Annotated in this window: 39 protein-coding genes (1 of these 39 running past the window's edge); 23 read left to right on the top strand and 16 right to left on the bottom strand. The window is 66.4% G+C overall.

Going from position 1 to position 41,472, the window contains the following annotated elements; all coding sequences use genetic code 11:
• Positions 1–496, top strand: partial view of a molybdopterin molybdotransferase MoeA gene (locus WH367_RS04830; RefSeq protein WP_339534529.1) — the 3' end only. Its footprint begins 737 nt before the window's first position; 496 of the gene's 1,233 nt are visible here — the last part of the coding sequence; its start codon lies beyond the left edge, outside the window; the stop codon is at positions 494–496.
• Between the two features lie 13 nt (positions 497–509).
• The gene (locus WH367_RS04835; protein WP_373604909.1) at positions 510–770 is read left to right on the top strand and encodes a MoaD/ThiS family protein; all 261 of its coding nucleotides are present in this window, start codon (positions 510–512) and stop codon (positions 768–770) included.
• 6 nt (positions 771–776) lie between these two features.
• Here WH367_RS04835 and WH367_RS04840 read toward each other — a convergent pair whose 3' ends face one another.
• Together WH367_RS04840 and WH367_RS04845 are read right to left on the bottom strand one after the other, a co-directional pair.
• Complete coding sequence (locus WH367_RS04840) at positions 777–1,115, bottom strand: hypothetical protein (RefSeq protein WP_021025927.1); 339 nt, start codon at positions 1,113–1,115, stop codon at positions 777–779.
• 26 nt (positions 1,116–1,141) lie between these two features.
• Complete coding sequence (locus WH367_RS04845) at positions 1,142–1,393, bottom strand: hypothetical protein (protein ID WP_027010667.1); 252 nt, start codon at positions 1,391–1,393, stop codon at positions 1,142–1,144.
• A gap of 201 nt (positions 1,394–1,594) precedes the next feature.
• On the opposite strand from WH367_RS04845, the gene moaE reads away from it, so the two are divergent.
• The 7 genes from moaE to WH367_RS04880 all read left to right on the top strand — a co-directional run bounded on the left by moaE (position 1,595) and on the right by WH367_RS04880 (position 10,230).
• Positions 1,595–2,071, top strand: coding sequence for a molybdopterin synthase catalytic subunit MoaE (moaE, locus tag WH367_RS04850; RefSeq protein WP_339534533.1), 477 nt, complete (start codon positions 1,595–1,597; stop codon positions 2,069–2,071).
• Between the two features lie 235 nt (positions 2,072–2,306).
• Positions 2,307–4,913 carry an ATP-dependent chaperone ClpB gene (clpB, locus tag WH367_RS04855; RefSeq protein WP_339534535.1) on the top strand — a complete coding sequence of 869 codons (2,607 nt, stop codon included), beginning with the start codon at positions 2,307–2,309 and terminating at the stop codon, positions 4,911–4,913.
• Between the two features lie 150 nt (positions 4,914–5,063).
• The gene (locus WH367_RS04860; protein WP_021025923.1) at positions 5,064–5,405 is read left to right on the top strand and encodes a hypothetical protein; all 342 of its coding nucleotides are present in this window, start codon (positions 5,064–5,066) and stop codon (positions 5,403–5,405) included.
• A gap of 46 nt (positions 5,406–5,451) precedes the next feature.
• Positions 5,452–6,927 carry an aldehyde dehydrogenase family protein gene (locus WH367_RS04865; RefSeq protein ID WP_339534538.1) on the top strand — a complete coding sequence of 492 codons (1,476 nt, stop codon included), beginning with the start codon at positions 5,452–5,454 and terminating at the stop codon, positions 6,925–6,927.
• 386 nt (positions 6,928–7,313) lie between these two features.
• Positions 7,314–7,844: a GNAT family N-acetyltransferase gene (locus tag WH367_RS04870; protein WP_021025922.1), complete on the top strand. Its 531-nt coding sequence runs from the start codon at positions 7,314–7,316 to the stop codon at positions 7,842–7,844.
• A gap of 140 nt (positions 7,845–7,984) precedes the next feature.
• Positions 7,985–9,205: a class I SAM-dependent methyltransferase gene (locus WH367_RS04875; protein WP_339534540.1), complete on the top strand. Its 1,221-nt coding sequence runs from the start codon at positions 7,985–7,987 to the stop codon at positions 9,203–9,205.
• Positions 9,206–9,234: 29 nt separating this feature from the next.
• Positions 9,235–10,230 (top strand): tRNA dihydrouridine synthase, encoded by a 996-nt coding sequence (locus WH367_RS04880; protein WP_339534542.1) that lies wholly within the window; start codon positions 9,235–9,237, stop codon positions 10,228–10,230.
• Positions 10,231–10,238: 8 nt separating this feature from the next.
• On the opposite strand, the gene WH367_RS04885 is transcribed toward WH367_RS04880, so the two are convergent.
• On the bottom strand, positions 10,239–12,071 hold the full coding sequence (locus WH367_RS04885; protein ID WP_339534544.1) for a phospholipase D-like domain-containing protein: 1,833 nt from the start codon (positions 12,069–12,071) through the stop codon (positions 10,239–10,241).
• A 248-nt stretch (positions 12,072–12,319) separates the two neighbouring features.
• Here WH367_RS04885 and WH367_RS04890 point away from each other — a divergent pair, with 248 nt between their 5' ends.
• Positions 12,320–12,580: a hypothetical protein gene (locus WH367_RS04890; RefSeq protein ID WP_339534547.1), complete on the top strand. Its 261-nt coding sequence runs from the start codon at positions 12,320–12,322 to the stop codon at positions 12,578–12,580.
• A 124-nt stretch (positions 12,581–12,704) separates the two neighbouring features.
• On the opposite strand, the gene ribD is transcribed toward WH367_RS04890, so the two are convergent.
• Complete coding sequence (ribD, locus tag WH367_RS04895; protein ID WP_339534549.1) at positions 12,705–13,829, bottom strand: bifunctional diaminohydroxyphosphoribosylaminopyrimidine deaminase/5-amino-6-(5-phosphoribosylamino)uracil reductase RibD; 1,125 nt, start codon at positions 13,827–13,829, stop codon at positions 12,705–12,707.
• A 208-nt stretch (positions 13,830–14,037) separates the two neighbouring features.
• Here ribD and WH367_RS04900 point away from each other — a divergent pair, with 208 nt between their 5' ends.
• From WH367_RS04900 to WH367_RS04925, 6 genes are read left to right on the top strand one after another with little or no spacing between them, the layout of a single operon-like run.
• Positions 14,038–14,589: a GspH/FimT family pseudopilin gene (locus WH367_RS04900; protein ID WP_339534550.1), complete on the top strand. Its 552-nt coding sequence runs from the start codon at positions 14,038–14,040 to the stop codon at positions 14,587–14,589.
• A 3-nt stretch (positions 14,590–14,592) separates the two neighbouring features.
• Positions 14,593–15,291, top strand: coding sequence for a type IV pilus modification protein PilV (gene pilV, locus WH367_RS04905; protein WP_339534552.1), 699 nt, complete (start codon positions 14,593–14,595; stop codon positions 15,289–15,291).
• Between the two features lies 1 nt (position 15,292).
• Positions 15,293–16,192, top strand: coding sequence for a PilW family protein (locus WH367_RS04910; protein ID WP_339534554.1), 900 nt, complete (start codon positions 15,293–15,295; stop codon positions 16,190–16,192).
• Positions 16,189–16,980, top strand: coding sequence for a pilus assembly PilX family protein (locus tag WH367_RS04915; RefSeq protein ID WP_339534556.1), 792 nt, complete (start codon positions 16,189–16,191; stop codon positions 16,978–16,980). Before WH367_RS04910 ends, WH367_RS04915 begins: the two co-directional genes overlap by 4 nt.
• A gap of 9 nt (positions 16,981–16,989) precedes the next feature.
• Positions 16,990–20,628 carry a pilus assembly protein gene (locus WH367_RS04920; RefSeq protein ID WP_339534557.1) on the top strand — a complete coding sequence of 1,213 codons (3,639 nt, stop codon included), beginning with the start codon at positions 16,990–16,992 and terminating at the stop codon, positions 20,626–20,628.
• An 11-nt stretch (positions 20,629–20,639) separates the two neighbouring features.
• Complete coding sequence (locus tag WH367_RS04925) at positions 20,640–21,068, top strand: type IV pilin protein (protein WP_339519063.1); 429 nt, start codon at positions 20,640–20,642, stop codon at positions 21,066–21,068.
• A gap of 44 nt (positions 21,069–21,112) precedes the next feature.
• Here WH367_RS04925 and WH367_RS04930 read toward each other — a convergent pair whose 3' ends face one another.
• The 3 genes from WH367_RS04930 to WH367_RS04940 are packed head-to-tail and all read right to left on the bottom strand — an operon-like array spanning position 21,113 to position 23,682.
• The gene (locus WH367_RS04930; protein ID WP_021026977.1) at positions 21,113–21,559 is read right to left on the bottom strand and encodes a S4 domain-containing protein; all 447 of its coding nucleotides are present in this window, start codon (positions 21,557–21,559) and stop codon (positions 21,113–21,115) included.
• Positions 21,525–22,994, bottom strand: a complete 1,470-nt coding sequence (locus WH367_RS04935) for a sensor histidine kinase (RefSeq protein ID WP_339534558.1) — start codon at positions 22,992–22,994, stop codon at positions 21,525–21,527. The genes WH367_RS04930 and WH367_RS04935 overlap by 35 nt, the downstream gene beginning before the upstream one ends.
• Positions 22,984–23,682, bottom strand: a complete 699-nt coding sequence (locus WH367_RS04940; RefSeq protein WP_339519056.1) for a response regulator transcription factor — start codon at positions 23,680–23,682, stop codon at positions 22,984–22,986. The genes WH367_RS04935 and WH367_RS04940 overlap by 11 nt, the downstream gene beginning before the upstream one ends.
• 134 nt (positions 23,683–23,816) lie before the next feature.
• Here WH367_RS04940 and WH367_RS04945 point away from each other — a divergent pair, with 134 nt between their 5' ends.
• The 4 genes from WH367_RS04945 (at position 23,817) to WH367_RS04960 (ending at position 28,166) form a co-directional block, all read left to right on the top strand.
• Complete coding sequence (locus WH367_RS04945) at positions 23,817–24,776, top strand: Bug family tripartite tricarboxylate transporter substrate binding protein (protein ID WP_312987665.1); 960 nt, start codon at positions 23,817–23,819, stop codon at positions 24,774–24,776.
• A gap of 157 nt (positions 24,777–24,933) precedes the next feature.
• Entirely contained in the window at positions 24,934–25,518 is a 585-nt protein-coding gene (locus WH367_RS04950) for a tripartite tricarboxylate transporter TctB family protein (RefSeq protein ID WP_021026981.1), read from the top strand.
• A complete protein-coding gene (locus WH367_RS04955) occupies positions 25,518–27,032 on the top strand; it encodes a tripartite tricarboxylate transporter permease (RefSeq protein ID WP_339519053.1) in 1,515 nt (504 codons plus the stop codon). Before WH367_RS04950 ends, WH367_RS04955 begins: the two co-directional genes overlap by 1 nt.
• A gap of 192 nt (positions 27,033–27,224) precedes the next feature.
• Complete coding sequence (locus WH367_RS04960) at positions 27,225–28,166, top strand: DedA family protein/thiosulfate sulfurtransferase GlpE (RefSeq protein ID WP_339534562.1); 942 nt, start codon at positions 27,225–27,227, stop codon at positions 28,164–28,166.
• Positions 28,167–28,177: 11 nt separating this feature from the next.
• Here the strand turns inward: WH367_RS04960 and WH367_RS04965 are convergent, their stop codons facing one another.
• From WH367_RS04965 to WH367_RS04990, 6 genes are all read right to left on the bottom strand, one after another.
• Positions 28,178–29,425, bottom strand: a complete 1,248-nt coding sequence (locus WH367_RS04965; RefSeq protein ID WP_339534565.1) for a putative Na+/H+ antiporter — start codon at positions 29,423–29,425, stop codon at positions 28,178–28,180.
• Between the two features lie 230 nt (positions 29,426–29,655).
• Complete coding sequence (locus tag WH367_RS04970) at positions 29,656–30,699, bottom strand: transporter (protein WP_021026985.1); 1,044 nt, start codon at positions 30,697–30,699, stop codon at positions 29,656–29,658.
• A 101-nt stretch (positions 30,700–30,800) separates the two neighbouring features.
• Positions 30,801–30,965, bottom strand: coding sequence for a hypothetical protein (locus tag WH367_RS04975; protein ID WP_021026986.1), 165 nt, complete (start codon positions 30,963–30,965; stop codon positions 30,801–30,803).
• Positions 30,966–30,981: 16 nt separating this feature from the next.
• The gene (locus tag WH367_RS04980; RefSeq protein WP_339534568.1) at positions 30,982–32,079 is read right to left on the bottom strand and encodes a YeeE/YedE thiosulfate transporter family protein; all 1,098 of its coding nucleotides are present in this window, start codon (positions 32,077–32,079) and stop codon (positions 30,982–30,984) included.
• 83 nt (positions 32,080–32,162) lie between these two features.
• Positions 32,163–33,122, bottom strand: a complete 960-nt coding sequence (locus tag WH367_RS04985) for a sulfurtransferase (protein ID WP_339534570.1) — start codon at positions 33,120–33,122, stop codon at positions 32,163–32,165.
• 136 nt (positions 33,123–33,258) lie between these two features.
• Entirely contained in the window at positions 33,259–33,804 is a 546-nt protein-coding gene (locus tag WH367_RS04990) for a DUF4256 domain-containing protein (RefSeq protein WP_339534572.1), read from the bottom strand.
• Between the two features lie 106 nt (positions 33,805–33,910).
• On the opposite strand from WH367_RS04990, the gene WH367_RS04995 reads away from it, so the two are divergent.
• Entirely contained in the window at positions 33,911–34,801 is an 891-nt protein-coding gene (locus WH367_RS04995; protein ID WP_339519042.1) for a plasmid replication/partition related protein, read from the top strand.
• Between the two features lie 12 nt (positions 34,802–34,813).
• Here WH367_RS04995 and WH367_RS05000 read toward each other — a convergent pair whose 3' ends face one another.
• The 3 genes from WH367_RS05000 to hemH form a co-directional block, all read right to left on the bottom strand.
• A complete protein-coding gene (locus WH367_RS05000) occupies positions 34,814–37,654 on the bottom strand; it encodes an AAA family ATPase (RefSeq protein WP_339534575.1) in 2,841 nt (946 codons plus the stop codon).
• Positions 37,655–37,746: 92 nt separating this feature from the next.
• Entirely contained in the window at positions 37,747–38,214 is a 468-nt protein-coding gene (locus WH367_RS05005; RefSeq protein ID WP_339534577.1) for a GNAT family N-acetyltransferase, read from the bottom strand.
• 46 nt (positions 38,215–38,260) lie between these two features.
• Positions 38,261–39,310, bottom strand: coding sequence for a ferrochelatase (gene hemH / locus WH367_RS05010; protein ID WP_339534579.1), 1,050 nt, complete (start codon positions 39,308–39,310; stop codon positions 38,261–38,263).
• 129 nt (positions 39,311–39,439) lie between these two features.
• On the opposite strand from hemH, the gene WH367_RS05015 reads away from it, so the two are divergent.
• Together WH367_RS05015 and WH367_RS05020 are read left to right on the top strand one after the other, a co-directional pair.
• On the top strand, positions 39,440–40,183 hold the full coding sequence (locus WH367_RS05015; protein WP_339534581.1) for an HAD-IA family hydrolase: 744 nt from the start codon (positions 39,440–39,442) through the stop codon (positions 40,181–40,183).
• 126 nt (positions 40,184–40,309) lie between these two features.
• Positions 40,310–41,284, top strand: a complete 975-nt coding sequence (locus tag WH367_RS05020; protein WP_339534584.1) for a quinone oxidoreductase family protein — start codon at positions 40,310–40,312, stop codon at positions 41,282–41,284.
• The last annotated feature ends 188 nt before the right edge of the window (positions 41,285–41,472 follow it).

The following is a 41,472-nucleotide window of genomic DNA, read 5'->3' on the forward strand; positions in this document are numbered from 1 at the left end:
GGCGGCGCAGCACAGCGACCTGGTGCTGACCAGTGGCGGCGTGTCGGTGGGTGAGGAAGACCATGTCAAGCCGGCCGTGCAGGCCTTGGGCAGCCTTGACCTGTGGGCCATTGCCGTCAAGCCGGGCAAGCCCTTTGCCTATGGGCGCGTGGGCCAGACCCATTTCATCGGCCTGCCGGGCAACCCGGTCTCCAGTTTTGTGACCTTTGCGCTCCTGGTGCGGCCTTTTCTGCTGCGCCTGCAAGGCGTGCAGGCGCTGGCGCCGCAGGCGATCGATATGCGTGCCGATTTTGACTGGAGGCGCGCCGACAAGCGCCGCGAATTCTTGCGGGTGCGCGTCAATGCGCAAGGCGGGCTGGAGCGTTTTGCCAACCAGGGCTCGGGTGTGCTGACCTCGGCCGTCTGGGCCGACGGCCTGGTCGACAACCCGCCCGGCCAGACGATTGCGCAGGGTGACAGCGTGCGCTTTGTGCCCTTTGCCCAGCTGCTGGGCTGAGGAGGGTGAGGAGATGACGATGAAGACTTTGCAACTGCGCTATTTTGCAAGTATCCGCGAGGCCATTGGCAGCGGCAGCGAGGCCTTTGCCACCGATGCCGGCACCGTCGCCGAGCTGCGCGAGGCCTTGTTGGCACGCGGCGAGCCCTATGCCAGCTGCCTGGCCCGGGGACGCGCGGTGCGCACCGCCGTCAACCAGGTGCTCAGCGATGACAGCGCGGTGCTGGAGGCGGGTGCCGAGGTGGCGTTTTTTCCGCCGGTGACGGGCGGTTAAGCATTCTTAAGCAGCGCCATCTTCTGCGGGGCTGGGCAGCAGCAGCTCGGGCGCTTTCCATTCCAGCAGTTCGGCCAGGCGCAGTACCACCCAGCGGGCTTCCTCGGCGCTGATGCCCGCGTCTGGCGCCTGCAGGCCGCTGTAGATGGTCTGCAGGATGGCGCTCTCGGAGGGCGCACTTTGGTGGTAGAGGATCTGCGCCTGCTCGACCAGCATCTGCGCCAGGTCTTCGCAGAGCTCATAGCGCTGGGCGATGTCGGCGAGCGGCTGGCGCAGGCGCTGGTTGCGGCCCTGGAACAGGGCGATGAAGGAATCAGGGACAAAGATCTGGCTGCCGTCTTGCATGGGTATCCATCAGTTGAGGTGCGCGTTCAGGGCGTAAAGCGCTTTTCAAAGCGGGCCACATCTTCTTCCAGCTCAAAGGTCACGACCTGGCCCATTTTCTTGTCGCTCTCGCGGCAGGCGGCATAGACGCTGGTCTTGCCGACCAGGTCCATCGCCGGGATGTCGATGATCGCGTAAGGATAGGGCACGAACACGTGGTGCTCGAACACAATGCGGTGCTGGTTGCGCGGATTGGGGTAGAGCAGGAAGCCGTGGGCATTCAGGGTCTGACTGGGCATGGAAAGCATCCAAAGAGAAAACAGGTCTTGCAAGCGAGCGGGCTGGCGGCGGAATGCGGGCATTCCAGCAGCCCAAAGCTTGCAGAGGGCCACCAGTGTGCCGCAATCGCGAAGCTGGGGTGGCCTGCCATGGTTTGCGGCAGGGCCCGGCCGGGCATGCTAGGCTTGGTTTTTTGATGCTTTTTCCGCCGAGATACCGCCATGCTGCACACCCATATCGCCGTCCAGACCGCTGACTTTGATGTGAGCGAGGAGCTGCGCCTGCTGTGCGCCGCCGATGGCCGCATCGGCGCGGTCTGCAGCTTTGTCGGCACGGTGCGCGACCGCAATGCGGGCAGCGAGGTGGCGACGATGGAGCTGGAGCACTACCCGGGCATGACGGAAAAATCGATCGCCCAGATGGTCGAGGCCGCCAGCCAGCGTTTTGACATCTTTGGCGCCCGCATCATCCACCGCGTGGGGCTGCTGGCGCCTGGCGACCAGATTGTGCTGGTCGCCGTCTCCTCGGCGCACCGGGGCGAGAGCTTCCAGGCCTGCGAGTTCCTGATGGACTACCTCAAGACCGAAGCGCCGTTCTGGAAGAAGGAAGACACGCCGGAGGGCGCGCGCTGGGTCGATGCCCGTGTCAGCGACGAAGCGGCGATGGCGCGATGGGGCCTGCCCCAGCGCCAAAGCTAAAAAACGCGCCCCATTGCAGCGGCCTTGACCGGGCGCAAGCTTTCTCAGCCCTATAGCTGCTGCAATGGGTGCGGGGAGCGCGGCCGCCTTGCTGCAATGTTCGCAGGGCGTAGGAGACGGCGCACAGCACTTGGCGACGTGGGCCGACAGAAGCTATATGTGCGGCGAGGTTCTTGAAAATACGGCGTCCAGCGCAAAATATTCCCCAGTAACAATTGTTGAGTGGGGAACATTCATGCGAATCGACAAACTGACAACCAAATTTCAAGAAGTGCTGGCCGACGCCCAATCGTTGGCCCTGGGCAATGACAACGCCTATATCGACCCGGTCCATGTGCTGGTAGCCATGCTGCGCCAGCCCGATGGCCCCAAATCGCTGCTGGCGCGCGCAGGCGCCAATGCCACGGCGATGAGCACGGCGGCAGAAAACGCGATCAAGCGCCTGCCGCAGGTGCAAGGCCAGGACCAGGTGACGGTAGGCCCCGATCTGCAGCGCATGCTGCAGGCCACCGAGAAGGAAGCCATCAAGCGCGGCGACCAGTTCTATGCCAGCGAGCTGTTCTTGCTCGCGCTCACCGATGACAAGGGTGAGGCCGGCCGCATCGTCAAAGAGGGGGGCTTGAGCCGCAAGGCGCTGGAAGCGGCGATTGACGCCGTGCGCGGCGGCCAATCCATGGACAGCGCCGACGGCGAAAGCCAGCGCGAAGCCTTGAAGAAATACACCTTGGACCTGACCGAGCGCGCCAAGCTGGGCAAGCTCGACCCGGTCATCGGCCGTGATGACGAAATCCGGCGCACCATCCAGGTGCTGCAGCGCCGCAGCAAGAACAACCCTGTGCTGATCGGTGAGCCCGGCGTGGGCAAGACGGCCATCGTCGAAGGCCTGGCCCAGCGCATTGTGGCCGGCGAAGTGCCCGACACCTTGCGCGACAAGAAAGTGCTGGTGCTGGACATGGCCGGCCTGCTCGCGGGCGCCAAGTACCGTGGTGATTTCGAAGAGCGCCTCAAATCCGTGCTCAAGGAAGTCGCGCAGGAAGAGGGCCGGGTGATTCTCTTCATCGACGAGATCCACACCATGGTCGGCGCCGGCAAGGCCGATGGTGCGATGGACGCGGGCAATATGCTCAAGCCTGCGCTGTCGCGGGGCGAGCTGCACTGCATTGGCGCCACCACCCTGGACGAATACCGCAAGTACATCGAAAAGGATGCGGCGCTGGAGCGGCGCTTCCAGAAGGTGCTGGTCAATGAGCCCTCGGTGGAAGACACCATTGCGATCCTGCGCGGCCTGCAGGAAAAGTACGAAGCCCACCATGGCGTGGACATCACCGACCCGGCGATTGTCGCTGCGGCCGAGCTGTCGGCACGCTATATCACCGACCGCTTCCTGCCCGACAAGGCCATCGACCTGATTGATGAGGCAGCGGCCAAGATCAAGATCGAGATCGACTCCAAGCCCGAGGTGATGGACAAGCTTGAGCGCCGCATGATCCAGCTCAAGATCGAGCGCGAGGCGATGAAGAAGGAAAAGGACGAGGCCTCGCAAAAGCGCCTGTCGCTGATCGAAGAGGACCTGTCCAAGATCGAGCGTGAATACGCCGATATGGAAGAGATCTGGAAGGCCGAGAAGGCCGATGCGATGGGCTCGGAGCAACTGCGCAAGGAGCTCGACCAGGTGCGCTTCCAGATCCAGGAAGCCACGCGCAGCGGCGACTTCAACAAGGTCGCCGAGTTGCAGTACGGCAAGCTGCCCGCGCTGGAGAAACAGCTGGCCGAAGTGCAGGCCGACGAGAAAAGCGAAGGGGCCAAGGACAAGGGCCACAAGCTGCTGCGCACGCAAGTGGGCGCCGAAGAAATTGCCGAGGTGGTCAGCCGCGCCACGGGCATCCCGGTCTCCAAGATGATGCAGGGCGAGCGTGACAAGCTCTTGCGCATGGAAGACAAGCTCCACGAGCGCGTGGTCGGCCAGGATGAGGCGATCTCTGCGGTGTCCAACGCCATCCGCCGCTCGCGCTCGGGCCTGTCCGATCCGAACCGGCCCACCGGCTCCTTCCTGTTCCTGGGCCCCACCGGCGTGGGCAAGACCGAGCTGTGCAAGGCGCTGGCGGGCTTTTTGTTTGACAGCGAAGACCACCTGATCCGCATCGACATGAGCGAGTTCATGGAGAAGCACTCGGTCTCGCGCCTCATTGGTGCGCCTCCGGGCTATGTGGGCTATGACGAGGGCGGCTACCTGACCGAGGCCGTGCGCCGCAAGCCCTACAGCGTGATCTTGCTCGACGAGGTGGAAAAGGCCCATCCCGATGTGTTCAACATCCTGCTGCAGGTGCTCGACGACGGCCGCCTCACCGATGGCCAGGGCCGCACGGTAGACTTCAAGAACACCGTGATCGTGATGACCAGCAATATCGGCTCGCAGCTGATCCAGGCGATGGTCGGCGAATCGTATGAGGATGTAAAAGACGCGGTCTGGGGGGAACTGAAAAACCATTTCCGGCCCGAATTCCTCAACCGCATCGATGAAACCGTGGTGTTCCATGGCCTCGACGCCCAGCACATCGAGTCGATTGCACGCATTCAGCTGCACCAGCTCGAAAATCGCTTGGCGAAGATGGACCTGCATCTGGAGGTGTCCGACGCGGCGATGGCCGAGCTGGCCAAGGTGGGCTTTGATCCGGTGTTTGGTGCACGGCCGCTCAAGCGGGCGATCCAGCAGCGCATCGAGAACCCGCTGTCGCGCTTGCTGCTCGAAGGCGTCTACCCGCCCAAGAGCCGTATCCCCGTGACCGTGGATCCGGTGCAGGCACCGGGCGAGTTCCATTTTGGCAAGGCCGATGTGCAGTAGTGCCCTTGGCGGTGGGCGATGCATAACCATGCATGGCCCACCATCTTTACGCTGCGATATGCTTGTTGACAGTGCAGGGGGCTTGAAAAAGCCTGGCATCGGCATAACATGGGTAGCAAGCGCTGTTATACAGCGACGAAAGGAAGTGCGTTGAACGAGTTGTTGGCAACTGTGGTGAGCTGGACTTTGCGTATTGCGATGGTGCTGGCTGGTCTGGTGTTTTTTGTCAGTCTGATGGTGGTGGCCGCAATCGCTGCCATGCTCTGGGCTGTGCGCCTGCTATGGGCCAAAGTCACCGGCAAACCTGTGGTGCCTTTCGCGTTCAAGATGAACCCCGCTTCGGGCTGGACCACGGTCTACCGCAGCACGGCGCGCTGGTCGGCCAACAAGGGTGCACGCGCTGCTGAATCGGCTGCCAGCCCCTCAGGTATGCGCGCTTCCGTGATCGATGTGACGGACGTGGAGCCTCGTGAAATCCGTTCACAACACTGACTGACCTGACGCAGGCTGCGGCCTGCCTTGTGTACAAAGCCCGGTTGTGCCTGATGCAGACCGGGTTTTTTTATGGGGCCATGCTATGGATGTGAGCGAGTTGCACAGCCGTTTTGAGGCCATGCGTGCGGCCAGCCGCGCGCAGGCCGATACGCCGCTGCTGCTGCGGCGCGAGCGTTTGCTGCGGCTGCAAAAGCTGCTGCAGGACAACGAGGCGCGGCTGTGCGCCAGCGTGCAGGCCGATTTTGGCCAGCGCTCGGCGCGGGTGACGAGCTTGACCGAATTACTGCCGCTGCACAGCCAGTTGCGCCAGGCGCTGGGCGCCCTGCGGCGCTGGGCAGCGCCCCGGCCCGAGGCCACGCCCTGGCATTTCTGGCCTGCGCGCGCCTGGGTGCAGCCCATGCCGCTGGGCGTCATCGGGGTGATTGCTCCCTGGAACTATCCCCTGCTGCTGTCCTTGGGGCCGCTGGTCAGCGCGCTGGCTGCGGGCAACCGCGTGATCATCAAGCCCAGCGAATACACCCCGCAGACCATGGCGCTGCTCGCCGAGCTGCTGCCCAGCTATTTCGCCGATGACGAGGTGGCTTTGCTGGCGGGAGACGCCGGCGCCTCGGCCGAGCTGGCGGCCTTGCCGCTGGACCACCTGCTGTTCACCGGCTCGGCGGCCACCGGCCGCAAGGTGGCGCTGGCTGCTGCCAACCAGCTGGTGCCCACCACCTTGGAGCTGGGCGGCAAATCGCCCTGCCTGCTGGAGCAAAGCTGCGATATCCAGGACGCGGCGCGCAAGATTGCCCATGCCAAGCTGCTCAACGCCGGCCAGACCTGTATTGCGCCCGACTATGTGCTGCTGCCGCGCAGCAGCGCTGCCGCCTTTGTCGAGGCCTATACCCAGGCCGTGCAGCGCATGTACCCGCAGCTGCAGGGCAACCCCGATTACACCTCGGTCATCCATGCGGCCCATGCCAGCCGGCTGCTGGGCATGCTGGCGCAGGCCGAGCAGGCCGGTGCCCAGGTGATCCGCCTGGCAGGCGGCGGGGAGGAGGTGTCCCAAAGCCGTATCGGCGATGGCATCAGCCGCCAGCTGGTGCCGGCGCTGGTGCTGGGGGTGGGCGCGCAGATGCAGCTGATGCAGGAGGAAATCTTTGGCCCGGTGCTGCCGGTGCTGCAGTACGACGACCGCGAGGAGGCGATTGCAGCGATCAACCATGGCGAGATACCGCTGGCGCTGTACTGGTTTGGCCAGGACCGCCGCCAGGGCCGCGATGTGGCGCAGCGCGTGCGGGCTGCTGGCATGTGCATGAATGACTGCCTGCTGCAGTTTGCCCATGGGGCCCTGCCGTTTGGCGGCTGGGGCAAGAGCGGCTGGGGTGCGCTGCATGGCTACCATGGATTCATGCGCTTTTCTCATGGCAAGCCTGTGCTGCGTCAAGGGAGCTGGTCGGCCGCCAAATGGCTGTATCCGCCCTATGGCCGGCGCTTTGATGGGCTGATGCGGTGGCTCGGTCGCAGCTTTATGCGCTAAGACCTTGATTTGTAGGCAGGGGCACCCTTCGGGTAAACGCCTAGCGCAAATGCAGTCATTTGCAAACCCCTGCACAAATTGACCTACAAGCCTATTGTGGGGCTACCCAAATGATGTCAGGAGTGAGACAATGGCGGGCTTTCGCGCACCATACTCTCTAGCGCGCTGTTCACGCGCTGACTCTTCCATATGCCCTTAAAAAAGCCTTCAGCAGTGCCTTGTTGCCTGCTGATGCTGCGTGAGCCATGGTGTGTTGCAGGTGGGTGGATGTTGAGCCTCAGGGTGCTCCATCCCCACTTGACACCCGGCCGGGCGTGATGGTCGCAGTGTACGACGAGATATACGTGCTTTTTGGTTAATTCATTGATTTTTGTTTTCGGTTATCCATGTCTGAAACTATCCAGGTTCGTCCCGCAACTCTCCGTGATGCCAAAGCCATTGCCCAAATCCATGCCGCCGCTTCGGTGGAGAGCTATCGCGGTGTTTTGCCCGATGACCAACTGAAGTCCATCTCTTCCGTCGAAAAGCGCCAGGCTTACTGGCGCGAAGCCATCGAATACTGCGAGCCGCAGGTGCAAGTGGCCGTTGAAAACGACAAGATCGTCGGCTTCATCGGTTTTGACCGCTCGCGCGATGCCAAGACCCGCCCCACCACCGGTGAGATCTGGGCGATCTATGCTGCCCCTACCCACTGGGACCAGGGCGTGGGCGTGGCACTGTGGGATGCGGCGCGTGATGGCCTGTCCGAAGAAGGCTGCACCTCGGTGACCGCCTGGGTGCCGCTGCGCAATGAGCGCGCACTGCGTTTCCATGAGTCTGCTGGTTTCAAGCGCGAGATGTCGACCGCCAAGACGGCCACCGTCGGTGCCATCAAGATCGAAGAAGTGCGCATGCAGCGCTCCTTGATGAACCGCTGATCCTTGCTGGCCGGGCATGCGCCGGCCCTGCGCAGGCAGGGCGGGGCAGCCTTGCTCTCAAGAGGCCGTCTTGGACGGCCTCTTTGTTTTTCCCCCTCGGCAGCCGGCGCCTTGCCGCACTGCCCCAGAAAGCCTTTTGTATGACCACTGCCCAGCCAGAGAGTTTGCCCACCATCCACTGGGAGGAAGGCGGCGATGCACGCAGCGCGCGCTGGCGCAGCGAGCGCGGTGCGGCCGCTGCCGCCCGCGTGGTGCTCGCCGATGACACCTTGCCCGCCGATGTGGCCTACCGCCTGGCCTGCGAGGGCACGGCGCTCTTGTGGCGCGGTGACTTTCAAAATGCCCGCATGCTGCTGCAGTCGCTCACGCGCCGTCTGGACAAGACCGGTGAGCGCAAGGCCAAGAAAAAGCCCGCCGCCCCTGCGGTGGCCGGCATGCCCACGCCGCAGTTGGCCTTGCCTTTCCACCAGCAGCGCCAGCTGCAGGCGCAGCGCGCCCGCGTGCTGTCGATGGTGCTGATCGAGTTGGACCCGCAGTACGCCATCCACCTGCGCCGCGCGCCTGAGGTGCAGGCCGCTTGTATCGATGCCTGGGGCGCGCCCGCAGGCGACCAGCCCCAGGTGGTGTCGCTGCGCGAGCTGCAGGCCCTGGTGGGAGCCCATGAATGGCGCAAAAAAGGCGTGGAAATCCCCGCGCTGGCCAAGCTGGCGCCCAAGGGCTATGACCGCATCCACCCGCACTACGGCGTGTTCTCGCCGGTGCGCGGCGAGTATGTCGACCTGATTGCGCAGGCGCCGCTGCCCACCGCGCTGGCCAAGCAGTCGCTGGCCTATGACATCGGCACCGGTACCGGCGTGATCGCTGCCGTGCTGGCGCGCCGTGGCATCCAGAAGGTGCTGGCCACCGATACCGACCCGCGTGCCCTGGCCTGCGCCAAGAAAAACCTGGAGCGCCTGGGTGTGGACCAGCGCGTGGAGCTGGCGCAGACCGATCTGTTCCCCGAAGGCAAGGCCGCGCTGGTGGTCTGCAACCCGCCCTGGGTGCCTGCCAAGCCCAGCGCGCCGGTGGAGCGCGCCGTCAATGACGAAGGCAGCCGCATGCTGCGCGGCTTTCTGGCCGGAGTGCCCGCCCATCTGGTGCCCGGTGGCGAGGCCTGGCTGATCCTGTCCGATTTTGCTGAGCACCTGGGCCTGCGCAGCCGCGAGGAGCTGCTCAGCTGGATCGCCGAGGCCGGCTTGCAGGTGGTGGGCAAGAACCACATCCGCCCGCGCCACCCCAAGGCCCAGGATGGCAGCAACCCGCTGCACCAGGCCCGCGCGGCCGAGATGACCACGCTGTGGCGCCTGCAGGTGGCCTGGTGACCTGCCTGATGGTCTGAACGGGGGCCCACATGCGCTTGTTGCTTGCGCCCATGGAGGGCCTGCTCGACTTTGTGCTGCGCGATGTGCTCACCAGCATTGGCGGCGCCGACCGCTGCGTGTCGGAGTTCATCCGCATCACCGGCAGCTTGCTGCCCGACAAGGTCTACCTGCGCACCATGCCTGAGTTGCGCAACGGTAGCTGCACGGCAGCCGGCACCCCGGTGCGCGCGCAGCTGCTGGGCAGCGATGCCGCCAGCATGGCGGCCAATGCGGTGCAGCTGGCGGCGCTGTCGCCCGAGGGGATCGATCTGAACTTTGGCTGCCCGGCCAAGGTGGTCAACCGCCATGGCGGCGGTGCTGCCTTGCTGCAGGACCCGGCCGCCATCCATGCGGTGGTCAGCGCGGTGCGCGGCGCTGTGCCCGCCGCCATGCCGGTGTCGGCCAAGATGCGCCTGGGCTTTAACGACCGGGCGCTGATGCTGGACTGCGCGTTGGCGATGCAGGAGGCTGGCGCCTGTGAGCTGGTTGTGCATGGCCGCACCAAGCTCGATGGCTACCGCCCGCCTGCCTACTGGGACCAGATTGCGCGCATCAGTGAGGCGGTACACATCCCCGTGGTGGCCAATGGCGAGATCTGGACCGTGGAAGATGCCTTGCGCTGCCAGGCCGAATCCGGCTGCCAGGACCTGATGCTGGGCCGCGGCATTGTGGCTGACCCGGGCCTGGCCTGGCGCATCCGCAAAGCCGTCGCCGAGCGCGATGGCCTGCCGCTGCCCGCCGGCATGCGCGATGTGACATGGCCGGACCTGGTGCCTGCCTTGCTGCGCTTTTGGCAGCTGGTCTGCGAGGACCTCGAGCCGCGCCAGCGCGCCGGCCGCTTAAAGCAGTGGCTCAACCTGATGCGCCGGGCCTTTCCCGAGGCCGAGGACGCCTACCAGCATGTGCGGGTGATGACCGACCAGGCAGCGATCACCCTGTGGCTGGATGACTTGCAGCAGCAGACGCAGGTGGAAGCAGCCGTTTAAATCAGCGCTTAAAGCAACGAGTCGGGCGTAAAGGGGCTGATGATTTTGAGCATTAGCCGCAGCGGCAGGCTGGCATCGGGCTCGGTGGTCTGGTCCTTGAGCCGCGTGTTCTGCGGTGCCTGCCACAGCAGCTTGCCGTCTTTGAGCACCACATGCCAGGCGGCACTCTCCAGTCCCTTCTCGATCATGCCAGCCGCCTGCCCCGAGAGCTTGCGGCTGCGCACCAGCACGGCGATCTCGGTGTTTTGCAGCTTGGAGCGCTGGTCCAGGTTCATCGATCCCACCACCAGCAGCTGGCCATCAAGCACCAGCACCTTGCTGTGCAGCATCACGCGGCGCCCTTCACGGAAACTGTTCTGCCCGCTGCCCAGGCCAAAGGCGGCGCGCAAGTCGCTCTCGTCGCTCACCAGCTCGTACAACTCGACCCCGTCGCGCAGCAGCGTCTCGCGGTGGCGGGCATAGCCGATATGGGCAATGGGCGCATCGTTGGACGACAGCGAGTTGGTCAGAATGCGCACCCGCACGCCGCGCTGCACGGCATCCTTGAAGGCCTGGCGCATCGATTCGCCGGGCACGAAGTAGGGCGAGACGATCAGCAAATCCTTTTTGGCATAACCCAGCAGCTGCACCAGGCCATCGACCACTGAATCGGCGCTGGGGCTGTGGCCGGGGTTGCGCGTTTCTGCCAGCGCCCGCAGCTGCGCCAGGCGCTTGTTGTCCAGCACGCCGGGCGCGGCGCTCAGCGGGTTGGTCTGGCCGTCGGAGTCGACCGCCGGTATCTTGCTGGGCGCATCGGCCATCACCACCGAATGGGCCCAGACCAGCGGAACGGTCTTGAGGTCCACTGGCTGCATGTCCCAGGCGCGCTCGCGCTGCTCGTCGGAGATGGCGCCGCCCGGGCGCGGCTCGCCATCGGGCGGCGAGGGCAGGGCGCCGCCGCTGCTGTTGCGGGCAGCGGGCTCGGATGCCGCATTCGTCGCATCGTCATCGCCCCCTTTGCTGGGGCGGGCCTGGTAGGCCTGCTGCATGTCTTCCAAGGTCTTTTTGCTGATCAGCGACTGCACCGGGTAGGCGCGCTCGTTGTTCCAGTAGCTGTCAAAGCTGCTCGACAGATCCCGCACGGCCGGGCCCATGACGAGCACATCGGTGTCCAGGAAGTTGGAGCTCTCGTCGTTGTCGAAATAGGCATCGCCCAGGTTGCGCCCGCCCATGATGCCCATCACGTTGTCGGCCAAAAACAGCTTGTTGTGCATGCGCTGCTGCGCGCGCTGGAAATCGGTGGCCGCGTTCCACATGCGGCTGATCGGCGAGTCGCGGTCACCGGGCAGCGGGTTGAACATGCGCATCTCGATGTTGGGCTCAAAAGCCAGGCGCATCACCTGCGCATTGCGCCCGGTGCCATGGAAGTCATCGAGCAGCACGCGCACGCGCACGCCCCGGCGCGCGGCATTCACCACGCTTTCGAGCAGGCGCGCGGTGCTGGCATCGGCATGGATCGCGTAGTACTGCACATCCAGCGTGTGCTTGGCGCCTTGCACCAGCGCCAGGCGCGCGCCGTAGGCAGCTTGCGCGCCGGCCAGTATCTCAAAGCCCGACACCCCGGGCCCGGCCTTGCTCTCGGCCTTTTGGCGCTGCTGGCTGATCTGCACCAGCGGACTGCTGGCCGCTGGCGGCTGGGCCGCTGAGACCGGCCTGTCCACCTGGGTCGGCAGCTTGCTGGCGCAGCCGGCCAGCAGCACAGCCGCGCAGACCATCACCAGCCCGCGCTGCAACTGGGGCCAGGAGGTTGTCTCGGAGGGGCGCAACGGAGACAGGGCAGAGGTCAGCAAAGCAGGCAGCATGGCGGCAGGTTCAATCAGTGGGCTGGCGCTATTGTGCGTGAGCGCAGGCCATTGCGGTGGCCGCGTGGCTGCTTTGGCGGTGCTGTCGTACAGCCAGATGGCGCTACTGCGTCGTGGCGCAGCAACGCTGCGGCAAGCGGGGTGGCCGCTCAGCAGGGTTTGTGCCCGGACCGTTGCTGCAGACCTGTCGCTAGGATTGTTGAAAGCATTGGGGAGATGGACATCGATAGCCAATAGGAGGCCTGCTTATGCTGCGATCACTGCGCTTTTCCACACTGGTGCTGCTGCTGGCGGCCATGGCCATGCCGCCCGAGAGCGCCTGGGCCGCCCGCAAGAAAAAGACCGAGGCCACGCAGGCGTCCAAAAAACCGGCCAAAGCCAGAGTCAAAGTCAAACGCCAGCGCAGCAGCAGTGCCGAAACCCTGGCCGAGCGCGACCGCCGCCTGCTGCGTGAATGTAAGGGGCTGCCCAATGCGGGCGCCTGCCTGGGCTACGCCAAGAGCCCCTAACACCACCCTTGATACGTCGTTACCAAGCCTTGTCGTACGCCTGTACTGCCTGCGGCTTGGCGTCTCGTCTCAACCGCAAATCTTCGGTTTGCTGGGTCGTGTGAGAGGCTCTAATGCGCTTGAATCAGAAAACCCCATGGCCCTGGAGCCGGGCGAGCACGCGCAGGTCGGCGCCCAAGGGCTCGATCGAGCGGATGTCCAAGGCGGGCGCCTGATCCAGCTTTTGCAGCGCCATGCCGGCAAACGCGGGCAGGCCCAGGCCGAGCAGCTTGGGCGCCAGGTAGAGCAGGCACTCGTCGACGAGGCCTGCCTGCAGCAGCGCGCCATTCAAGATGCCGCCCGCTTCGACATGCAGCTCGTTGACTTCCCGTCTGCCCAGGTCTTGCATCAAAGCCGCCAGGTCGATGCGGGCGTTGGGATCTGCTGGGGTATGACCGGGCAGGCGCACGATGGTGGCGCCCGCCGCTTGCAGCGCCGCCTGGCGCGCGTTGTCTTCGCTGTGGGTGTAGACCAGCACTTCGCGCTCTGCGGCAAAGATGCGGGCCTGCGGGGGGGTGCGCAGCTGGCTGTCCAGCACCACCAGGCGCGGCTGGCGTGGTGTTTCCACATAGCGCACATCCAGCGCCGGGTCATCGGCCAGCACGGTGCCCACGCCCGTCAGGATGGCGCAGGCCCGGGCACGCCAGTGGTGGCCATCGGCCCGGGCGGCTTCGCCAGTGATCCACTGGCTGCTGCCATCGGCCAAGGCGGTTGCGCCATCGAGCGACATAGCGGCCTTGAGCCGCACCCAGGGCTGCTTGCGCACCATGCGGCTGAAAAAGCCGATATTGAGTTCGCGCGAGGCCTCAGCACCGTCCTCGGGCGCGCAGACCACCACCTCCACGCCCGCAGCACGCAGACGCGCAAAACCCATGCCGGCAACCAGCGGGTTCGGATCGGTGATGGCGCCCACCACCTTGGCCACACCGGCTGCTGCCAGGGCATCGCAGCAAGGCCCCGTGCGGCCCTGGTGCGCGCAGGGCTCCAAGGTGACATAGGCGGTTGCGCCTGCCGTGCTGTGGCCTCGGGCCGCCGCATCGCGCAAAGCCATGATTTCCGCATGCGGCCCCCCCGCGCGCTGGGTGTGGCCCTGGCCGATCACCTGGCCATCGGCAGCGACCAGCACGCAACCGACGCGGGGATTGGGGGAGGTAATGAACAGGGCGCTGGCAGCCAGTTCCAGCGCGGTTTGCAGGTGTTGATCAGTCATGGAGCTTGGTCGCAATAGGGCTGGTACGGAGGGGCAGGGCATGGAGGCTCAGGCCCGCTGGCTGATTATCGGCGCAACACCGCGCCGGCTCTGCATTGGCACTGCTGTCCGCCCCAGCGCATTTAATTTTTAAATCGAAAAAGGCTTTACGCCGCCGTGTGAAGATTAAATAATCAATCGCATGAATTCAATAGTTTTAAATAATTTATTGAAACATCAAAGCGGGCACCGGCACAGCGGGCTGACCGCGGTCGAGCTGATGGTGGTGGTCAGCGTGCTGGCTATTATCGCGAGCCTGGCCGTGCCCAGTGCGAGCGGGCTGCTGCAGCGCTGGCGTGTGCGGCAGTCGCTGGAGGCCATGCATTCGGCGGTATTTCTGGCGCGCTCCGAAGCGATCAAACGCAGTGGCCTGGTCGCCTTGCAGAGGATTGCCGACAGCGGCCATTGCCAGGCCCAGGCCAGCAGCAGTGACTGGAGCTGTGGCTGGCAGGTCTGTGTGCATGCGCTGGGCCAGCAGCAGTGCGCCGACGATGCGCCGGTGCTGCAGCGCTTTGAAACGCCGCCGGGCCTGCAGGTGCAGCGCAACAGCCTGGGTGAAGGTATCCGCTTTGACCGCTGGGGCATGCCGGTAGCCGGTTTTGCCTTTGCGCTGCTCCCGGAGGGGAAAACGGTAGAGCACCCAGCCACCAAGGGCCTGTGCACCAGCCGGGGTGGCCGCGTGCGGGTCGTCGACGGCCCCGGCTGCAGCCCCAGGAGCTAAGCCATGCGCATCGCCGTGCCCACCCACCCGCAGGCCTCCCTCTCAGGCGGCATCAGCTTGCTGGAGTCACTGGTGGCCATGGTGGTGCTGGTTCTGGGCGTATTGGCGATGCTGGCCATGCAGCTGCGCACGCTGGCCGATGTGCAGACCAGCACCCGGCGTGTGCAGGCGATTCGCCTGATCGAAGACCTGGGCGAGCGCATACGCGCCAACCCCCATGCCTGGGAACAGCTGGAGCACTATCTGAGCGATTGGCAGCATGCAGCACCAGCCCCTCAGGCCAGGTCTTGCGCGGCGCAGGCTTGCAGCGCCGCTGAGCTGGCCCAGCATGAGTTGGCGCAGTGGCGCCTGCAGGTGGCGCGCAGCTTGCCGCTGGGGCAATCCCGGATTTTTCTCGCACCCGGCGAAGAGGTGGACGCCAACCGGCGCCAGCTGGGCGTGATGGTCCGCTGGCGCGACAGCACGCATGCCCCGCAAGGTGGCACCGATCCGGCGCTGTACTGGAACCTGGTCGATGCCACCCGCGGTGTCGGCGAGGGCCGGGGCGCGGATGCGGTGGATGAACGCGGCGGCGAGGTGGTCTGCCAGGATGGCGATGGCGATCTGCGCTACAGCTGCCATCTGCAGTACCTGGCCTTGAACGCACGCTGCACGGCAGAGCGCATGGGCAGCGCGCTGCACTACCACTGCGGGGGGACTTGAGATGCCGCATCCCCTCCATCCCCTGTGGGCGTTGGATCGGGTCGGCGGGCGCTGCCGTGCAAGGGGGCGCGGGCAGCTTGGCTTTAGCTTGGTCGAGCTGATGGTGGGCCTGGCGCTGGGCCTGCTGGTGGTGGCTGCGGCCAGTGTGGCCTTGCTGACCTCGCGCAGCCTGGCGGGCACCGTGAGCGACGCCAGCCATCTGCAGCAGCAAGCCAGCTATGCCTTGCGCGTCATCGGCCAGCAGCTGCGCCCATCGGGCAGCCTGTACCTGAACCTGCAGCTGCCCGCCGCTGCGGACCCCTCGCTCAGCGCTGCGTTGACGCCAGCGGCTTTTGAGACCGCAGCCCCCGCGGCGGGCAGCGCCCGTGGCTATGCGCCGCGCGCCGATGCCTTGCGGGGCAGCGATAGCAGCCTGGCGGCCGGCTTGCGGCGCTACAAGCAGCCCGTCTTTGCGCAGTCCGGTCTGGCTGCGCAGGCGCGCAACTGCCTGGGCGGGCCGGTGGATGCCAGCGCCGATCTGCGGCTGGAATCGCACTTCAGTCTGCGTGGTCAGGTGCTGCGCTGTGGCGGCAACGATACCGCTGCATCGCCGCAGCCCTTGGTCGACAACGTGGCGGCCTTTCGCCTGCGCTATTTGCGTATGCAGGCGGCGGGCACGGCGCAACCGCAGCTGCAGTACGTCAATGCGCAGCAGGCGGGCCGCGATTGGTCGCAGGTGGTAGCGGTCGAGGTCTGCCTGGTGCTGTTTGGCCGCCAGTCCGGCGCGCTGCCGGCGGGCAGCGGCTACACCGGCTGCGACGGTGAATGGGTTGAGGTGGCCGGCCTGCCCGGCGCGCGCCAAGGGCGCATGCACCGCAGCTTTCGCAACCTGTTCCAACTGCGCAGCCAGGGCGGCCTATGACAAGCCCCCGCCACACTCGCTATGGCCATGGCCGGCACCGCACCCGGGGCGCAGCCTTGCTGACGGTGCTGGTCTTTGGCATGTTGTCGATGCTGCTGGTCCTGTGGTCGGCGCGCACGGCCTGGTATGGCGAGCTGGTGGTTGGCAACGATGCCGACTACCAGCGGGCGTTTGAGGCCGCAGAGGCCTTGCTGCACGATGCAGAACTGGATATCCGTGGCGAGCGGGCCGATGGCCGGCCCTGTGCCCATGGTGGCCTGCCCCGAGGCGCCTCAGCCCAGGTGTGCCGCCGCGCCGGCACCACCCGGGTGCCGTTGGAGAACGCCGACTTGCCGGTGTTTTTGGCACATCTCAGTGCCCAGCCGCAGCGCTGCATCGAGGCGCTCTGTGCCAAGCGGGTGGGCCGCCAGGATATCTGGAATGCGCCGGCGCCAGGCACGGCTGGCCGGCACGCGGGCGAGCAGGACCTGTTTGCGCTGCTGCGGGCCGGCACCGGCGCGCGCTATGGCCAGTACACCGGCGCGCAGCTGGGCGATGCAGACCGCCCGGCCCATCCCATCCTGGCGGACCGGACGGCGCCTGACGCCGGCGGCTGGTACTGGATCGAAGTCATTCCCTATATCGACAGCAAGCCCGGGCTGATCAGCAATGCGCCCGCCCACCAGCTCGAGCTCGCAGGGCTCAGCCCGCATGTGGTCTACCGCATCACTGCGGTGGCCTTTGGCAGAAAGCCCGATTCCCTGGTGGTGCTGGAGCAAAGCTACGCCCGCCCCCGGCGCAAAGACTGAGAGGCAGCTATGGATGGCACAAGACCAAGCTGGGTTGTACTGCCCAATTCCGCAAGCCAGCGGCAGGCTGCGCTGCTCAGTCTGGCGCTGCTGCCTGCTGCTGCCTGGCCCTTGGAGCTGGCCACCGCGCCTGCCGGCGGTGCCAGCGCCTGGGTGGCGCCCAATGTCATCGTCTCCATCGATGACTCGGCCGCCATGCAGCGCCGCATGGGCAGCGCCGAGCCCGGTGTGGCCAGCATCACCGCGCCGGATGGCGACGGCCGCTGGGATGCGCGGGCACAGCGCATCGCCGTGCTGCGCCATGCGCTCAAGGATGTGCTGGGCGATGGGCAGCAACTGCCCGATGGCGCCATTCGCCTGGCCTGGCAGGCGATGTGGAACCATGGCGCTGCGTCTGGCGGCGGGCCCGGTGGCATGGTACAAGGCCAGCGGCGCAGGCCCGGGGCCAGCACGGTCAACAGCCCGCGTTTGGCCACCAACGGCATGCAGGCGCTGCAGGGCCGCCATCGCCAGCAATTTCTGGCCTTTGCCGACTCGCTCCGTACCGGCCACAGCAGTGATCTGCACCATCTGCTCGGCCAGGCCGATGCCTACCTGCGCCGGCCGCTCGGCCCGCAAGGGCCCTGGGCCAGCCAGCCGGGCGCTGCCAGCGGCGCCAGCAATACCTACCTGGGCTGCCGCCGCAACTACCACATTGTGCTGGCGGGCAGCCGCTGGGCTGGGCCCGCTACCGGTGGTGCGCAAGACGACCACTCCCGCGCCAAGGTCCTGCCCGATGGCCAGGTCTACGGCGGCGGCAGTGCCGCGCAAAGGGCTGCCACCCAGCTCTACAGCGATGCGGTGCCGAGCACCTTGGCCGACTGGGCGTTTCGCAGCTGGGCCGACCCTTTGCAGCGGGCAGGCCTGAGCGGTAGTCTGGCACCTGACTCCGATTACCGCCAGGCACCGCCCCGCGAGCGTTTTGCCGATGGCAGCGGCCAGCCTGCCGTGCTGGAGCGCTACTGGAACCCGCGCTACAACCCTGCCAGCTGGCCGCATCTGCAGACCTATACGGTAGGCATTGGCCTGGATGCCAGCACCTGGCCCGGCGCGCCGCAGATCCTGGCGCCCACGCAGCAACTGCCATTGGGCTATGACGGCAGCTTTGCAGCGCTGGCCAAAGGGGATGCCGTTTGGCCCGATATGCAGGCGCAGGGCGAGGGCGTGCGCGCGCTGGACCTGTGGCATGCGGCGCTCAATGGCCGGGGCCGTTTTTATGCGGCGGCCAATGGCCAAGATGTAGTGGCTGCGCTGCGCAGTATCCTGGCCGATATACAGGCCCAGCATGCAGGTGGCGCGCTGGGCGCCGCCACAGCCAGCACAGGGGCCGCCAGCGCCAGCCAGGCCATTGCGCAGGATGCTTTGCTGTTCAGCGCCAGCTACGACCCGGGCCGGGCCTGGTCTGGCGCTATCCAGGCGCAGGCAATGGGCAGCGATGGCCGCCTGCAGCCGGCGCCAGGCTGGGGTGGGCAGACAACGGCTGACAAGCTCGATGCCATCGCCTGGCAGCAGCGCCTGGTGCTGACTTGGGGCGATGTGCAGCAGCGCGGCGTGCCTTTTCGCTGGGCGGCCGATGAGAGCCATTGGAGCGCTGCGCACAAGCGGGCCCTGCAAGGCCCTGCCGATGGCGCGCAAGGCCAGGCCAGTGGTGAGCAGCGCCTTAACTACCTGCGAGGCGAGCGCCGCCATGAAGCTCAGCATGGCGGCAGCCTGCGCAACCGGCATTCGCGCCAGGGCGATACCGTGCATTCGCAGATCTGGTACCTGGGCAAGCCTTCCGCCGGCTACCACGAGGCGAGCTATCTGGACTTTGTGCTGCGCCACCAAAACCGCCTGCCGATGCTCTATGTCGGCGGCAATGACGGCATGCTGCACGGCTTCTCGGCCCATACGGGCGAGGAAAAAATAGCCTATGTGCCCCGGGGCGTGATCCCCAGCCTGCAGGGCTTGACCAGCCCGGCCTACGATGGCCAGCACCGCTATTTTGTCGATGGCTCGCCGCTGGCCGGCGATGCCAACCTGGGCAGCGCCAGCAGCCCGCGCTGGCGCAGCTTGTTGGTGGGTACCCTGGGCGCCGGGGGCAAGGGCTATTTTGTGCTCGATGTCACTGAACCGGAGACGGCCTTTGCCGAGGCGCAGGCGGCAGAGCGGGTGCTGATGGACCGCAGCTGGCATGCGACGGAATCTGCGCCGCGCTGCGATGCGGAGACGGGCGCCGCGCTGCAGGCTTGCACACAGCTGGCCGAGGCCTTTGCCGATATCGGCCATATCACCGCCAGCCCGTCCCGCGACGACATCGACCCGCAGCGTACAACGCAGATCGCACAACTGAACAACGGCCGCTGGGCGCTGGTGCTGGGCAATGGCTACAACAGCGCCAACGGCAGACCGGTGCTGCTGATCCAGTACCTCGATGGCGGGCGTGAGCTGCTGCGCTTGGTGGCGACCGGCAATGCATCGGCGCAGGCCTGCAGGCAGCAAACGCCGCCCCAGCCCCATTGCAGCCAGCTGGAGGACAACGGCCTGTCTGCGCCCAGGCTGGTGGATATCAATGGCGATGGCCGTCCCGATGTGGTCTATGCCGGCGACAACCAGGGCAATCTCTGGAAGTTTCTGATCAACGCAGACGATGACCGCGAATGGGGTGTGGCGCAGTGGGGCGCAATGGCGGCCACCACCAGCAACCAGTCGACCATGGGCGTGCCGCTGTACCAAGCGCGCGGGGGCCAGCGCAGCACGCCAGGCCAGCGCACAAAGCCCCAGCCCATCAGCACCGCACCGCTGGTGCGCAGCAATGACCGCCTGCGCAGCCTGCAGCAGGCGGGTGGTCAGCGCCAGGTGCCCGTCGGTGGCTTGGTGGTCGCCTTTGGCACCGGCCGCAATGCCAGCCGCCAGGATCCGCAAGACGACAGCGTGCAGAGCCTGTATGCGGTGCTCGATACCAGCCGCTACAAGCGCGTGGGCGAACGCGGTGAGCGGGTGGCGGTCTGCGCCTCGGCGGCCGATGCAGATTGCCAGTCGGCGCTGGGCAGCGATGCCGATCTGCCCGGGCCGGTGGCGCACAGCCAGCTGCTGCAGCGCCGCATCAGCCCCCGCCCCGTGCAGGCGCGCAGCAGCGACCGCCGCATGTTCTGGCGCACTGACGAAAGCGAAGGCGCCGATGCGCTCGATTGGAGCCGCCACCGGGGCTGGTTCCTGGATTTGCCCGAGGCAGGCGAGCGCCTGCTGCAGCCCCTGCGCTTTTACAGCGGCAGCAACCTGCTGGCGGTGATCAGCGAGGTGCCGGCGCATGCCAGCCATGGCGCCCAGGGCGAACCCGGCGATGAGCGTTGCGAGCCCGCGCCAGGCACAGCGCAACGCCAGTTTTTCAGCCTGCTCAATAGCATCGATGGCCTGCGGCCGCGCTTGCAGCTGCTCGATACCGATGGCGATGGGCTCTTTGATCCGCAGGCCGATGGCCAGGCCTCGCGCATGTCGCTGGGCGCGGGCCCGCATGCGCTGCTGCGCGTGCGCGATGACGAGGGCCAGCAGCGCATCCGCATCGATGGTGAATCGCTGCGCGACCTGCCCGAAGTGCCGATCCGGCCCACCTGGCGTCAGGCGCGATGAAAGGGGGAACCATGCGAAAACATCTTTTTACGGCGCGCGCAGGTTGGACCTTGGTGGAGCTGATGGTGGTGCTGGCCATCATCGGCATCCTGAGCGCGGTGGCCTGGCCCAGCTACAGCGAATACCTGCGCCGGGGCCACCGCACGGAGGCCCGCACGGGGCTTTTTCAGGCCGCGCAGTGGCTGGAGCGTGCCGCGACGGCCAATGGTGTCTATCCGCTGGAGCTGCCCACCCAGCTTAGCTGGCAGGACCTGCCCGACAAGCGCTACACCATCGGCTTTGCCGAAGGCAACAGTGCTGCGCGCTACACCCTGGTGGCAATGCGCCGGCAGGGGCCACAGCAGCGGGACCGCTGCGGCAACTACACGCTGACCCAGGATGGCCGGCAGGGCAATTTGCAGCTGGCGCAGGGCAGCAGTACCGCCGATTGCTGGCGCTGATCTGCTGGCGGCTCAGGTCACCGCATGCGCCCGACGAAGCGCGCCTATTGCGCGCTCCAGCGGTCGTTCCAGCTGCGCAGCTCCTGCATGTCGCGGCGGTCTTTCTTGGTGGGGCGGCCGGCCTGCAGGCTGTTGGCAGGCTCGGGCGCCAGGCGGCGCTGCTCGCTCAGCACTTCGCGCTGGCGGATGCTGTCGGCCGTTTCCTCGTACATCTGCTGGGCCACCGGGGCGGGGCCGCGGGTGGCCGCCATGCCGAGCACGGCAACGGTGCGCGGTGTCTGCGCCTGCAGCAGCTCGATGGTGTCCTGCGCGCGCACTTCCTTGGAGGGTTTGGCGACCGTGCCATTGACCTTCACATGGCCCTTGTGGATGGCCTCGACGGCAATGGCGCGGGTCTTGTAGAAGCGGGCGCACCACAGCCATTTGTCGATGCGCATGGTGGGAGTCTGGTCGGTCTCAGTGTGGGCCATCTTCGGCAGGTGGTTGGACATTCGGTCTGAACTCTACTACAGCATCGAAACCTTGGACAAGCCCCTGGTGCAGGCGGTTGTGCAGTGACAGGCGCGCGCCCAGTGCCGTCACGATGGAGTGGCAGATCGCCAGGCCCAGGCCTGAGCCGTCGCGCAGGTTGCCAGTGACAAAGGGCTCGGTCAGGCGCGCCTGCATCTCGGCGCTGACGCCCGGGCCCCAGTCGCTGATGCGCAAGGTGGCCGCCGGGCCTTGTTGCGTCAGCTGCAGCAGCAGCGGTGCGTCGGGCGGCGAATGCTGGATCGCATTGTGCAAAAGGTTGCGCACCAGCTCGCGCAGCATCCAGGGGTGGGCGGCCAGCAGCACCTCGTCGCTTTGCAGCTCGAACTGCAGGTTCTTGTCGGCCAGCAAAGGCGAGAGCTCGATCACCATGTCGCGCACGATGGCCGTCAGGTGGGCGGTCTGGGGGTGCTCGGACTGGTGCAGCTGCTCGACCTTGGCGAGCGACAGCATCTGGTTGGCCAGCAGGGTGGCGCGGTCCACGGTGGCGGCAATCTCCCGCAGCGCCTGCTCGGGCTCCACATCGCCGCGTTGGGCCGACTGCACCTGCACCTTGAGCACCGCCAGCGGTGTGCGCAGCTGGTGCGAGGCATCGCGCACAAAGCGCTTTTGGTGCTGCACCAGGTGCGAGAGCCGCGCCATCACGCGGTTGGTGGCATCGACCAGCGGCAGCACTTCCGAAGGGGTCGCCGCCGGGGTCCTGAGGGGCTGCAAGGCGTGGTCGCTGCGCGCATTGAGCTGGTCGCTCAGCTGCAGAATCGGCAAGGTGGCGCGCCGCACCACGACGACCACCACGGCGGCGATGCAGCCAAACAGCAAGGCCTGCTGCACCAGCGTGCCCCAGAGAATGTCGCGCGCCAGCGATTCGCGGATCTCCAGCGTTTCTGCCACCTGGATCAGGGCCATGCCCCGGCCGGTGGCGCTGGCCACCGGCTGCAGCAAGGCGGCCATGCGCACGGGCATGCCCCGGAACTCGGCATTGTAGAAATCGACCAGCGCGGCATAGGGCGGCTGCTGGGCAATGCGGCCGCGCCAGATGGGCAGCTCGGCAAAGCCGCCGATGAGCTCGCCGCTCATGTTGGAGACGCGGTAGAACAGCCGCGACTGGTTGTCCGCCTCAAAGGCCTCCAGCGCCGAATAGGGCACGGCCGAATCGACAATCGCCAGGTCGTCATAACCGGACACCGTCAGCTGCTCACCAATCACCTTGGCCGAGGCGAGCAGGCTGCGGTCGTAAGCGGTGTTGATGGCCTGCAGCGACTGGCGGTAGAGGCTGCTGGTGTTGTAGATGATGAAGACCACCACGGGAAGCAAGATGCCCAGTAGCAGGTTGCGGCGCAGCGAGCGTATGCGCGGCGCCTGGGATCGGCCCGAGGCCTTGCTGCTGTCAGGCGCCATCGGCGGCACCGGGCTTGAGCAGGTAGCCCAGGCCGCGCAATGTCATCAGCTGCATATGCGTGGGCGCGAGCTTTTTGCGCAGGCGGTAGGCCACCACTTCCACCGCTTCGAGCTGCACATCGCTCTCGCCGGCAAAGACGGCGCTGAACAAGCGCTCCTTGGTCACGGCCTGGCCCATGGGCTGGCTCAGCACGCGCAAAAAAGCCACCTCGCGTGGTGTCAGCTCAAACAGCGTGCCACGCCAGTAAAAAGATTCGGAAGCCTTGTCATAGCGCAGTGCCATGCCGGGGGGCTGCGCGGCCGGCGCGGCGGGCTCGGCCACCAGCGGCTGCGCGCGGCGCACCAGCGCGCGGATGCGCGCTTCGAGCTCGTCCAGGTCAAAGGGCTTGGCCAGGTAGTCATCGGCGCCCGAGTTCAGGCCCAGAATGCGGTCGCCGACGGTGCCGCGTGCGGTCAGGATCAAGGTCGGGGCGGCCAGGCCTTCGCTGCGCGCCTGGGCGATGATCTCCAGCCCGTCCATTGTCGGCAGGCTCAGGTCCAGCACCACCACATCGGGCTCGAGCTTGCGCCAGGCCGGCAGCGCTGCACCGCCATCGGTGATGGGCGTGACCTCCATGCCCCGCCGGCGCAAGGTGCGCTGCAAGGTGGTCTGCATGGTGGGGTCGTCTTCGATCAGCAAGAGGTGCATGGCGGGAGTGTGCACCAATTCCCCAGCGCCTCCGGGCTCGGTGTTTTCCCTAGCTCTGAACAGCCTGGCTGACAGCCATTTGACAGCTAGCGCAGCGATGATTCAGGCACTAACAACACGATCAGGAGACAACCATGCGCCGTGATGCGTTCCTCAAATCCATGCTCGCTCTGGCTGCTGCCGGCAGCTTGCCCCTGCAGGCCCTGGCCGCCACCAATGTCAAGATGCTGCTGCCCGCCAACCCCGGCGGCGGCTGGGATACGACCGGCCGCGCGCTGGGCAAGGCGCTGCAGGATGCCGGCGTGGCTGGCTCCGTCACCTATGACAACAAGGGCGGCGCGGCAGGCGCCATCGGCCTGGCGCAGTTCGTCAACGGCAGCAAGGGCGATCCCAACGCGATGATGGTCATGGGCGCCGTCATGCTGGGCGGCATCATCACCGGCAAGCCGCCGGTGGACCTCAACCAGGCCACGCCGCTGGCGCGCCTGACCAGCGAATACAACGTCTTTGTGCTGCCCGCCAACTCGCCTTACAAGAGCATGGCCGAAGTGGTCGCCCAGCTCAAGAAGGACCCCGGTTCGATCAAGTGGGGCGGCGGCTCGCGAGGCTCGACTGAGCACATTGCGGCAGCGATGATTGCCCGCGCTGTCGGCGTGGACCCGGCCAAGATCAACTATGTCGCCTTCCGGGGCGGCGGCGAGGCGATTGCTGCCGTGCTGGGTGGCAATGTCACCGTCGGCGGCAGCGGCTTTAGCGAGTTTGCCGAGTACATCGCCACCGGCAAGATGCGCCCGATCGCCGTTACCTCGGCCCAGCGCCTGGAAGGCTCGACCGTGCCCACGCTCAAGGAGCAGGGCATCGATGTGGAAATCGGCAACTGGCGCGGCGTCTATGGCGCGCCAGGCATCTCGGCCGACCAGCGCGCGCAGCTGATCGCGATGCTGGAAAAGGCCACCAAGAGCGCCAGCTGGGCCGAGTCGATGAAGAAGAATGACTGGACCTCGGCATGGCTGGCAGGCGACGCCTTCAGCCAGTTCGTCACGGCCGAGTTCGCCAATCTCAAGGACACCATGACCCGCGCAGGCATGGTCTAAGTGCAGCACGCATGGCCCTGGGCGGCCATGCCCCGCGCATTGCGCTCCCCCCCCGTTCAGCTGATGGAGGCACCGGCCTGGCCCGGTGCCCGGCTGGGCTGTTGCCGCCTGATGGGTGGCGAGGGGGAGGCGCCGTCATCTTTTCAGGAGTTTCGATATGAGCAACACCGCAGATTCTTCGGGGCCGGCCGCCAACGGCGCCGCCGCGCCTGCGCCGGAGGCTTTCGAGCATGCGCACACACCGCGCACCACCTCGCAGCTGCTGGTCGGCATAGCGGTCTTGGTAATTGCCGGCCTGCTGTCCTGGGGGGCATTGCACATCCCCTCGCAGGCGGGCTACAGCGGCGTGGGGCCGGATTTTCTGCCCTGGCTGTCAGCCAGCGTGCTGGGCCTGTGCGGCATCTGGCTGTGCTGGGAGGCGCTGACCGGCGGCTATCACCACCTCGACGCGCCCGATGGCGCCCAGCATGGTGACTGGGGTGCGCTCACCTGGGTGTGCGCAGGGCTGCTGAGCAGCGCGGCGCTGATCACCACCTTGGGCTTCATCCTCAGCTGCAGCCTGTGCTATGTGCTGGCCACGCAAGGCCTGCGCCGCGCCACCGGCCAAACGCAGGCGGGCTCGTTCAAGACCATGGGCAAGGACCTGGTGACGGGTCTGCTGATTTCTGCGCCCGTGTTCTGGGCCTTTACCCAATTCCTGGCAATCAACCTGCCTGGACTGACCGAGACAGGGTGGCTGTGATGGAAATTTTCAATGCACTGATTCAAGGCTTCATGACGGCGGCCACGCCGGTGAACCTGCTCTGGGCGCTGGTGGGCTGCGCCCTGGGCACGGCCGTGGGTGTGCTGCCGGGCATTGGCCCTGCGGTGGCGGTGGCCATGCTGCTGCCGATCACCGCCAAGGTCGAGGTGACCGCCTCGATGATCTTCTTTGCCGGTATCTACTACGGCGCCATGTATGGCGGCTCGACCACCTCGATCCTGCTCAACACCCCGGGTGAGACGGCGAGCATGGTGACGGCGATGGAGGGCAACAAGATGGCCAAGAGCGGGCGCGCTGGTGCGGCGCTGGCGACCTCGGCCATCGGCTCCTTTGTGGCCGGCACGATTGCGACCGTGGTCGTGACCCTGTTTGCGCCCACCGTGGCCGAGTTTGCCGTGCGCCTGGGCCCGCCCGAGTACTTCATGCTGATGGTGCTGGCCTTCACCACCGTGAGCGCGGTGCTGGGCAAGAGCAGCCTGCGCGGCTTGACCGCCTTGTTCCTGGGCCTGGCCATCGGCTGCATCGGCATGGACCAGATCACCGGCGCAGCGCGCTACACCATGGGCAAGCCCGAGCTGCTCGACGGCATCGACATCGTGCTGGTGGCCGTCGGCCTGTTCGCCGTGGCCGAGGTGCTGTACTTTGCGCTCTACGAAGCCAAGACCCGCGATACGCAAAACACCATGGGCCGTGTGCACATGACGCGCCGCGACTGGAAGCGCTCGGTGCCCGCCTGGATCCGTGGCACGGTCATCGGTACGCCCTTTGGCTGCATCCCTGCGGGCGGCACCGAGATCCCGACCTTTCTGAGCTATGCGGCCGAGAAAAAGCTGGCCAAGGGCGATGACAAGGCCGAGTTCGGCACGAGTGGCGCCATCGAAGGCGTGGCCGGCCCAGAAGCCGCCAACAACGCCACGGTGACGGCGGCGCTGATTCCGCTGCTGACCCTGGGCATTCCCACCAGCAACACCACGGCTGTGCTGCTGGGCGCATTCCAGAACTATGGCATCAACCCCGGCCCGCAGCTGTTTACCAGCTCGGCGGCGCTGGTGTGGGCGCTGATTGCCTCGCTCTACATCGGCAATGTGATGCTGCTGGTGCTGAACCTGCCGATGGTGGGCATGTGGGTCAAGCTGCTGAAGATCCCCAAGCCGCAACTCTATGCCGGTATCCTGATTTTCGCCACCGTCGGCGCCTATGGCATGCGCCAGAGCACCTTTGACCTGTTCCTGCTCTTGGGCATTGGCGTGCTGGGTGTGGTGATGCGGCGCTTTGACTTCCCCACCGCACCGGTGGTCGTCGGCATGATCCTGGGCCCGTTGGCCGAGGCGCAGATGCGCAACGCCGTCGCCATTGGCGAGGGCAGTTGGACCATCTTCCTGCAGCGCCCCATGTCGCTGACCCTGATCATCATCGTGCTGGCGGTGCTGATTGTCCCCCGGGTTCTGAAGTGGATGGGCAACAAAAAGGCGCTGCAGGCCGCAGCGGCTTGATGCCCAGACCTGGCAAAGCATCCTTCTCTTGGCACCCTGCGGGGTGCCTTTTTTATGGTGTTCGCGGCGCTAGCGTTCTAAAGCTGCAACACTGTATTGCCCATTTGCGGGCTAGGCAGCCGCCTGCCCATGGCCTAGTATCGACAGATCAAAAACTGGCGCTGCCCCGGCAGCGATGAATGGCTTGTTTCCATGGATCTGATTGTCGCCCTGGTGCGCGAATACGGTATTGGTATCGTCTTTTTCAATGTGCTGATCGAGCAATTGGGCGCGCCCATCCCTGCCTATCCGGTGCTGATGGTGACCGGCGCCATCCATGGCCATTCGCTGGCGCAGCAGCTGCTGCTGATTGCGGTGGCCGTGCTGGCGGCGCTGATCGCCGATGGCGTCTGGTATGCCATGGGGCGGCGCTATGGCCGGCGCGTGCTCGCCAGGGTGTGCAAGGTCTCGCTCTCGCCCGATTCCTGCGTGCAGAACACCGAATCGCTCTACGGCCGCTGGGGCGCCAAGTCGCTGCTGATTGCCAAGTTTGTGCCCGGCTTTGCGTCGATTGCCAGTGCGCTGGCAGGGGCCGTGGGCACGACGCCCGCCCGTTTTGTGCTGTTCGATGGCCTGGGCGCGCTGCTGTGGGTGGGCTCGGCGGTGCTACTGGGGGGGCTGTTCAGCTCCACGGTCGAGGACCTGCTGGCGGTGCTCGCGCAACTGGGCCAGTGGGGCTTGCTGCTGCTGGGGCTGGCGTTTGCCATTTTCATCGCGCGCCGCTGGTGGAGCCGGCGCCAGGTGATCCGCTCGCTGCGCATGGAGCGGCTCACGGTCGATGAACTCAATGACCTGCTGGGCGGCAGCGATCTGCCCGTCATTCTCGATGTGCGTGCCGGCACGGCGTTCGAGGCATCGCATATCCCCGGCGCGCATTCCTACGACCCGCATGCCAAGGGCGCGCGGCTGCCAGCCATTGATCCCGAGGCCTCGGTGATCATCTACTGCGCTTGCCCCAATGAGGTATCGGCTGCCCGCATTGCCCAGCTGCTGCGCCGCGCCGGCATCCAGCGGGTGCGGCCGCTGCTGGGCGGCATCGATGCCTGGATCGATGCGGGCTACCAGGTGCATGGCAGCAGCGCTGCGCCCGCTTGATCAGCAGCGATTTATAGGCAGAGGAAGGCCAGCGCCGCAATGGCGGTGGGCAACAAGGCGCCCAGCAACAGGCCGCCAATGCTGATGGTCGCGTTGCTGAAACCGTGCTTGAGCAGCGCCACACCGGCAGGGTTGGGCGCATTGGCAATCACCGTCAGGCCCCCGCCGGCGACGGCACCGGCCATCAGCATGTACTTGGCCGCATCGCTCATGCCTTCGATCTGCGAGCCCAGGTAGGTGAGGGCGGCATTGTCGGTGATGGCGGTCAGCCCCAGTGCACCAAAGAACAGCGCGAGCGGTGCCATGCTGGCCACCAGCGGCTGCAGCCACCAGCTTTGCAGGCCGCCCAGCACCACCAGGCCCGCCAGGAAAAAGCCCACCAGCAGCGCCTCCTTGAGGATCAGCGGGCTCTGGTACCGGGCATAGGCATGGGTGTAGCCCAGAAACAGCAGAAATACGCCCAGGAACAGCACCGGGTGGTGGGCCAGCACGACCACCGCTGCCAGCAAGGCCGCATGCACGGCCACCACACCCAGCGGCATGGTCGCTTGCGCATCCTCGCTTTGCGGTGCTGCCGCCAGATGGCCGCGCATGCACCAGGTGGCGATGCTGGCGTTGACCAGCACGGCAATCACCGCTTTCCAGCCAAACTGGCTCAGCATAAAGGCGCTGTCCCAGCCCCAGGTTGCAGCGACCATCAGCACCGGCGGTGCGGCGTAGGAGGTGAGCGTGCCGCCAATCGAGATGTTGACGAAGAGCACACCCAGTGCGAGGTACTTGAGGCGGGTGGGCATGCGCGGGGTGAAGACCAGCGGCGCCAGGGTCAGTGCGGCAATGGTCATCGCGGCCGGCTCGGTGATCAGCGAGCCCATCAGCGGCACGGCAGCCAGGCCCAGCCAGGCCAGGCTCAGGGCCGTGGGCAGCGGTGTGGCGCTGGCCACAGCCGCCAGCGTGCGCTGCACCGTCATCACGATGGGGCGGGACGCGGCCATGACCATGACGACAAAGACGAAGAGGGGCTCGGTGTAGTTGCGCGACTCGGCGTAGTCCACCGCCTGGGCCGGCCCGCTGGCCAAGGCCATGACGCCGATCAGCACCATGGCCCAGAAGCCGAAGACAATCTCGACCTCGCCCAGCAGATGGAAAACGCCGGCATGGCGCGGGTAGCGGTGCGACAGGCGCTCGAACTGCTTGGCAAGAAAGGTATGGGCCAGCGCGATGGCAAAAATGCCAGCCGCCAGGTGCTCGATGGCAAACATGGTGTGCTCCGATGCGAAGCATGCAGCCGTTTGCAGGCCGTTGGGCGCGCACGGGGGTGTCAGCGCCCCGCAGTCCAAACGGTGCAGGCAACAGAGTTCCAGCGAGGCGGCCCGACCTTCGCTCACAACCTGCCGCTACACCCTATGTGACGACACCCAAGCCTTCCATTTTACAAAAAAATAATCAGTGATCGGTTGTTAATGTCTTTTTGCAGGCGCTCAGCAGGTTCTCAGGCCGGCGGGTTGCGGCGCTTGCTGCGCAGCCACCAGGCCGCGATCAGTGAGAACAGCACGATGACCCCGACCAGCAGCCAAAAGCCCAGCGGGTCTTGGCTGAGCGGTATGCCGCCCACATTCATGCCGAACAGGCCGGCCATCATGTTCACCGGCAGGGCCAGCACGGTGATCATCGTCAAGGTGTAGAGCGAGCGGTTGGTGTCTTCGTTGATGCCGGCGGCAATCTCTTCCTGCAAAAGCTTGATGCGCTCTTCGAGCGACTGCATGTCGCGCAGGAAGACGGAAAACTCTTCGCTGGCCGCGCGCAGCGCATGCAGGTCCTCGTCCAGCATCCACTGCGGGGGCATCTGCAGCAGGCGGAACATCGCCGAGGGCTCGGGCGCGAGCAGGCGCTTTAAGCGCACCAGCAGGCGGCGCAGTGCGCCCAGCTGGCGCGGCTGCATGCGCGTGCGCCCGCCCAGCATGGTGTCCTCGATCTGGTCGACGCGGTGGGTCACATCGCGCACGATGCGCACCAGCACATCGGCCTGGGCGCGCAGCAGGCGCTCGAGCAGCTGGGGGCTGGAGCCGGGCGTGTCGCCCTGGCGAATCTGCTGGCGCAGCGCATCGACCGAGCGCAGCGGGTGGGCGCGGGCCGATATCACCCACTGGGGCGAGGCCTGGATCCACATCGTGTGGATATCGCTGGACTCGAACTGGAAGTCGAAATCGATGTCGTTGATGACGGCGAGCAGCGCATCGTCCATGCGCTCGATGCGGGTCGAGGCCAGGCCATCGCGCAGCGCCTCGAAGTACTGCTCATCGAGGGCCGCATACTGCTGCAGCCAGCGCAGGCAGTGGGCATGGGAGAGGTTGAAATGCAGCCAGACAAAGCCGGTGCTGCTGGGCGGTGCGGCCAGCCAGGCCTGCGCTTGCTCGGCGTTCAGCGCCGTGGCGGGGCCGTTGCCGTCAAAGGCATAGCCCCAGATCAGGCCGCTGTTGTCATGGGGGGAGACCAGCGGGGCCGTATCAGGCGCGCGCGGCAGGGGTTCAGTCAAGATAGCACTCCGGGGACGGGCGGATGCCCCACGCCAAACCCCGTATTTTTGGCAGCTACCGTGACTGTTTCATGACAAAGCCATGACGCGCGCTGGCGTGCTCAGTCGGGCATCGAACAGTGGCCGCCGCTGGCATGCTGGCCCGAGCCTGCGGCGATCAGCGGTGCCTCGTAGCGCAGGTCCACCGGCTGGCTGTGGACGTAATCCCAGGCGATGAAGGCGACCAGCAGCAGCCAGAAGCTGCTGCGCAAAAGGGTGGTGTTCATATGCGGCTCCTCGCGCTTAAAAACCAAAATGGCGGCGAATGCGCAGCCCGAAGATCGTGCCGACAAAGGCCAGCGGCACCCAGATCCAGCCATGGATGCTGCCGGTGCTGATGCCAGACAGCATCGCGCCCACATTGCAGCCAAAGGCCAGGCGCGAGCTATAGCCCAGCACTAGGCCAGCGACCAGGGCCACCAGCCACTGCGTGCCGGTCAGCGCCTTGGCGGCAGCCGGCTTGCCCGCCGCAATCCACAGCGCACCGGCCAGAATGCCGATGTTGGTGATGCTGGTGATGTCCAGCAGCACGGTCTCGTGCAGGCGCTGGGCATTGCCCGGCTGGCTCCAGAACCAGTTGCCTGCCAGGTCGACCATGCCGGTGCCATTGGCGACCTTGGCGGCCCAGAGGCCAAAGCCATAGACGACGCCCCATGGCTGGCCGGCAATCACCAGGTTCAGGGTCGCGAAGATGGCCAGGCCCATCGCGCCCATCACCCACTTACGCTGCCACAGGCCGGGCATGCTGCGCTGCTGCGCGGCATGGGCCTTGGCGCAATAGGCCTGGACCGCAAAGCCGATCACGGCCAGCGCCGCCAAGGTGGCGAGCAGCGCCGGCAGCCAGCCCCAGGTGCTGACCAGGCCGACTGCCGGCATGCGGCCCAGGTCCAGCCACCAGCCCAGGTGCAGCGACCCTAAAAAGCTGCCAATCGCAAACATCGGCAGGATGGTCGTGTTCATCGGGATGCCCATACCGGCCTTGTACAAGGTGCCGCTGCCGCAGCCGTCAGCAATCTGCATGCACAGGCCAAACACAAAGGCACCCACCAGCAGACTGATGCTGGGTGGGCCCAGCGCGGCCGTCAGCTCCGGGTAGTGGCCCAGCAGCGGCATGGCCATGGCAGCGGCCAGTGCCAGCAGCAGCAGCTGGCCAAACACGCCGCGCGGGTCCTTGTCCTCGACCAGCATGCGCCAGCCGGTGGTGAAGCCAAAGCGCTGGCCGGCCAGGATGGCACCCAGGCCGATACCGACCAGGAACAGCGCCGCCTGGCGCAGCGATACCGACCACAGCAGCCAGCCAAAAAAGGCCGCCATCAGGATCGACAGGGGAAGTCGTTTCATCACGATCACCGTTGAGAGTCAATACAACAAAAAGCTGCCAGCGCTTCTGCAGAAGTGCTGGCAGCCAAAGAACCGGGTCCGGCTTATTTGAACTTGCGCTGCCACCATTGCTTGGCGTCATAGGCCAGCGATTCGGCGCGGCCGGGCTGGTTCTCCATCGCCGGGGCATCGGGCTGCTGGGTCCAGTCCACCATCGAGCCAGCATACAGCTTGACATTGGGCAGGCCGGCCATCTCGCTCAGGCCAAACCAGTCGGTGGCGGCCCAGTGGCCGGTATTGCAGAAAGCAACGGTGTCCTGGCCGTCCTTGCGGCTGACCTTCTGCGCAATCTGCCGTGCGGTGGCCGGGTCGACAAACTGGGCCGTGCCTTTGACAAACCACTGGTTGAAATCGAGCTGCTGCGCGCCGGGCAGGGTGCCCGAGAGCTTGGCCGCTGGCGCGCGGGTCTTGCCTTGGTAGAAGGCATCGGGGCGGGAATCGACCAGCGCGGCATTGCTCAGGTCAACATGGGAGCGCACCTGGTCGCGTGTGGCGATCAGGCTCTCGTCCAGCACGGGCTGGTAGCTGCTGGCCTGCACCTGCGGCGCCTGGGTGCTGACGGGTTGGCCTTCGGCCACCCAGGTCTTCATGCCACCGTTGACGATGGACAGGTCCTTCAAGCCCAGCACCTTCAGGCTCCAGTAGACACGCGCCATCGCGCCAAAATCGGTGGCATCGGCGCCGGTGGACACCACGACGGCATGCGTGGCCGGGGTCAGGCCCAGCGACTGCACCAAGGCCGTGAGCTTGGGCAGATCAGGCAGCTCACCGGGGTTGGTGGCCGGGCCGCGCCACTTGCCATAGGGCGCATTGAGCGCGCCGGGAATATGGCCTTCGGCATAGAGCTTGGGCTCGCGGATATCGAGAACGACAGGCGCGGCCGCGCTTTGCTGGGCGCTGGCCAGCTCGGCCGGGCTCAAAAGGGGCTGGGCGGCATGGGCTGCCGTGAGCCAACTGCTGGCGAACAGGGCGCTGGCCACAGCCAGCTGGCGAAAGGTTGTCATGGCAATAGCGTGTAGAGGCAAATCAATGGGCTCCATTGTCCCGCGATTGCAGTCCGCAAGCACGCTATGCGCGGATTGAATATATCGCGGTAAGGTTATATGCCCCCAAGGAATATGGAATGCCGAGAGAGGATTTCTATACCCAGAGGCCGGCGCGAAAGCCGCGCGCTGCGTAATAGGACTGCACGCCATTGTGGTAAGTGAACACGCGCCCATAGCGCCGGTCGCCAAACAGCGCGCCGCCCAGGCGCCGCATCTCGTCGGGCGTGGCCAGCCAGCTGGAGGTCTTGCCGTCAAACGCGCCCAGGGTCTGCAGATGGCGGTACTGCGCCTCATCCAGCAGCTGCACACCCATGGCGTCGGCCATGCCCTGCGCACTGCCGGCGGGCTTGTTTTCCTTGCGCGCGGCCAGCGCCTCTTCGTCAAAGCAGAGGCTGCGCCGTCCCGTGGGGCTTTCGGCAGCACAATCGGCAAACAGCAGCTGGCCGCTGGCGCCATCCTGCAAGATCACATCGGGCTCGCCGCCGGTGGCCTCCATCTGGGCCAGCGCTTGGTGGGCGGCCGTGTTCTTGTCCAGGCGCTTTAGCACCAGCGCCCAGTCCAGTTGGGGGTGGCGCGGCATATGGGCTTCAAAGCGCGCTTGCAGCGCGGCCATCAATGCCTGCAGTTCGGTCTTGTTCATGGCTGTCAAATCCTTGTCAAGCGGCTGCCACTTTTGCGCACTTCTACAATCGGCGCAAGCTTTTTTAAGGATTACCAGCGGCGGCACCCTGCCGCCGCTCTGCATTATGGATATTGTTGTCAACGAAGAACTCAAGGCCTACATCGACCCACTGACCCCGGACGAGCATGCCTCGCTGGAGCGCAGCATCCTGGCCGAAGGCTGCCGCGATGCGCTGGTGCTCTGGGGCAATGTACTGGTCGATGGCCACAACCGCTACGGCATCTGCCAAAAGCATGGCCTGCCTTTCAACACGGTGCAAAACACCCAGTTCCAGTCGATGCAGGATGTCTACCTGTGGATGATCGACCAGCACCTGGGGCGCCGCAGCGTCTCGGATTTTCAGCGGGGCGTGCTGGCGCTGCGCAAGCGCGAGATTCTGGAGCACCGCAAGCTGGAGAAGGCCCACCCGGTGCCCGCGCAGCCGGCCGAAGGCGAGGCGCCAGCGCTCAGCAATGCCGATGAGGCTTTCTCGCCGGTCGATGCGGCTGAGCTGGAAAAGGTAGCCACGCGCGAGGCGATTGCCAAGGCGGCCCGCTTGTCGAGCAGCCAGGTCGCGCAGATCGAGAAGATCCAGAAAAGCGCTGCACCTGCGCTGGTCGAGGCCTTGAAGGCCGGCGATATCTCCATCAATGCCGCCGCTGTGGTGGCCACCTTGCCGCATGAAGCGCAGCAGGCCGCTGCGCAAGGCGGCAAGGATGGCTTGAAGCAGGTGGTCAAGCAGGTGCGCGAGTCCAAGCGCAAGCCCAAGGAAGAGGCCCCCGAAGCCGAAGAACCCGCCAGCGCCCCCTCGGCCGCGCATGGCGCCGAGGCGGTGGATGCTGCGCTGGACAAGGCCCAGCAGCAGATCAGCGACTTGCGCGCCCGCGTGCAGGCGCTGGAGCTGGAAAACGCCCAGCTGCGCCTGCAGCTGGCAGCAGCCTCGTCGCAGGACCTGCCGGTCCCGGACGAAGCCTGAACGGCTTAGCCGTCAATCCAGCGGCGGGCGCTTGGCGGCTTTGGGCAGCAGCCGCTGGCGGGAGCGCTGGGCACGGGGCCGCGCTGCATCGGCACGCTGGCAGGCCAGGCGGTACTGCAGCAGGCTGGCCTCGGCCGCCTGCACCACCGCAATAGGCAGGCGCTGCGCCTCGGGCATGGGGTGCAGGGCGCCCGTAGCAGGCAGGTTGCACTGGTCCATCAGCAGCGCCAGGCCCTGGCCCACATGCTCGGCCGTGTAGACATGGAACTGCCCGGCTTCCACCGCCTGCACCACGCGCTCGGCCAGCATCAGGTGGCGCTGGTTGCGCGCCGGGATCAGCACGCCATGGCTGCCATCGAGCCCCTGCGCGGCGCAGAGGTCAAACCAGCCTTCGATCTTTTCATTGAGGCCGCCCACCGGCAGCACCTCGCCGTGCTGGTTGAGCGCGCCGGTGACGGCAATGCTCTGGCGCAGTGGCAGGCCCGACAGCGATGACAGCAGCGCATAGAGCTCGGCGCAGCTGGCCGAGTCGCCTTCGACACCGCTGTATTCCTGCTCGAACACCACCGAGGCATTGAGCGCGAGCGGCGCCAGGTGGCCAAACAAGGCGGTCAGATAGCCCTGCAAAATCAGCACGCCCTTGTCATGGATGGGGCCGGACATGGCGACCTCGCGCTCGATGTTCATCACCCCTTCCTGGCCGGCATGGGTACGCGCGCTGATGCGCACCGGCAGCCCAAAGCGGTGGTCGCCGGTGTCGATCTGCGACATGCCATTGATCTGGCCGACCTGGCTGCCGGCAAAGGAGATCAGGTGCTCGCCGTCGGTGATCGCGGCATGCAGGTCCTGCTCCATCGCGTTGTGGCGCAGGCGCTGGGCGGCCAGCGCGGCCTCCACATCGGCGGCCTGCACCAGACGGTCCTGGCCTGGTTGCTGGCCGGATTGGCGGGCGCGCTGGGCGCTCTCCAGCAGCAGGGCTTCCAACTGGTTCAAGCGGCCGCTTTGGCGCTGCTGGTCGTCGGCCTCGCGGTGGGATTGCTCCAGCAGCCGGGCGACTGCGCTCGCGTCGCAGTGCGGCATCTGGTAGAGCTTGCAGCGCTGCGCCATCAGCGCCGCAGTGGCGCGGTAGGTGGCGAGCGAGGCCTGGAACTGGTCGGAAAAATCGACCTTGACGCGAAAGCGCCGGGCCATGTCCGGGTCGCTCTCCTGCAGCTGGTAGTAGGCCTCTTCGGAGCCGACCAGCACCAGCTTGAAGTTCAGCGCCAAGAGCTCGGGCAGCATCGCGCCGCTGCTGCTGGGGCCTTGGGCGGCATGGGCATCTTCGATGCGCAGCTGGCGCGTGCGCAGCACCCGGCGCAAGGCCTGCCAGCTGTCTTCGTCGCCCAGCAGATCGCGCAGGTGCAGCATCAAAAAGCCGCCATCGGCGCGCAGCACGCTGCCCGCGCGGATGCAGGAGAAATCGCTGCGGCGCTCGTCGTCTTCCGGCGGGTCGATGGTGCCAAACAGGTTGCGCAGGCTGGGCTGGTCTTCCAGCACCACGGGGGCATGGGCCTCGCCATGGTGGTCCACGATCAGGTTGAGCTGGCTGAGCGCGCGCAGCGCCTTGCGCTTGGTCTCCAGCAGGGCGCGGGCATCGTCGCGCGCATCCTGGCTTTCGCCTTCGCCCTCGATGCTGTCGGTCTGGTCGAGCAGCGCATCGGCATCCTGCGCAATGCTGCCCGGCACCCACAGCGCCATGTTCTTGAGCCACTCGGCCTGCATCTGCGACAGCCAGCGCTGCAAGGTGGCCCCATGCTCGGCGCTGGGCGTCAGGCCTTCGAGCACCTGCGCCGATGCGGCCTGCCACAGCGGCGTGGCCAACGATTGGTAGAACAGATTGAGCGCCGCATCGCGCGCCATCTGCGCTTGCCGCACCAGGCCACGGAACTGCGCCAGCTGCACGCGCAGCTGGTATTCCAGGTCTTCGGCAGGTGCCGCGGTGCTGGGGGCCTCTGCGCCATCCTTGCCTTCTTGCTCTGCGCCTTCGCCAGGCGACAGCAGCAGGGCAGGATCGGCCTCGGTGTCTGCTGGGGGCTGAGAGTCGCTTTGCAGCGCTGGCGGCAGCTGATCGGTGTCAGCGGCAGACGGCTGCTGCAGCCGCTCTGCGGCAGTCAACGCGGCAGGCGCATCGGCAGCGGGCTGTCCGGCGTCCGGGCATCCGGCGTCCGGGCCCCCGGCGTCCGGGCCCCCGGCATCGCCTTGGCCGGCAGGGCCGCTGTCCTGGCTCTCGACCACCAGCTGACCCTCTTCACGGTGAATGCGCAGGCCGGCGCTCTGGGCCCAGTCGTGCAGTGTGCCAAAAGCGGCCTCTTCGGCCTGGCGGGCTTGGTTGTAGAGCTGCTCGATCTGGCTGCGGTGCTGCGCCTGCTGCACCGCCTTGTCGAGCTGCTCGGGCAGCTTGTCCACCATGGCCTCGATGCGGCGGCGCAGGCTGCGGCCCTGGCCAGCGGGCAGGCGCAGCGCCTGGGGGCGCTCGGGCACGGCGAAGTTGTGCACAAAGGCGATATCTTGCGCAGCAGGGCGGCGCTGTGCCTCGGCCTGCATGGCCTGGCGCAGCAGCGAGGTGCGGCCACTGCCTTCTTCGCCCAGCACAAACAGGTGGTAGTCGGGCGGGTCCATCGCCAGGCCAAACTCGGCCGCCGCCTGGGCGCGCTGTTGGCCGATCCAGGAGAAGGGCTCCTGCACCAGCTCGGCCGTGCTGGCAAAGCCCAGCTGGGCCGGGTCGATGCGCAGGCGCAGCTCGTGGGCCTGCAGCAGCTCGGCGCAGAGCAAGGAGGCGGCAGATCGGGAAGGGGTCAATGGCGTGTCGGACAAGGGAATCTTTTTTTAGAAGGCCACAGGCGCGCGGGGCGGCAGGGGCCTTGTGGTGGGTCAATGGGGGTGTCTGGGCAAGGCGCAGTGCAGGGTTACAGCGCCAGCCGCATGATGTGCTGCGGCCCATAGCCGCCGCCCAGGTACAGCTCGCCGGTGTCTGCAAAACCGCACTGGCGGTACAGCGGGATGGCGGCGGCGTTCTTGCAGTTGACGGTGAGGAACACGGCTGTGGCGGCCATGCCTTGCGCCTGCAGGTAGGCGGGCAGCGCCTGCAGGCTGCGCTTGGCCAGGCCCATGCCCTGAAAGCGCTGGTCGACAAAGAAGCTGCGCAGGCCCACGCTGTCCGCCGAGGCAAAGGGGTAGTGCTGCGCGTAGTCCTGGTCGATCAGGAAAAAGCCGGCGATCTGCTCGCCATGGCCGATCAGGTGGGCGCTGAGCCCCGGGTGGAGCTCGGCCAGCGTCTGGGCCATTGGCGCAACATAGGGCTGCTGCGCCTCGTGCAGGGACAGGGCCAGCACGCGCTCGCGCTGCTCGGGCCGGTAAGGGGACAGGAGGGTCATAGGCTACGGTCTCGGGCAGCGTGGGGCGGGCGTTGTGCGGCTGGGCTCAGCGCGGCTGGAGCGGCGGCGCGCTGGTGTCCCAGCCTTGCAGGTGCTGCAGGGCCAGCTCGCGCAGGGCCTGGATCCAGCGGGGCTGGTCGTTCAAACAGGCAATGTAGTCGAACTGCTGGCCGCCTGCATGGACAAAGGCTTCGCGCACCTCCTGGTTGATCTCTTCGAGCGTCTCCAGGCAATCGGCAGGGAAGCCCGGGCACATCACCTGCACATGGCGCAGGCCTTGCTGGGCCAGCGCGATCAGGCTGGGCTCGGTATAGGGCTCCAGCCATTTGGCCTTGCCAAAGCGCGACTGGAAGGTGAGCAGGTACTCGCTCTCGGCAAGGCCCAGCTCGGCGGCCAGCAGGCGGGCTGTCTCCTGCGACTGCTGCTGGTAGGGATCGCCCAGGCGCACATTGCGCTCGGGGATGCCATGGAAGCTCATCACCAGCTTGGGCGCGCGGCCATCCATCTGCCACTGCTTGCGCACGCTCTGGGCCAGCGCCTGGATATAACCCGGGTCGCGCTGGTAGCTGCGCACAAAGCGGATCTCGGGGATGTCGCGCGCGCTGGCGCACCAGGTGTTGACGGCATCGACCACGCTGGCCGTGGTGGTGGCCGAGTACTGCGGATAGAGCGGCAGCACCAGCACACGGCGCACGCCCTCGGCCTTGAAGGCATCGAGCTGGCTGGCGATCGAGGGGTTGCCGTAGCGCATCGCTGGCCGCACCAGCACCTGGTGGCCTGCTTCGCCCAAGGTGCCGCGCAGCAGCTTGGCCTGTTTCTCGGTCCAGACGGCCAGCGGCGAGCCCTCGGGCATCCAGACGCTGCGGTACTTGGCGGCCGATTTGGCAGGGCGCGTGCGCAAAATCACGCCGTGCAACAGCGGCTTCCAGACCAGCGGCGGGATCTCGACCACGCGCTGGTCGCTCAGAAACTCGGCCAGGTAGCGGCGCGTGGCCGCCGTGGTGGGCGCATCGGGTGTGCCCAGGTTGCACAGCAGGATGCCGGTTCGGTCAGGGAGGGGTTGGCCAAGAGGCTCGGGTCGAAAGCGTGAAACCATGGCTGGGATTGTCGCAGCTTGGCAGCGGGCCCCCGTGCATACCCCTGGTCGCAGCGGGCCCGCGCGCGCTTGTCGGGCAGCGGACGGCTGCGGCGCGCCTGGCGGCCGCGATCCGCTATGCTGGGCGCCATGCTCGATCTCTCCCGAATCCGTGCCATCAGCCTTGACCTGGATGACACCCTCTGGCCCGTGCTGCCCACCTTGAAGGCGGCCGAGGCCGCACAGCACGCATTTTTGCTGGACCATGCCCCTGCCACGGCGGCGCTGCTGCAGGACCCGGCCGAGGCCCAGCGCATCCGCCAGTCGGTGCGCGATGACTTTGTGCACCTGGCGCATGACATGACGCATTTCCGCCAGCAGTTCATCCGCCGCGCGCTGCAGCAAAGCGGTGGCGATGAAGCGCTGGTCGAGGCGGTTTTTGCCCAGTTCTTTGCCGCCCGCAACCGCGTGACCTGGTTTGCCGAGGTCGAGGATGCGCTGGCCTGGCTGTCCTCGCGCTACCCGCTGGTCGCCGTCTCCAACGGCAATGCCCAGCTCGACCTGGTGGGCCTGTCGCCCTGGTTTGTAGCCAGCACCAGTGCGCGCGAGGTCGGGGTGGCCAAGCCGGATCCGCGCATTTTTGCCGCTGCTGCCGAGCGTGCAGGTATCGATCTGCCCGCCTTCTTGCATGTGGGCGACGACGCCGAGCTGGATGTGCAAGGCGCGCTGGCCTGCGGCATGCAGGCCGCCTGGGTGCAGCGCCAGGAGCTGGGCCACCACCAGCGCAGCGAAGCAGGCCTGGCCTTGCGCTGGCCCTTGAGCAGCCCCCCGCCCCAGGCGCTGGTGCGCAATCTCAGCGAACTGTGTGGTCTGCTGGGACGGCCCGCTGCCTGATCGCTGGGTAACGCCAGAGCGGTGATTGCTGCATCCACTGCAGCTATCAACTGTATGGCGCACTATTTATCCGTAGCCATGCAGGCTCTAAGCTGGCGCCATCGACAAAACCGCAAGGAGTGATGCATGGCGCAAGTGATTCGTTTGGCAGCAGCCGGTGGCCCGGAATGCATGCAGCTGCAGCAGCTGGAGCTGGTCGCACCCGGCCCGGGTGAGGTCCTGCTCGCGCAGCAGGCGGTGGGCGTGAACCCGCTTGATGTGCTGCAGCGCAAGGGCCTGGCGCCCATCCCGCTGCCATCGGGCCTGGGGCTGGAAGGCGCGGGTACCGTGCTGGCGCTGGGCGCTGGGGTGAGCCAGCTGGCGGTGGGCGACCGGGTGGCCTATGCCACGGGGCCCTTGGGCGCCTATGCCAGCGAGCGCCTCTACCCGGCCGAGCGCCTGGTCAAGCTGCCCGATAGCATCAGCGCCGAGCAGGCCGCCGCCGTGCTGTTCAAAGGCATTACCGCGCAGTACCTGCTGACGAGCACTTATGCGGTCGGCCCGGGCACCGTTGTGCTGCTCTATGGCGCATCGGGCGGTGTGGGCCAGCTGATGGCCTCTTGGGCCAAGCATCTGGGCGCCACCGTTATCGGCGTGGTCTCCAAAGCACAAAGCCAGGCACGGGCGTTGGCTGCCGGTTGCGGCCAGGCGCTGGTGTTCGATCCCCAGACCCTGGCCGCGCAGCTGCGCGAGGCCACCGGCGGCCGCATGGCCGATGTGGTCTATGACGGCCTGGGCAAGCTGTCCTTTGCCGCATCGCTGGACTGCCTGCGCCCCCGGGGCCTGATGGTGTCCTTTGGCGCCACGACCGGCGCGCCGCCCGCCGTCGAAATGGCCACGCTCAACGCCAAAGGCTCGCTCTATATCACCCGCCCCTCACTGGCTGCGCACACTGCCACGGCGGCCGAATACCAGCAGCGCGCCGCTGCCGTGCTGCAGGCGGTAGCGCAGGGCATCCTCCAACCGGCCATTGGGCGCCGCTATGCGCTCGCCGACGTGGCTGCCGCCCATGCTGATCTGGAGGCGGGGCAGACGCAGGGGGCGGTGGTGCTGCGGCCTTGAAGTAGACCTGTTGCACAGCGTCCAATCAGCAACAGCCAAGTTCCATCGGAAAGTTGTATATGGTAGATTTAAACTATTTACTATCACTTTTTGATTGGAACTTGCATGACGGGAAAACCCGCAGCCCGCATAGACGATAAAGTCAAATACGCACGCATCGTCACGGGCTCGCGCACGGTCCTGATCGG

This window comes from Comamonas sp. MYb21 (assembly GCF_037479395.1).
In the GTDB taxonomy this organism is placed as follows: Bacteria; Pseudomonadota; Gammaproteobacteria; order Burkholderiales; family Burkholderiaceae_C; genus Comamonas.

What these genes read in the sequence shown, in the direction of transcription:
- hemH (WP_339534579.1), bottom strand. Translation starts at nt 39,310, where the DNA reads ATGGTTTCACGCTTTCGACCCGAGCCTCTTGGCCAACCCCTCCCTGAC.
- ribD (WP_339534549.1), bottom strand. Translation starts at nt 13,829, where the DNA reads ATGACTGATCAACACCTGCAAACCGCGCTGGAACTGGCTGCCAGCGCC.
- moaE (WP_339534533.1), top strand. Translation starts at nt 1,595, where the DNA reads ATGCTGCACACCCATATCGCCGTCCAGACCGCTGACTTTGATGTGAGC.
- WH367_RS04950 (WP_021026981.1), top strand. Translation starts at nt 24,934, where the DNA reads ATGAGCAACACCGCAGATTCTTCGGGGCCGGCCGCCAACGGCGCCGCC.
- WH367_RS04930 (WP_021026977.1), bottom strand. Translation starts at nt 21,559, where the DNA reads ATGTCCAACCACCTGCCGAAGATGGCCCACACTGAGACCGACCAGACT.
- WH367_RS04940 (WP_339519056.1), bottom strand. Translation starts at nt 23,682, where the DNA reads ATGCACCTCTTGCTGATCGAAGACGACCCCACCATGCAGACCACCTTG.
- WH367_RS04955 (WP_339519053.1), top strand. Translation starts at nt 25,518, where the DNA reads ATGGAAATTTTCAATGCACTGATTCAAGGCTTCATGACGGCGGCCACG.
- WH367_RS04980 (WP_339534568.1), bottom strand. Translation starts at nt 32,079, where the DNA reads ATGAAACGACTTCCCCTGTCGATCCTGATGGCGGCCTTTTTTGGCTGG.
- WH367_RS05020 (WP_339534584.1), top strand. Translation starts at nt 40,310, where the DNA reads ATGGCGCAAGTGATTCGTTTGGCAGCAGCCGGTGGCCCGGAATGCATG.
- WH367_RS04910 (WP_339534554.1), top strand. Translation starts at nt 15,293, where the DNA reads ATGCCGCATCCCCTCCATCCCCTGTGGGCGTTGGATCGGGTCGGCGGG.
- WH367_RS04890 (WP_339534547.1), top strand. Translation starts at nt 12,320, where the DNA reads ATGCTGCGATCACTGCGCTTTTCCACACTGGTGCTGCTGCTGGCGGCC.
- WH367_RS04925 (WP_339519063.1), top strand. Translation starts at nt 20,640, where the DNA reads ATGCGAAAACATCTTTTTACGGCGCGCGCAGGTTGGACCTTGGTGGAG.
- WH367_RS05005 (WP_339534577.1), bottom strand. Translation starts at nt 38,214, where the DNA reads ATGACCCTCCTGTCCCCTTACCGGCCCGAGCAGCGCGAGCGCGTGCTG.
- WH367_RS04915 (WP_339534556.1), top strand. Translation starts at nt 16,189, where the DNA reads ATGACAAGCCCCCGCCACACTCGCTATGGCCATGGCCGGCACCGCACC.
- clpB (WP_339534535.1), top strand. Translation starts at nt 2,307, where the DNA reads ATGCGAATCGACAAACTGACAACCAAATTTCAAGAAGTGCTGGCCGAC.
- WH367_RS04935 (WP_339534558.1), bottom strand. Translation starts at nt 22,994, where the DNA reads ATGGCGCCTGACAGCAGCAAGGCCTCGGGCCGATCCCAGGCGCCGCGC.
- WH367_RS04965 (WP_339534565.1), bottom strand. Translation starts at nt 29,425, where the DNA reads ATGTTTGCCATCGAGCACCTGGCGGCTGGCATTTTTGCCATCGCGCTG.
- WH367_RS04945 (WP_312987665.1), top strand. Translation starts at nt 23,817, where the DNA reads ATGCGCCGTGATGCGTTCCTCAAATCCATGCTCGCTCTGGCTGCTGCC.
- WH367_RS04990 (WP_339534572.1), bottom strand. Translation starts at nt 33,804, where the DNA reads ATGAACAAGACCGAACTGCAGGCATTGATGGCCGCGCTGCAAGCGCGC.
- WH367_RS04880 (WP_339534542.1), top strand. Translation starts at nt 9,235, where the DNA reads ATGCGCTTGTTGCTTGCGCCCATGGAGGGCCTGCTCGACTTTGTGCTG.
- WH367_RS04840 (WP_021025927.1), bottom strand. Translation starts at nt 1,115, where the DNA reads ATGCAAGACGGCAGCCAGATCTTTGTCCCTGATTCCTTCATCGCCCTG.
- WH367_RS04885 (WP_339534544.1), bottom strand. Translation starts at nt 12,071, where the DNA reads ATGCTGCCTGCTTTGCTGACCTCTGCCCTGTCTCCGTTGCGCCCCTCC.
- WH367_RS04870 (WP_021025922.1), top strand. Translation starts at nt 7,314, where the DNA reads ATGTCTGAAACTATCCAGGTTCGTCCCGCAACTCTCCGTGATGCCAAA.
- WH367_RS04985 (WP_339534570.1), bottom strand. Translation starts at nt 33,122, where the DNA reads ATGACAACCTTTCGCCAGCTGGCTGTGGCCAGCGCCCTGTTCGCCAGC.
- WH367_RS04995 (WP_339519042.1), top strand. Translation starts at nt 33,911, where the DNA reads ATGGATATTGTTGTCAACGAAGAACTCAAGGCCTACATCGACCCACTG.
- WH367_RS04920 (WP_339534557.1), top strand. Translation starts at nt 16,990, where the DNA reads ATGGATGGCACAAGACCAAGCTGGGTTGTACTGCCCAATTCCGCAAGC.
- WH367_RS05015 (WP_339534581.1), top strand. Translation starts at nt 39,440, where the DNA reads ATGCTCGATCTCTCCCGAATCCGTGCCATCAGCCTTGACCTGGATGAC.
- WH367_RS04960 (WP_339534562.1), top strand. Translation starts at nt 27,225, where the DNA reads ATGGATCTGATTGTCGCCCTGGTGCGCGAATACGGTATTGGTATCGTC.
- WH367_RS04845 (WP_027010667.1), bottom strand. Translation starts at nt 1,393, where the DNA reads ATGCCCAGTCAGACCCTGAATGCCCACGGCTTCCTGCTCTACCCCAAT.
- WH367_RS04875 (WP_339534540.1), top strand. Translation starts at nt 7,985, where the DNA reads ATGACCACTGCCCAGCCAGAGAGTTTGCCCACCATCCACTGGGAGGAA.
- WH367_RS04835 (WP_373604909.1), top strand. Translation starts at nt 510, where the DNA reads ATGACGATGAAGACTTTGCAACTGCGCTATTTTGCAAGTATCCGCGAG.
- WH367_RS04975 (WP_021026986.1), bottom strand. Translation starts at nt 30,965, where the DNA reads ATGAACACCACCCTTTTGCGCAGCAGCTTCTGGCTGCTGCTGGTCGCC.
- pilV (WP_339534552.1), top strand. Translation starts at nt 14,593, where the DNA reads ATGCGCATCGCCGTGCCCACCCACCCGCAGGCCTCCCTCTCAGGCGGC.